Annotated in this window: 47 protein-coding genes and 1 tRNA gene (2 of these 48 cut by a window edge); 7 read left to right on the top strand and 41 right to left on the bottom strand. The window is 61.4% G+C overall.

The genetic code is table 11. The features are described 5' to 3' along the window. From AAAT03_RS02885 to AAAT03_RS02830, 12 genes are all read right to left on the bottom strand, one after another. Window positions 1-521 carry the 5' portion of a DUF4867 family protein gene (locus AAAT03_RS02885; RefSeq protein ID WP_055252151.1) on the bottom strand. It extends 124 nt beyond the left edge of the window, so the window shows 521 of its 645 coding nt (coding positions 1-521); its start codon is at window positions 519-521; its stop codon lies off the left edge, out of view. Between the two features lie 144 nt (window positions 522-665). Next, a complete protein-coding gene (locus AAAT03_RS02880) occupies window positions 666-1154 on the bottom strand; it encodes an S-ribosylhomocysteine lyase (RefSeq protein ID WP_055252152.1) in 489 nt (162 codons plus the stop codon). Between the two features lie 151 nt (window positions 1155-1305). After that, window positions 1306-2796, bottom strand: a complete 1491-nt coding sequence (locus AAAT03_RS02875) for a glycerol kinase (RefSeq protein WP_349102551.1) — start codon at window positions 2794-2796, stop codon at window positions 1306-1308. A gap of 56 nt (window positions 2797-2852) precedes the next feature. Continuing rightward, a complete protein-coding gene (locus AAAT03_RS02870) occupies window positions 2853-3794 on the bottom strand; it encodes a transketolase C-terminal domain-containing protein (protein WP_349102550.1) in 942 nt (313 codons plus the stop codon). Further along, window positions 3787-4623: a transketolase gene (locus AAAT03_RS02865; RefSeq protein WP_192934535.1), complete on the bottom strand. Its 837-nt coding sequence runs from the start codon at window positions 4621-4623 to the stop codon at window positions 3787-3789. Before AAAT03_RS02865 ends, AAAT03_RS02870 begins: the two co-directional genes overlap by 8 nt. A 2-nt stretch (window positions 4624-4625) precedes the next feature. Beyond that, a complete protein-coding gene (locus tag AAAT03_RS02860) occupies window positions 4626-6026 on the bottom strand; it encodes an L-fucose/L-arabinose isomerase family protein (RefSeq protein ID WP_117839925.1) in 1401 nt (466 codons plus the stop codon). Window positions 6027-6283: 257 nt separating this feature from the next. Then, on the bottom strand, window positions 6284-7294 hold the full coding sequence (locus AAAT03_RS02855; protein WP_117839924.1) for a LacI family DNA-binding transcriptional regulator: 1011 nt from the start codon (window positions 7292-7294) through the stop codon (window positions 6284-6286). A gap of 182 nt (window positions 7295-7476) precedes the next feature. Continuing rightward, window positions 7477-8895: a 6-phospho-beta-glucosidase gene (locus AAAT03_RS02850; RefSeq protein ID WP_349102549.1), complete on the bottom strand. Its 1419-nt coding sequence runs from the start codon at window positions 8893-8895 to the stop codon at window positions 7477-7479. A gap of 146 nt (window positions 8896-9041) precedes the next feature. Next, window positions 9042-10490 carry a PTS transporter subunit EIIC gene (locus AAAT03_RS02845; RefSeq protein ID WP_164473266.1) on the bottom strand — a complete coding sequence of 483 codons (1449 nt, stop codon included), beginning with the start codon at window positions 10488-10490 and terminating at the stop codon, window positions 9042-9044. A 70-nt stretch (window positions 10491-10560) separates the two neighbouring features. After that, window positions 10561-11400, bottom strand: a complete 840-nt coding sequence (locus AAAT03_RS02840; RefSeq protein WP_231500758.1) for a PRD domain-containing protein — start codon at window positions 11398-11400, stop codon at window positions 10561-10563. 249 nt (window positions 11401-11649) lie between these two features. Further along, window positions 11650-12624, bottom strand: coding sequence for a nucleoside hydrolase (locus AAAT03_RS02835; protein ID WP_117839921.1), 975 nt, complete (start codon window positions 12622-12624; stop codon window positions 11650-11652). A gap of 4 nt (window positions 12625-12628) precedes the next feature. Beyond that, window positions 12629-13624, bottom strand: coding sequence for a ribokinase (locus AAAT03_RS02830; protein ID WP_349102548.1), 996 nt, complete (start codon window positions 13622-13624; stop codon window positions 12629-12631). Between the two features lie 187 nt (window positions 13625-13811). On the opposite strand from AAAT03_RS02830, the gene AAAT03_RS02825 reads away from it, so the two are divergent. Next, entirely contained in the window at window positions 13812-14138 is a 327-nt protein-coding gene (locus tag AAAT03_RS02825) for a hypothetical protein (protein WP_349102547.1), read from the top strand. Next, on the top strand, window positions 14120-16027 hold the full coding sequence (locus tag AAAT03_RS02820) for an acyltransferase family protein (RefSeq protein WP_349102546.1): 1908 nt from the start codon (window positions 14120-14122) through the stop codon (window positions 16025-16027). Before AAAT03_RS02825 ends, AAAT03_RS02820 begins: the two co-directional genes overlap by 19 nt. Window positions 16028-16569: 542 nt before the next feature. Here AAAT03_RS02820 and AAAT03_RS02815 read toward each other — a convergent pair. The 8 genes from AAAT03_RS02815 to AAAT03_RS02780 all read right to left on the bottom strand — a co-directional run bounded on the left by AAAT03_RS02815 (window position 16570) and on the right by AAAT03_RS02780 (window position 25799). Further along, window positions 16570-17766, bottom strand: a complete 1197-nt coding sequence (locus AAAT03_RS02815) for an Nramp family divalent metal transporter (RefSeq protein WP_006235731.1) — start codon at window positions 17764-17766, stop codon at window positions 16570-16572. A gap of 74 nt (window positions 17767-17840) precedes the next feature. Continuing rightward, window positions 17841-19685 (bottom strand): CBS domain-containing protein, encoded by a 1845-nt coding sequence (locus AAAT03_RS02810; RefSeq protein ID WP_099432471.1) that lies wholly within the window; start codon window positions 19683-19685, stop codon window positions 17841-17843. A 328-nt stretch (window positions 19686-20013) separates the two neighbouring features. Further along, window positions 20014-21420 carry a polysaccharide deacetylase family protein gene (locus tag AAAT03_RS02805; RefSeq protein ID WP_349102545.1) on the bottom strand — a complete coding sequence of 469 codons (1407 nt, stop codon included), beginning with the start codon at window positions 21418-21420 and terminating at the stop codon, window positions 20014-20016. Between the two features lie 72 nt (window positions 21421-21492). Continuing rightward, window positions 21493-22248: a hypothetical protein gene (locus AAAT03_RS02800; protein WP_055252569.1), complete on the bottom strand. Its 756-nt coding sequence runs from the start codon at window positions 22246-22248 to the stop codon at window positions 21493-21495. After that, on the bottom strand, window positions 22248-22637 hold the full coding sequence (locus AAAT03_RS02795; RefSeq protein WP_099432470.1) for a YtxH domain-containing protein: 390 nt from the start codon (window positions 22635-22637) through the stop codon (window positions 22248-22250). Before AAAT03_RS02795 ends, AAAT03_RS02800 begins: the two co-directional genes overlap by 1 nt. Before the next feature lie 136 nt (window positions 22638-22773). Next, entirely contained in the window at window positions 22774-23607 is an 834-nt protein-coding gene (locus AAAT03_RS02790; RefSeq protein WP_349102544.1) for a hypothetical protein, read from the bottom strand. 24 nt (window positions 23608-23631) lie between these two features. After that, complete coding sequence (locus AAAT03_RS02785) at window positions 23632-25005, bottom strand: hemolysin family protein (RefSeq protein WP_117778705.1); 1374 nt, start codon at window positions 25003-25005, stop codon at window positions 23632-23634. Window positions 25006-25115: 110 nt separating this feature from the next. Next, window positions 25116-25799 (bottom strand): hemolysin III family protein, encoded by a 684-nt coding sequence (locus AAAT03_RS02780; RefSeq protein ID WP_197032173.1) that lies wholly within the window; start codon window positions 25797-25799, stop codon window positions 25116-25118. A gap of 186 nt (window positions 25800-25985) precedes the next feature. Between AAAT03_RS02780 and AAAT03_RS02775 the strand changes: the two genes are divergently transcribed. Next, window positions 25986-26951, top strand: coding sequence for an alpha/beta hydrolase (locus AAAT03_RS02775; RefSeq protein WP_117778704.1), 966 nt, complete (start codon window positions 25986-25988; stop codon window positions 26949-26951). Window positions 26952-27082: 131 nt separating this feature from the next. On the opposite strand, the gene AAAT03_RS02770 is transcribed toward AAAT03_RS02775, so the two are convergent. From AAAT03_RS02770 to AAAT03_RS02745, 6 genes are all read right to left on the bottom strand, one after another. Next, window positions 27083-28288, bottom strand: coding sequence for a DUF362 domain-containing protein (locus tag AAAT03_RS02770; protein WP_117769774.1), 1206 nt, complete (start codon window positions 28286-28288; stop codon window positions 27083-27085). Between the two features lie 201 nt (window positions 28289-28489). After that, window positions 28490-31156 (bottom strand): ABC transporter permease, encoded by a 2667-nt coding sequence (locus AAAT03_RS02765; RefSeq protein WP_118270545.1) that lies wholly within the window; start codon window positions 31154-31156, stop codon window positions 28490-28492. Window positions 31157-31164: 8 nt separating this feature from the next. Continuing rightward, window positions 31165-31878 (bottom strand): ABC transporter ATP-binding protein, encoded by a 714-nt coding sequence (locus AAAT03_RS02760; RefSeq protein ID WP_349102543.1) that lies wholly within the window; start codon window positions 31876-31878, stop codon window positions 31165-31167. A 319-nt stretch (window positions 31879-32197) separates the two neighbouring features. Then, complete coding sequence (locus tag AAAT03_RS02755; RefSeq protein WP_117630025.1) at window positions 32198-33403, bottom strand: ABC transporter permease; 1206 nt, start codon at window positions 33401-33403, stop codon at window positions 32198-32200. Then, window positions 33390-34577 carry an ABC transporter permease gene (locus AAAT03_RS02750; RefSeq protein ID WP_118270547.1) on the bottom strand — a complete coding sequence of 396 codons (1188 nt, stop codon included), beginning with the start codon at window positions 34575-34577 and terminating at the stop codon, window positions 33390-33392. Before AAAT03_RS02750 ends, AAAT03_RS02755 begins: the two co-directional genes overlap by 14 nt. Window positions 34578-34586: 9 nt before the next feature. Then, the gene (locus AAAT03_RS02745) at window positions 34587-35525 is read right to left on the bottom strand and encodes an ABC transporter ATP-binding protein (protein ID WP_117630027.1); all 939 of its coding nucleotides are present in this window, start codon (window positions 35523-35525) and stop codon (window positions 34587-34589) included. Between the two features lie 211 nt (window positions 35526-35736). On the opposite strand from AAAT03_RS02745, the gene AAAT03_RS02740 reads away from it, so the two are divergent. After that, entirely contained in the window at window positions 35737-36882 is a 1146-nt protein-coding gene (locus AAAT03_RS02740; RefSeq protein WP_158571013.1) for a histidine kinase, read from the top strand. Then, the gene (locus tag AAAT03_RS02735) at window positions 36879-37508 is read left to right on the top strand and encodes a response regulator transcription factor (protein WP_253056980.1); all 630 of its coding nucleotides are present in this window, start codon (window positions 36879-36881) and stop codon (window positions 37506-37508) included. Before AAAT03_RS02740 ends, AAAT03_RS02735 begins: the two co-directional genes overlap by 4 nt. A gap of 783 nt (window positions 37509-38291) precedes the next feature. Here the strand turns inward: AAAT03_RS02735 and AAAT03_RS02730 are convergent. The 8 genes from AAAT03_RS02730 to AAAT03_RS02695 all read right to left on the bottom strand — a co-directional run bounded on the left by AAAT03_RS02730 (window position 38292) and on the right by AAAT03_RS02695 (window position 47627). Next, window positions 38292-38633, bottom strand: coding sequence for a 4Fe-4S dicluster domain-containing protein (locus AAAT03_RS02730; RefSeq protein ID WP_117630030.1), 342 nt, complete (start codon window positions 38631-38633; stop codon window positions 38292-38294). Between the two features lie 7 nt (window positions 38634-38640). After that, entirely contained in the window at window positions 38641-39729 is a 1089-nt protein-coding gene (locus AAAT03_RS02725; protein ID WP_117630031.1) for a nickel-dependent hydrogenase large subunit, read from the bottom strand. 5 nt (window positions 39730-39734) lie between these two features. Then, window positions 39735-40454 (bottom strand): NADH-quinone oxidoreductase subunit C, encoded by a 720-nt coding sequence (locus tag AAAT03_RS02720; RefSeq protein ID WP_253056982.1) that lies wholly within the window; start codon window positions 40452-40454, stop codon window positions 39735-39737. Further along, window positions 40454-41071 (bottom strand): NADH-quinone oxidoreductase subunit NuoB, encoded by a 618-nt coding sequence (gene nuoB / locus AAAT03_RS02715; protein ID WP_117630032.1) that lies wholly within the window; start codon window positions 41069-41071, stop codon window positions 40454-40456. The genes AAAT03_RS02720 and nuoB overlap by 1 nt, the downstream gene beginning before the upstream one ends. A 12-nt stretch (window positions 41072-41083) precedes the next feature. Then, window positions 41084-43966: a proton-conducting transporter membrane subunit gene (locus tag AAAT03_RS02710; RefSeq protein WP_253056984.1), complete on the bottom strand. Its 2883-nt coding sequence runs from the start codon at window positions 43964-43966 to the stop codon at window positions 41084-41086. Between the two features lie 180 nt (window positions 43967-44146). Then, window positions 44147-44542: a helix-turn-helix domain-containing protein gene (locus tag AAAT03_RS02705; RefSeq protein ID WP_117564058.1), complete on the bottom strand. Its 396-nt coding sequence runs from the start codon at window positions 44540-44542 to the stop codon at window positions 44147-44149. A 449-nt stretch (window positions 44543-44991) separates the two neighbouring features. Further along, window positions 44992-47022 (bottom strand): bilirubin reductase, long form, encoded by a 2031-nt coding sequence (gene bilR, locus AAAT03_RS02700; protein ID WP_349102542.1) that lies wholly within the window; start codon window positions 47020-47022, stop codon window positions 44992-44994. Between the two features lie 528 nt (window positions 47023-47550). Next, window positions 47551-47627: transfer RNA gene (locus AAAT03_RS02695), tRNA-Met, on the bottom strand. Window positions 47628-47823: 196 nt separating this feature from the next. Here AAAT03_RS02695 and AAAT03_RS02690 point away from each other — a divergent pair. Further along, window positions 47824-48672: a type III pantothenate kinase gene (locus tag AAAT03_RS02690; RefSeq protein ID WP_349102541.1), complete on the top strand. Its 849-nt coding sequence runs from the start codon at window positions 47824-47826 to the stop codon at window positions 48670-48672. A gap of 123 nt (window positions 48673-48795) precedes the next feature. Here the strand turns inward: AAAT03_RS02690 and AAAT03_RS02685 are convergent, their stop codons facing one another. The 3 genes from AAAT03_RS02685 to AAAT03_RS02675 all read right to left on the bottom strand — a co-directional run bounded on the left by AAAT03_RS02685 (window position 48796) and on the right by AAAT03_RS02675 (window position 52072). Then, window positions 48796-49497 carry a hypothetical protein gene (locus tag AAAT03_RS02685; protein WP_117773669.1) on the bottom strand — a complete coding sequence of 234 codons (702 nt, stop codon included), beginning with the start codon at window positions 49495-49497 and terminating at the stop codon, window positions 48796-48798. After that, entirely contained in the window at window positions 49498-51225 is a 1728-nt protein-coding gene (gene folP / locus AAAT03_RS02680) for a dihydropteroate synthase (RefSeq protein ID WP_117773668.1), read from the bottom strand. Window positions 51226-51319: 94 nt separating this feature from the next. After that, window positions 51320-52072 carry an NAD-dependent protein deacylase gene (locus AAAT03_RS02675; protein WP_349102540.1) on the bottom strand — a complete coding sequence of 251 codons (753 nt, stop codon included), beginning with the start codon at window positions 52070-52072 and terminating at the stop codon, window positions 51320-51322. Between the two features lie 135 nt (window positions 52073-52207). On the opposite strand from AAAT03_RS02675, the gene AAAT03_RS02670 reads away from it, so the two are divergent. Then, window positions 52208-53026 (top strand): exodeoxyribonuclease III, encoded by an 819-nt coding sequence (locus tag AAAT03_RS02670; RefSeq protein WP_349102539.1) that lies wholly within the window; start codon window positions 52208-52210, stop codon window positions 53024-53026. A gap of 534 nt (window positions 53027-53560) precedes the next feature. Here the strand turns inward: AAAT03_RS02670 and AAAT03_RS02665 are convergent. The 4 genes from AAAT03_RS02665 to AAAT03_RS02650 all read right to left on the bottom strand — a co-directional run. After that, a complete protein-coding gene (locus AAAT03_RS02665; RefSeq protein WP_231500818.1) occupies window positions 53561-54259 on the bottom strand; it encodes a DUF6580 family putative transport protein in 699 nt (232 codons plus the stop codon). Window positions 54260-54380: 121 nt separating this feature from the next. Beyond that, window positions 54381-54818: a hypothetical protein gene (locus AAAT03_RS02660; RefSeq protein ID WP_117778675.1), complete on the bottom strand. Its 438-nt coding sequence runs from the start codon at window positions 54816-54818 to the stop codon at window positions 54381-54383. A 78-nt stretch (window positions 54819-54896) separates the two neighbouring features. After that, window positions 54897-56087, bottom strand: coding sequence for an MFS transporter (locus AAAT03_RS02655; protein WP_158558638.1), 1191 nt, complete (start codon window positions 56085-56087; stop codon window positions 54897-54899). Between the two features lie 14 nt (window positions 56088-56101). Then, window positions 56102-57671, bottom strand: partial view of an amidohydrolase gene (locus AAAT03_RS02650; RefSeq protein ID WP_117840351.1) — the 3' portion only. 77 nt of this gene lie beyond the right edge of the window; the window shows 1570 of its 1647 coding nt (coding positions 78-1647); the start codon falls outside the window, past its right edge; the stop codon is at window positions 56102-56104.

Raw genomic sequence — 57671 nt, 5'->3', positions numbered from 1 at the left:
GCGGCAGGCATGTCGGTTGCGGCCTCGGGGCGCGGACCGTTGGTACCGGCGGGCAGCGCCACCATCACCTGGAAGCCGCTTTCATCGACCATGCACGGCGTGTAGTGGAGCGTGGTGTTGAAGACCTCGACAACCTTGCCCGCCGGCACGCGGAACGCCTTGACGAACGCGGTATCGAGCTTTCCGTCCTCGATCTCCCAGCGATGCGCCACGAGCAGGATAAAGTCGCGGGCGCCCAGGTTAAACTCACTCGCGCGGTGATACTCCAGACAGTTGAGTCGTGTGTTGTGGCCGTTGCACCAGCCGAGCTGGAAGGGGCGGCCGCCGTACATGAGCAGGCCGAGCGTGTCGGCGCCCTCAACCTGCTCGAGCTCGGGCGCGGAGGCCACGTATTTGCTGCCCTCGGGGATGGGCGTAGCCGCGAGTGCCTCGACGAGTGGAGCGGTCAGGCTGGACGGAACGTCATCCCACACGCGGCCATAGGACTTGAACTCGGGATCAGAGACAGAGTAGATATGCATGTTCACTCCTGTTCGTAAATGTGACTATACGAACATTCTAGAACAAACATGAGCGATTTTGAACGCTCGTCCTGACCACTCAACAAAAAGGCGCCCCCGCATAAGCGAAGGCGCCCAATCCGTGCGTTTTAGGCGATAAAGCCCTTACGCCTGCTGATAATGCAGGTGCTTCTCGTCGATATCGGCCAGGTCGCGGTCGAGGTAGCGGCGTGCGAGCCAGTTTGCCATGGGGAGGTTCTGGTCCAGATAGTTACCGCACTCCTCGGGAGCGGCACCGGGGACATCGCCCTCAAAGCCGGCGACAAACTCGAACAGCTCACGCACGAGCGACAGAATCTCCTCGCTCGTCACCTCACCAAACACGACGAGGTAAAAGCCCGTGCGGCAGCCCATGGGTCCAAAGTAGACAATGCGGCTCGACCACTCGGCATGGTTGCGAAGGAACGTCGCGCCCAGGTGCTCGATGGTGTGGCACTCGGCCGTGTTCATGACCGGCTCCTTGTTGGGCGTGGTCAGGCGCAGGTCAAACGTGGTGACGGCGGCGCCGGTCGCCGGATCGCGGTCGATGCGGCTCACATACACGCCGGGCTCAAGCAGCAGATGGTCAACAGAAAAGCTCGCGATGCGCTCCATGGCAGATCCTCTCGATAGTCAAATTGGGACGGGCTCTTTTAGCTGGTTCGAATGGTCGCACCAATCATACCAGTCAAAAAAGCCCCGTCCCAAATTGACTACCTGGGACGAGGACCAATGATTTTTTAATCCCCGTCCCAGAAAAACCATTCTAGGCTGTGTAGGCAATCGTTGATTTCACGGCGTGGCGCCAGCCGGCGATCTTTTTGGCGCGCTCGTCGGCGGGCATCGACGGCTCCACGATGCCGCGGGCGCCGTAGACGTCGACGACATCGCGCGTGTACATGCCCAGCGCAATACCGCAGGCCCAGGCCGCGCCCAGGCCGCTCATCTCGTCATTGCTCGCGATGCGGATGGGCGAGCCAACCAAGTCGCTCTCAAACTGCATCAGGTACGCGTCGCGCGTGGGACCGCCGTCAACGCGAAGCTCGGCAAGTGCCGCGCCAGAATCCTCGACCATTGCGTCAATTACGTCAAAGATTTGATAGGCAATCGATTCGTCTGCAGCTTTTACGAACTCCGCGCGACCCGTGGTACGCGTCATGCCAAAGACGCAGCCCTCGGCGTCACTCGCCCAGTGCGGCGCGCCCAAACCGGTAAACGCCGGCACAAAGTAGACGCGGCTCGCCGGATTGGCAGCGTAGCACAGGTCGGTAACTTCCTCGGGGTTATTGATGAGCTCCAGATCGTCGCGCAGCCACGTCTTGACAGCACCGGCGTAGCTCACGTTGCCCTCGAGCACGTACTCGGTCACGCCGTCCATGCGCCATGCGAGCGAGCTCGAAAGCCCGTGCGAGCTGGCAACGAACTCGTCGCCGACGTTCATCATGACCGAGCTGCCGGTGCCATAGGTCGCCTTGGCCATGCCGCGGCTATGGCAGCCCTGGGCAAACAAGGCCGCGTGGCTGTCGCCCAGCACGCCGTGAATGGGCACGGGCGCCGGCAAAAAGCCGCCCAGATCCGTCGTGCCGAACAGTCCATCGGAATCGGTCACCTGCGGCAGGCAGGCCACGTCAACGCCAAAGGCCTCGCACACCGGCTCGCTCCAGCAGCCACGGCGCAGGTCAAAGAGCTGCGTGCGGCTGGCATTGGACCAGTCGCAGCGAAACTCCGCGCCGCCCGTGAGCGTCCAGACCACCCAGGCATCGATGGTGCCCAGGCACAGCTCGCCTGCCGCCGCGGCCTCGGCAGCAGCGGGAACGTTCGCAAGGATCCAGGCCATCTTGCCCGCCGGATAGTAGGGCGAGAGCACCAGACCCGTCGTGTCGCGCACCAGCTCGGCCACACCCTCGCGCGCGGTCAGCTCGTCGCACAGCTCGCGGGCGCGGGCGCACTGCCACACCACGGCGTCGCACAGTGGCTCGCCCGTCGTGCGGTTCCATGCAACGGTGGTCTCGCGCTGGTTGGAGATGCCGATGCCGGCGACGTCGGCCGGATCGACCCCGGTCTCCTCCACCACGGCACGCGCCACGGCCAGCACATTGGTGGCAATCTCGGCCTGATCATGGCTCACCCAGCCGGCCTCGTTGACAATCTGGCGATGCGAACGGTCGGCACGATGAATCAAATGGCCGCCCTCGTCCACCAGCAGCGCCTTGGTGCCCTGCGTGGATTGATCGATTCCGATGATGTAGCGGCCCATGGCCACCCCTTTCAAAACGAATGTGACAAAGGGACGGTCCCTTTGTCACATTCCAGTTACTCTGCGGGCAGGAACTCGGCAACGGTCTTGGCGATTCCGACACCCGTCAGACCGTAGTGCGCAAAGACCTCGGGGCTCGCGCCAGTGATGACCGGCGCGTCGGGCAGGGAGAGACACTTGACCGGACGCGGGCAATGCTCGCCCACCACCTGCGCGACCATAGAGCCCAGACCGCCGAAGGGGCTGTGCTCCTCGACGGTCACGACGGCGCGCGTGGCACCGGCGGCCTCAATCACGGCCTCGGCGTCGAGCGGCTTGACGCAGTACATGTCGAGTACCGTTGCCGAGATGCCCTGCTCGGCCAGCAGGTCGGCAGCGTCCACGGCATGGCGGACCATCTCGCCGGTAGCGACGAGCGTTACATCGGTGCCGCGGCGTACCCAGGTGGCGCGATCCATCTGGAACGGGCACTCGTCCTCGGTGTACACGTCCTCGACCGGGTTGCGGCCCACGCGGATGTAGGCCGGTTTGTTATCGGCGACCAGGGCCCGCACGAGCTCGGCGGTCTGGAAGCGGTCGCTCGGCAGATACACGCGCATGTTGGGAATCGCGCTCATGGCGGCGATATCCTGCGCGGAGTGATGGCTCATGCCCAAAGCGCCGTAGGACACGCCGCCCGAGATGCCGATGAGCTTGACGTTGGTGTTGGAGTACGAAACGTCGACCTTGCACTGCTCATACGAACGCGTGGTCACAAAGGACGCCGGCGAGGCGGCCCAGGCCTTCTTGCCGCACGAGGCCATACCGGCGGCGATGCTCACCAGGTCCTGCTCGGCGATGCCGACCTCAATGGACTGCTGGGGATACTGGTCAAAGAACGGCGTGAGCGATGCAGAGCCGCGGGAGTCGGAACACAGGACGACGATGTCCTTGTCAGTTGCGGCGGCCTCGAGCAGCGTGTCGCAGATAACCTTGCGGTTGGCGATCTTGTTAGCCATTGATAGCCTCCTTATGGGCAGCGAAATCGGCGATAATCTGGGCATATTCCTCATCGTTGGGCAGGTGATGATGCCAGGCGGCCTTGTCCTCCATAACGGGCGAGCCATAGCCCTTCACCGTGTTGAGGATGATGACCGTGGGCTTACCCTTGGTCTCGGCGGCCAGCGTCAGCGCGGCGTCGATGGCCTGAATGTCGTTGCCCGGAATGGAGAGCACGTTCCAACCGAAGGCGGCCCAGCGCTCCTCCTGCGAGTCCTGCTTCATGACGTCCTCGGTGCTGCCGCTGATCTGCAGGCGGTTGCGGTCCACGAGCGCGCACAGGTTATCGAGCTGGTAGTTGCCGCCGCTCATGGCGCCCTCCCAAACCGAGCCCTCGGCAAGCTCGCCGTCGCCCATGATGGTGTAGACGCGGTAGTCGCGGCCGTCCATCTTGCCGGCAAGCGCCATGCCGACGGCCACGGGCAGACCATGGCCCAGCGAACCGGAGTTCATCTCGATGCCCTTGAGCTTGTTGTTGGGGTGGCCGATGTAGGGGCTGCCGAACTTGGAGAAACGGGCCTTGACGTCGTCGAGGTCCAGATAGCCCTCGTGGCAGAGTACCGCGTAGTAGGCCTCCATGGCATGGCCCTTGGAGAGCACGAAGCGATCGCGGTTGGGATCGTCGACGGTCTCGGGCGAAATGTTGAGGTGGTTGGCGTAGAGCGTCATGAGGGCGTCGATCACCGACATGTCGCCGCCGATGTGGCCGCCGGCGCCGGCCATGATGATATCGACGCAATCGCGGCGAAGGTCCCAACGCAGGGATTCAAGCTCTTCGATAGTTGCCATTTCTACTCTCCTCGCAGGTAAGCTTTGACGTCTTCTTCGATGGGGTCGTACAGGTCGGGGACAATGCCGATGTACTTGCACGCCTCGTAGAGCACCGGCACCACGTTGGCGTGAATGGCGACGCAGTGGTGGATGTAGGGACCCTCAACGATCTTGGCCTCGAGGCGCTTGAGGTTTTCGACCTCGACCCACAGGTAGGTGCCCATGCCGGCCGGGCCGTCGATGCCGCGGGCGTTGCCCAGCAGCAGCGAGTACTCGCCGTTGTCGCCGTCAAAGCGGGCAAGGGTGAGGTCGCCGTGCTTGGCCTCGGCCGTCAGCGCGCCGGGGTGATCGAAGGCCAGCGGGTAGGTGAGCTTGGGCTTGACGGCCGCGCAGCTGCAGGGCCAGGGGCCGCAGTGCTGCAACAGCTCGCCGTTCTCGTTATCGGGATGGCGCACGGTCCAGTCGGCGAACATGCCGCGGTGACGGCCCAGGTCGGCGGCCTCGACCATCAGCGCGGTGATGGCACCATGGATGTCGGTCTCGCATACGATGGGGATACCCATCTCGTTGAGGATGGCATTGGCGGCGCAGGGCATAATGCCCAACTCGTCCTGCAGAGCGTTCCAGCACTGAATGGCGCCGGCGTTGCAGCCGTACTTCTTTACCAGGCGCTTCATGGCGATGGCAAGACCGGCGACCGCGGGGACCTTGTCCTCGGGGATGCAGATCTCAAAGCTGTCGGCAATGTGGGCGAGCATAGCTGCCATGGCTTGCTCGTCTGCCTGGGCGTCGCGCACGGCCTGGACAAGCTCGGTCATGGGGATGGGCGAAAGCTGGATGTTGAACTTCTCGAGCAGCTCGCCCTCGTTGCACATGGTCGACCAGAAGTCGAACGGGCGGGTGGCCATCTGCAGGATGCGGGTGTGCTTGAAGGTCTTGACCACGTTGCACACGGCCAAGAAGTCCCAAACGCCACGCTCGAACTCGGGATCGGTCAGGCGGCAGTTGGTCATGTAGGTGAAGGGAACCTGAAAGCGGCGCAGGACCTTGCCGGTCGCGAACAGACCGCACTGGCTGTCGCGCAGACGGGTGCCGTCGGGCTCGGGGCGCTCGTCGCGCGGGCCCCACAGCAGCACGGGCAAGCCGAGCTCGCGGGCAAGGCGGGCGCAGACATACTCGGTACCAAAGTTGGCGTGGCAGAGCATGATGCCGTCGACGCCCTCGGCGCGGAACTTCTCGACGATAGGCGCGATATGGCTGTCGTCGAACAGCAGGCCCTCGTCGTTGATGTCGTCGATATCCACGATCTCGACGCCGATCTCGCGCAGGCGATCAGCCGTAAGGCCGCGATACTTGATCGCGTCCGGCGCGCTAAAGATACTGCGGCGCGTGGGCACAAAGCCAAGCTTGATCTTATCCATGTACGTCCTCCCCTAGTCACATGTTCAGTAAACAGACGCATGTTTCGTTTTGTTCTGTTTACTAAATGTTTTACTCTTCTGTTTAGAAGTTTAGCGCGAAATACCCGTAGGCGGTAGAGAAATCAGCCTAAACGGTATGTAAACGAACTGAACATACAAGGGAAACAAAAAGAGGACCCCGAAGGATCCTCTTCTGAATGACGCTATGTTTACTGCCCTAGTGTGCTTTGGCACGCCGCAGACGATGCCGCCTTCGCCTAGATTTCGCGCACGCTCTGGCGCTCGACAAAATAGGTCGACACGGCGGTCTTGCAGGTGTAGCTCTTGGGGTTGCGGATGTTGCCCACCAGGCGGCGCACCGCGATCTCACCCACCTCGTGCTTGGGAACATGCACCGTGGTGAGCGGCGGGTTGGAGAAGGCGCCCAGAGATAGGTCGTCAAAGCCGATGATCGAGACATCCTCGGGCACGCGAATGCCGTGCTCGTTGAACGCGCGCATGGCACCCACGGCGAGCACGTCGTTCTCGGCAAAGAAAGCCGTCGGCAGGTCGTCGTGCGAGGCATTGTCGAGCCACGCGCCCATGTCGCGATAAGCGCCCTCGAGCGTGGTGCCCAGCGTGACGCGCCATGCCGGGTTTGCCTCGAGGTCCGCATCCTCAAGCGCTTGGCGATAGCCGCGCTCACGGTCCTTAAAGTTGCGGATACGAAGGTCGCCCGCCAGATAGCCGATTTGCTTGTGACCTTTCTCGATAAGGTAGTCCACGGCACGCAGCACCGAATCGGTATTGGCAATGACCACGGCATCGAAGTACTGGCGGTCGCTCCAGCCATCGAGCACAATCAGGTGGGCGGCGGCGTTAGCGAACAGGGCGTAGTCTTCCTCGCCCAGTTCGGTACCCATCAGCACGATGGCGGCGGACGGGTCGGCGATCAGGCCCTCGACCTGCGGGCGCACGGCGTCCAGGTCGCTAAAGTCGAGCGAGACAAAGCTCGTGCTCATGCCGTGGCGACGCGCCTGGCGCTCCACGCCCTCGATGACTGCGGGATGAAAGGTGCTCTCGTCCAGGATGGCGCCTGTCTTGCGCGCGAGCACAAACTGAATGCTCTCGAGCTGCGTCGACTGCTGATAACCGAGCGATTGCGCGCACTCCAGGATGACCTTGGCGGTTTCCTCGCTCACGCTGCGCTTGCGGTTGAGCGCGTTGGACACGGTTGCGGGCGAAAAACCGGTGATGCGGCTGATCTCGCGGACACTTGCTTTGGCCATTGTTCCCCCTAGTAACGGTCGCGGTCGAGCATCGTGGCCTGACCGCCCCGTGACTCGACAACTAAACGACCGCAAATTCAATCTAAACAGAATAGTAAATGTTTAATAGCTAGTTTAGCCTGTTGTCAAGCGAAGCGGCGCGACTATTCCCCCAACGGGCGTATTTGTCCATCTTAACGTTATTACGCAAGGTCTTCGCCATTGCTTGCTATTACGCGTCGGTACCATTCGAAGCTTTTCTTTTTACGTCTCTCAAACGAGCCCGCACCGCTATCGTCTCGATCGACATAGATAAACCCGTAGCGCTTACGCATCTGTCCTGTGGCGACCGAAACCAAATCGATCGGGCCCCAACAGGTATATCCCATGAGTTCCACCCCGTCGAGCTCGACGGTCTCCCTCATCGCCTCGATGTGGGCCCGCAGGTATTCAACTCGATAGTCGTCTTCTATTTCACCCGAATCTTCCGGCACATCAGGAGCACCCAAACCGTTTTCGACGATGAACAGCGGCTTTTGATAGCGATCCCAGATTTCATTCATGGTGACGCGCAGCCCTTTGGGGTCGATAAACCTCCCCCAAGGCTCCTGTTTTAGATACGGATTAGGCGCCGAGCGAAGAAGGTTCGAATCGAACTGACCTTCCGCATGCGCTTTTGCGACGCGCGTCGAGTAATACGAAAACGAGACGAAATCGGCCAGGTTTGCAGCCAGTACTTCGCGGTCATCATCCCGATAGGGCACCTCAAAACCATGGCGGGCGTATTCCTTGAGAACATAGCTCGGGTACGCACCGCGCACCTGGACGTCGGTAAACATGTAATGGCTGCGATTCTCAGCCTGCGCAGCCAGCACATCGTCCGGATCACATGTAGCCGGATAGAAGACACCTGCGTTGAGCATGCAACCGATCTTCGCCCCAGGGCACAGTTCATGACACGCCCCGACCGCACGGGCGCTCGCAACCAATACATGGTGCACGGCCGTGTGAACCGTTGCATAGCGATTCTCCCCTTGCTCGAAGATGATCCCCGCCGCCATAAAGCACGCCTGCGTCATGATGTTGATCTCGTTAAAGGTCAGCCAATAATTGACCAATCCCCGATAGCGCTCGAACACGGTACGCGAATATCGCTCGAACAGGTCGACCAACCTGCGATCGCGCCATCCGCCATACGCATCGACGAGATGCATGGGGACATCATAGTGGTTGAGCGTCACCAAAGGCTCAATGTCATGCGCGCGACACGTCCTAAAAACATCCTCGTAAAAGGCAAGGCCTTCTTCATTGGGCTCGGCTTCGTCTCCTTTGGGAAAAATGCGGCTCCAGGCGATTGATAAGCGCAGGCATTTAAAACCCATCTGGGCAAACAGTTCAATATCCTGCTTGTACCTATGGTAAAAATCAATGCCCTTGCGAGCGGGATAGAAGCTGTCGGGTGCCAACGCACGCGGATCAAGGTCTCCCCGCATGACGTCCATGCGTTGATCGCCAAACGGCAGCATGTCGGAATTGGCTAAACCGCGACCGCCTTCGTTCCATCCTCCCTCGCACTGGTTTGCAGCCAGAGCCCCGCCCCATAAAAAATCTTCTCTAAACATTATGGTGTCGTCCTTTCTATCAAATTCCCGGCCCACACTGTCGAACGCAACGGACTCGGCAAGTGCCGCGCAACAGCACAGTACCGTTGCGCGGCCAAGGGGTCGGACCGCGCAACGGCTGGGGAGCATATTTGTGTAGTAGCCTCTTATGCCTCGACGGATTCAACGGCCTCAGAATCGCCGCTCTTGGACTTCAACGGCATCTTCTCCTGTCCTTCAAATCCAAAAATCATCGCCAACGCAAACGTCACGGCACCGCCAGCAAGACACCCGATGGTGCCAGGGATGATATCCTGAGCAAACATGAGCACGTTCATCCATGGGAAACCAACGCCAGTGAAGATATAGACGTTGGCATGAAGAAGGCTTACCAGCAGACCACCGACAGCACCACCAATCATGTTCCAGGCAAGAGCCTTCTTGTCGCGAAACAGGATGCCGTAGATGATGGGCTCACTCACGCGACCGAAGGCATAGGTGATGAACAAGTTCCAGCCCGTGGCTCGACTCTCCTTGTCCTTAGTGCGCAGGCCATAGGCGAGCGCGATGGCAAGCGTGGTGTAGGCTACAACCGCGGTGCCGGGGTATAAGATGGCGTCGTAACCGTTCTGGAGCGCGGCGGGCAATATGGCGGTATAGATCGGCACGTGCATGCCGGTGGCGATGATCAGATTCCAGAATGCGCCGATAACCGCGGTCGCAGCGGGACCGGCAACAGAGGCGAGCCAAATGATGAAATCGGCCACAAGGCCCATGACAAATTGGACGGCAGGGCCGCAGAGGCACAGCGCGACCGGCAACATCACGAGCACCGTACCCACGGGTACGATCAGAATGCGCAACATATCAGGCGAGATCTTCTTAAAGAAGCGCTCAACATAGGACTGGGCCCAGGTGATCAAGATGACCGGAAGAACAGCCTGGGTGTAGTTGACGAGCTGCATGGGGATGCCGAAGACGCTGAAAGGCTTTCCGTCCTCAACAATAACGAGCATGTCGGGATAAATCATCACAACAGCGATGAGCAGTGCCAGCACAGGACTCGTTTTGAACTTCTTAGCCGAGCTATAGGCGGCAAACACCGGGAAGTAGTAATACGCCGCATCGCCCACCAGGGAAAGGATCCGATACAGGTCGCTCGTTTCGGACATAAAACCGGCGCCTTCGGGCCCAAACAGAATAACGAGCATCTTGAAGATACCGGCGACACAAAAGATCGGAAGGATCGGGGTGATAGCGCCGCTCACGGCATCGAGCAGCTGATTGAAGAGGTGCTTGGGCGCCAAGCGCTCCTTCCAGCTAAGCTGAGGGCCATCGAGTTCCTCGTCAATCGATACCGTGACCTCGAATCCGCCCTGCTTACAAACCTCGTCGTAGACCTTGTCGACCGTGGGCCCGACCACCAGCTGCACCTGCCCTCCGGCGTGCACGACGCTGATGATAGACGAGATGTCCTCAAGCTTCTCATCATTCGAGAGGCTTTCATCCTTGAGGTTGAAGCGCAGGCGCGTCATGCAATGCGTAACCGAAGCCACGTTTTCCGCCCCGCCCACAGTGGAGAGAATCTGCTCTGCCACCTTTTTGTAATTTGCCATCATTGGCTCCTTTGCACAATCTTGGCTTACTGTTCGAATCGGCAAAGGTCATGCCCCGAATGGCTACGGGTTACAATCCTTTTTTGGAGATGATCCGGTTGAGATGGATCATCAGATAGAGTTCCTCCTCCTCGGAGAGCGTGGCGTCCCACGTTTCACGACAATAGGAACCGATATGCTTCACGCACTCTGCCAACTGCGGAAACTCCTCACGAAAGTTCTTGTACATCTGCATGTTGGCGCTGTTCAGCGACTCGCCGGCTTGAATGCGCTTGAACAGGTACCGCAGATGCGTGGCATAGCGAGTGAAATCGTAGGAATCGCGGTCAACGATGATGCGAAAATCACTCTCGACGATCTCAGTGACATCTTCTAGCATATCGTCAAACTGCTTGGTGGGTTTGCTCGCGGTCTCGATGGCCTGAACAACCCGCGCATTGACGAGATTCATGGCAATGCTGGCAATCTCATCCTTGGGAAGCCGCTCTCCGAGCTCCTTCTCGAGTCGCATGACGATAAACTGGGCAGCCTTGTATTCCTTCGGATACGTCTCCCGCACTTCATAGGCAAGAGGCATCGCGATGCGGACCCCCTTTTGGGCTCGCGCAACGGCAAACGACAGGTGATCAGCCATGAACAGCGTCGCATTGGTCGAGAGGTCGTAGGGCAGTTCGTTGGCAACGATGTCCATAACTTTCGCCGCAAACATCACGATATCCGAGGGAAGATCCCTCATGACATCTTGTCCTTTAGGATCAATGTCGTAAAACGTATGCTCGATTTTAGAAAGAGGGAGCTCTCGAGGAAAATCTCCGCCGAAACCGACGCCCCTGCCCATGGCGATGACATCTCGCCCCTGTCCGTCACGGCAAAGAACCGCGTTGTTGTTAAGCTTTTTAATTGCAAGCATGGTGAACCTCCTTTCAAGAACACTCACAGAAAAAGGCATGATAGCCAATAGCAGTGCTATTGCGGTCATGCCTTACGTAACAATCCGTGTTGTATTGCTCTTGGGCATGCCTCCACACAGGAGTAACAATCCAAGATGCAGAATGCATTATAGCGCTCTCCCCGCCCCGGGGACCATCGGGCTGGCGAACGGTAGATGTCGGCCCGCCAGCGGCCACATCGAGCAGATGGGCGTGCTTCGATCCCGAGCCTAGCCTAGGATGCGGGCCATGCGCGCCTTGAACTCGGACAGAAAGCGCGGGGCGTCCACGGTGAGTGCCACAAGCGCGCTCTTGTCGGGATCGGACAGACAGTGCTCGTCGCAGATGGTGCGGCCGCGATACTCGCCCAGCAAGTCAACGCGCAGGTTACAGCCGAGCGCGCCCACGAGCGTGGGATCAATCGCCACGGCAACCGCCAGCGGATCGTGCAGCGCGCAGCCGCCCAGGTAGGGCGCGTTCATTTCGTACGAACCGATATAGTGCTCGACCATGCTCGCAAACGCGCAGCCAGCCATAGTGCCCGAGCCCGTCCAGCCGGCAACGTCGCGGCGCGTGAGCACCACGCGATGCGTCACATCCAGCCCCACCATAGTGAGCTTGCGGCCCGAACGCAGCACGGCATCGGCCGCCTCGGGGTCGCTCGCCATGTTGGCCTCGGCACCGGCGCTCACGTTTCCGGGCACGGTAAGCGCACCGCCCATCACGACCACGCGACCGATAGACATCATCTCCGCCGCATCGCGCTCCAGGGCAAGCGCCAGATTGGTGAGCGGGCCGGTCGCAACGTAGACCAGATCGGGACCATAGGTACGCGCGGCATCAATCAGGTAATCGACCGCCGCATTGCCGTCGGCCGACGTCGCGCCCACCGGCTCGTACGGCGAGGCGGGCACGCTTGCGCCGCCGATGCCGTTCTTGCCGTGGATAAGCGTGGTGGACGCCGGCGGCGTGTAGGGTTCGGTCGCCTTCATGGGACGATCGGCGCCCAGGTACACCGGCACCTCGGGACGACCCAACAGGTCGAGCACCGCCAAGCAGTTGTGCGCCGACTGCTCGACGCGCACGTTGCCAAAGCACGTGGTGATGCCGACGAGCTCCACCTCGGGGCTCGCGATGGCGTAGGCAAGCGCCATCGCATCATCCACACCCATATCCAGATCAAGGATCAGCTTCTTGGTTGCCATTGTTCTACTCCGCTTCTCCGTCTACATCCAAACCGTCTAAACCAAACTTGTGCTCGACTTCCGCACGCGTGGGAATTGATTGCTGAGCGCCCAGGCGCGACACCGTCACCGCCGAGGCGCGAGCACCCGCCTCCATGCACTCAAAGAGCGGCAGGCCCTCCAGACGAGCCGCCGCCAACGCGCCGATAAACGTATCGCCCGCGGCCGTCGTATCGACCACCGCGCTCGAAAGCGCCGGCATGCGCAGCGGCTCACCGCCATCGCCGAGCGTAACCGAGCCGGCGCCGCCCAACGTGATGACCGCAGCCCCGGCGCCCTTGTCGAGCAGCGCATTGAGCGCGGCGACGCAACTCGCATCATCCGTGGGCAGAATGCCCGTCAGTACCTGGCACTCGGTCTCGTTGGGGCAGACCAGGTCGACCGCTGGCCACGCTCCTGCCGGCAGGTCGCAGGCGGGCGCCGGGTTAAAGATCGTATAGAACCCCAGCTCGTGAGCGCAAGCAAGCGCCCCGGCCGTCGCCGCAAGGTCACATTCGCCCTGGGCGATAAAGACGCCGCCAGCAGCCGGGGCAATCTCGCTGGCATCGCCGTCGAGCTCGTCGGCCACCAAGCGCCTCAGTGCGCGGGCAACGTCCTCGCCCGCAAGCGCATGGTTGGCGCCCGGCGACAGCACGATGCGGTTGTCGCTCTCACAGCGAATGATAGTCGCAGTACCGGTCTCCACGTCGTCGAGACGTGTCACGGACTCAACGCCCACGCCGGCATCTTGGAGCCCTGCCACAAGCGCATCGCCAAAGGTATCGCGCCCAACAGCGCCGATCATGCACGTGCGCGCACCCATGCGCGCAGCGGCAACGGCCTGATTGGCTCCCTTACCGCCGGCGTTGGTGATAAAACCGCTGCCATCGACCGTCTCGCCCGCGCGCGGCATGCGCTCGCACGCCACCGAAAGGTCCATGTTCATGCTGCCGAACACCGCAACGATGCTGTGATCTGCCATGGAAACCTCCTCGTCTTCGGGCTTTGCGCCCACCATCGACCAACGATTGTGCACTCTCGCACCCCCTATAACTTTAGTCCACTTTGATGTGGACGCGCGCTTGAGCTTGCGCCAGCAGCAAGCATTCACAGGGGCAGGCAGCTACAATGAATACGTGCTGATTATTCTCGTCATTGGATGATGTTTTATGGAACAATTCTCGCAATCGGGCTCGCGCGGTCGACGCCGCACGGGCAACGAGCCGGCGCCGCACGAACGCGTGAAGGGCGAGCGCCGTGCCAACGAGCCGCGACGCACCGCGAGCCCCCATCGCGCTTCTGCCAACAACGCTGGCCGCGCCAACACTCCCGCCGCGGAGCAGACGCCTGCTCGCCCCAAGTCCCGCTACATCCCTGCGCTCGACGGCCTGCGCACGCTTGCCGTCGTCGCGGTGGTGCTCATCACCTCAACCTCACGTGGGCTCAGGGCGGCCTGCTTGGCGTCACGATCTTCTTTGTGCTTTCGGGCTATCTGATCACACGCCTGCTACTCAACGAAGTCGCTAAGACCGGCCGCATCGACCTCAAGAGCTTCTGGATCCGCCGCATCCGTCGCCTGGTCCCCGCCGTGGTGACCGTTGTGGTTGTAACCTGTGCGCTGTGCACCGTCTTCAACCACGTGATGCTCACCAAGATGCGTCCCGACATTCTGCCGTCGCTGCTGTTCTTTAACAACTGGTGGCAGATTATGCAGGACGTTTCGTACTTCAACGCCCTGGGCGACCCCTCGCCGCTTACGCACTTTTGGTCGCTCGCCATCGAGGAACAATTCTACCTGGTTTGGCCACCGCTGCTGTTTGCCATGGTGTCCATGCATGTGAGCAAACCCAACACGCGCCGTATGGTCCTGGGACTCGCAGCGGTATCCGCCCTTGCCATGATGGTGCTCTACAACCCTGCCGCCGACCCCAGCCGCGTGTACTACGGCACCGACACCCGCGTCTTCTCGCTGCTGCTGGGCGCCTGGATGGCCTTTATCCCCGATCGCGACCTGGCGCCGGTGCGTCTCGCTCATCGTTTGGGGCTCAATCGCCTGGCTGGCGCCGCCAAGCACGGCAAGAACGCCGAGGGCAAGCCTGGCGAGAAGGCCGACAACGCAGCCGAGACCGTCCCGGCACAGCCGAGCGCCCTCGTGCGCTTTTGGTCCTCGCCCGCATCCATCGATGTGTTGGGCGTCGTGGGTCTGGTTGGCCTTGCCGCCATGGTCGCGCTCACCAACGGCTACACCGCGTTCCAGTATCGCGGCGGCACGCTGCTATGCTCCATCCTCACGCTCATGGTCATCGCGGCCTGCGTGCAGCCCCAGGGAATGGTTGCCCGCGCACTGTCCGCCGAGCCGCTCGTGTGGGTTGGCAAGCGCTCGTACAGCATCTACCTGTGGCACTATCCGCTACTGTTGCTCATGAACCCGGTCGCCAACATCAACGATACGCCGTGGTGGCAGTACATTTTGCAGGTGTTGTTGGTGGTCGCCGTAGCCGAATGTTCATATCGCTTTATCGAGACGCCGTTTAGAAAGGGCGCCTTTGGGCGCACCGTATCCGAGTTCCGCGACGGCACCACCGCGCCCGCCAACTGGGTGCGCGCGCACGTCCCTGTCTGCGCAGCCTGCGCTGTCGTGTTGGTCGTTGCACTGGGCGGCCTGATCTTTGTGCCGGAGACCTCCGCACTGAGCGGTGAGGGCGCCGAAGTCCTCAACAAGGAAGCCAAAAACACCGCGCCCACAGACCAACAGGCGGCCGACGACACCGACAAGGACAACGACGGCTTCCCCGATGGCTCCTACGACCTGTTGATGATCGGTGACTCCGTGTCGCTGCGCGCCGTTGATTCCTTTGACGGCGTGTTCCCGCACAGCCATATCGATGCCGAAAAGGGCCGCCAGTTTGATGCGGGCCGCGCGACATTTGAGGGCTATCTCCAACAGAACCTTGCCGGCAAGATCGTGGTCTTTGCACTGGGCACCAACGGCTTGGTAACCGACGACCAGATCGACGCCATCATGACCGATGCAGGAGATAAGCGTATTGTGGTGTTTGTGAACACGCGCAGCCCGCAGCCGTGGGTTGGCTCTACCAACCAGGCCATCGCCAACGCTGCTACGCGCTACAAGAACGTGCGCGTTATCGACTGGTACGGATACAGTGCCAATCGCAACGACCTGTTCGATGGCGATGGCACGCACCTGTCGACCACTGGCGTGACTGAGTACCTCAACTTGATCCACGATGCAGTCAAGAAGGACCTGCCCGTGCATCCCGAGGATCACGTCAACGATCTGCAGCCGGCGGCCGTCAAGTCTGCCACCGACGCGCTCGTCAATGCGCTCGCTCTCAAGCCGCACAAGCTGGGCACCGACAAGTAACCTGCAGCGCAAACTTCCCACATCCGGAGGGGTGCGCCACGGCAGGCACCCCCTCCGACAGTTAGGGACGTTCCTTATGTGCCGGCACCCAGGGACACTCCTGACACAGCCGAGGAACGCCCTCCTTGCGACCAAATTCTGGGCGCCTCGCCACCCCGAACGTTGTTTCCAAGCCCACACCCGCAGCAAACAACCCAAAATCACTCTTTTCGAGCCGGCTCCAAGGGGTCGTGGACAAAAAGGGGCAAATATGAGTACTGTTACCATTTTAGTAGCAGGCAAAACCACCCAAAATGACGTCCGAGCGACCCCTACAACCCCCTAAAGCAGCCAACCTGACTGGTTTAAGACATATTGGAGCCAATTTTAATGAACATACTATCGGCTATGTCCATTATCTTCTTGGATGTAAATGCTATTCACTTAGCAACAGTACTCATATTTGGCATTTTTTGTCCACTGCCATATAACTAATGCCCTATAGCGGGCAAAAAACAGGCCGCAGTCCATCGCTGCGGCCTGTTCGGAAGCAAAAGTGGGCGTTAAGCGCTGTAGCCCATCGCCTGCAGGACAAACATGACGACCGTGAGCACCGTAATCACGCCGATAGTCGCCCACGTGAGCACGTTCCATACGCGGCCGTTGCGGTTGGCGCCCATAATGTGACGGTCGGCGGCGATAACCACCTGGAACACCAGAACCACGGGCAGTAGCACGCCATTGATGACCTGCGAGGTCATCATAATCTGGAACAGATCGACGCCGGGCATAAGCACCAGCACGGCAGAGATACCGATGATGGCCGTAATGATGCCGCGATAGACCGGGGCCTCGTCCCAGCTGCGGTCGGCACCGCGCTCCCAGCCAAATGCCTCGCAGATAGCGCTCGACGTAACGCCCGGCAGCACGCAGGCAGCCAAGAAACTCGCCGCGACCAGGCCCGAGGCAAACAGTACCGTAGACCACTGACCCGCAATAGGCTCCAGCGCGCGGGCAGCATCGGCAGCATCGCTAATCTGAATACCCGCCGGGAACAACACCGTGCCGGTCGTGATGATAATAAAGCCGGCAATAACATCGGCGGCAAGCGAGCCGCTCACGGTATCAATACGCTGCAGCACGATGTCGTCCTCGCCCGCGTTCTTATCGACCACGTTGTTCTGCGCCAAGAAAATCATCCACGGCGCGATGGTGGTACCGATCGTTGCGACCACGAGCGACACGTAGCTGGGGTCATTTTGAATGTTAGGCACGACCAGGTCGACCGCGACCTCACCCCAGTTGGGGCCAGCCATAAACGCGGCGACGATGTAGGTCACGAACACGCAGCTCACCAGCAGCAGAATCTTCTCGATGCGCTGGAAACTCCCCGACATGGTAAGCATCCACACCAGCAGCGCCACCAACGGCACCGAGATGCTCGCCGGCACGCCAAAGAGGGCAAGGCCGCTCGCAATACCCGCAAACTCCGAAATGGTCACAGCCGTGTTGGCGATCAACAGCGCCGCCATAGCAAGTACACTCTTGCGCACGCCAAAGCGCTCGCGAATGAGCGATGCCAGGCCCTTGCCCGTCACGCAGCCGCAACGCGCCGCGGTCTCCTGCGTCACGATGAGCAGCACAGTCATGACGGGAAGCATCCAGAGCATCTTGTAGCCATAGCTGGCACCCGCACTGGAATACGTTGCAATGCCGCCGGCGTCATTGCCCGAAAGCGCCGCCAGCAGACCGGGACCCATAGCGCCAAAGATGGCCGCGATGGTCAGCTTTTGCTTGGTGCCCGACTTTTGCTTGGTATTTTGCACGCGACCACCTAGCCCATGACTGACATGGCGAGCAGCACCGCGGCGATGCAATACGCCACACACGAGATCATGACGGCAATAACGTTCATGGCGGTGCCCGACGTGTTGAGGTCATGCTCGTCACGCCAGAACAGCACCATCAGGTAAATCACAGCACTCATGTTGCCAACCAGGCAAATGATGGCGGCAATGTTAAAGCAGCCGGTAAAGAGCTGCTCCTCAAACATAGAGGCATCGGGGAATGCAGCGGTGCGCACCAGCTGGGCGCACAGGTAGGTCACGAGTGACAGAATCAGGCCCATGCCCGTGCTCTGGAAGAAGAATCCCAGATACGGCTTGGGCTCGTCGTCGTGACCGTCATACTCCAGGAAGTAGTTCTTGACGAACGACACCATGCGCGAGGCCGCCAGCAGCACGAGCGGCATGGCGCACATGGGGAACACCACCAGATGCGCGGAGCCGAGCGCCGTTCCCAGCACGGTCGCCATGATGCACGACGCGATGCCCCATACAACAACCCAGTACTGGCGATGCACGAACCAGCTGAGCACGTTCGTCGAGTCGTCCGACGCGCTATCGCCCGAGCCGACACCGGCGATCTGCAGGTCCTCCTGATGCTCCTCGGCGATAACGTCCATGGCGTCGTCGAAGGTCACGATACCAAGGATATGACGGTTCTCGTCGCAGACAGGGATGGCAACCAGGTCGTACTTGGTCATCTCGTCCGTCACGTCTTCCTGGTCCTCGTCGGGCGACACATAGACCAGGTCGCGATAGGCCAACTGACCCAGCGTGGCGTCGCGGTCGGCTACGATCAGCGTGCGCAGCGAAAGCACGCCGGTCAGCATGCCACTCGGATCCTCGGTATAGACGTAATAGACGCTCTCGAAGTCCTCGTCGAGCTCGCGAATCGCCTCGATGGCGTCACCGACCGTTGCCGTAGCGGGCAGGGAGACAAACTCCGAGGTCATGATGCGGCCGGCGGTGTTGTCCTCATACCCCAGCAGGTTACGAATCGCCTTCTCCTCCTTGACGCCCATCAGGCGCAGGAGTTTCTCGGCCTTCTCGTAATCAAGCTCGTCGATCAGGTCGGCAGCGTCGTCCGGGTCCATCATGGCCAGCATCGACGATGCGTCCGTGTCGGACAGGCCCTCGAGCATCTCGGTCATAAGCTCGTCGTCATCGAACTCCGAGATAGCTTCGGCTGCCTGGGCGGTATCGAGCTGCGCAAACACCTGCGCACGTAGGCGCGGGTCGAGCTGCTCGATAATGTCGGCGATGTCGGCAGGGTGCAGCTCGCCGAGCGTCTTGTGCGACACCGAGAGTTGGATGTTTTTAGTCGAGCGGTCGAGCAGGTCCATGTAGGACCAAGCGATGATGTCCTCGCTGAGCGGCTTGCCCAGGTGCTTCATAAAGCCCTCGACGACGTGCTCGAGTGCGGGGCTGATCGCGCGCAGCAGACCGCGGGCACCGACCTCGGCACCCAACAGGCGCAGCTGGTTTTCGCCCGACATGGAAAACTTGATGTCGTTGACGCGCACGACCTTCATGCCCTGCGTGTCGACGATCTGCTTATTGAGCACGTCGCGCGCCAGCAGGAGCTCGGTCGGCTGCAGGTACGAGAAGCGAATATTGGTGGCAGACGTGTTGAGATACACGCCCGTCTCGTCGATACGGTCGACCCATTTGCGCCAGCTGATCATAAACGGCGTCTTGCCGGGGCCGCGGAACGCGAGCGACGTCACGTGCGGAAAAACTTCGCCGGTAGCAATGCCAAAATCGTTGACCACGCCGAGCTTTTCGCCGTCGACGTCCAAGACCGGCAATTTGAGCATCTCACTCAGATAATTCAATGGTGCTCCCCATCATTATTCCTCAGGACGCGGCCGCGCGTGCGGCGTCCGGGGGCTTCTGGATATGTATACGCATGCGCGGGCGGCACGCCGCTCGACGCTTACACCCCGTGCATGCGCAAAAAGCACCTGCATGGGGTCATCGACTGTATGGTCGAGGTTTGGATTTCACCTGTAACCTTTCTCTTGACCCTCATTAACCGCAGTAACTATAGCATCAGCATCGCCCTGCGGCATCGAATTTATGCGCTGCACATTGCAGGCATACCAAACGCTGACGTATCCGTGACATAGCCCTTGGGGACGTTCTTAAACGACTACCCAATGACTACTCTGTGGTGTCATCGTCCTCGGCAAGTTGGGGGAACACGGCGTCCTTGGGCATGGTGACCTTCGTCAGCGAGGTGAGCTTTTTGCTGAGCGATGTGTCCGTCTTGACCAGGTCGCTGAGCGTCACGATCTTGTATCCGTCGGCGACAAGACCGTCGATAATCTGCGGCAGCGCCTCGAGCGTCTGCTCGGCGCATTCGTCTCTATCGGTGAGCAGCACGATATTGCCCGGCGTCACCGAATCGAGCACCGTTGAGACCTGCTCGTCGGCACCGTTGAGCAGCCAGTCGCCCGAGTCAATATTCCACGAGACCACGGCGGAGACCAGGTCCATCGCATCAATCCAGTTTTGCTCGTCAAAGGCAGCGTAGGGAGCACGCAGCAGCATCGTCTTCACGCCGGTCGCCGACTTAATCGCATCGGTGCCTTTCGTGATCTGTTCGCGTACCGTCTCACGGTCCTGACCCTTGAGCGAATCGTCGCTGTAGCTGTTGGATCCGATCTCGCACCCGGCATCGACAATCGCCTTGGCCGTGGCAGGCGAGGCCTCGGCCGCATCGCCCGAAAGGAAGAACGTCGCGGTAACGCCCTTTTCCTTGAGCACCTGCAAGATCTGTTTGGTGGCGCCGCTCGGACCCTCGTCAAACGTCAGCGCCACGTACTTTTTGTTGCCCTTGGGCGCCACGCTGGCGCACGCAACGACGCAATCGGTGGCGGGCACAACCTCGCCGCGGTCCTGCGTCTTGCCCGACTGCTCACCAACCCACACCTCGGAGCGGCCCTGGACACCCCATGTCTGCACATACTCGATAGCGCCCGTGCCCTCGACCTTGAGCTTGGGCTCGATAACCGTAGCCTGAACCTCGTGCTTCTCGTAGGTGTTACGGCCATCCTTGACCGTCACCTTCTCGCCGCCCTCAAGTTCGCGGCTATCCCATTTGCCCTGTTTTATGCGCTTGCCGTCCACCTTAACCGACAGCTTTTCGCCGCCATGGCGCTTGAGCACGCTGTCATCGACGGCCAGCATGTCGCCTGCGTCGTAGGTATCGGTCAACTCCTGGTCGTCGATGAGATTCTGCAGCGTAGAGCCCACGCGCACCGCGGTCTTTTGCCCGTTAAGTTCCACGTCCACGCTGCGGTTGACGTAGCCCACGACGGCAGCGATAAACAGCACGAGCGCACAGCCCACGGCAATGAGCGCATAGGGCAGACGGGACGGTCGGCGCGGCGAGCGCCCGTTGCCGATGCGCGCGCTGCGATCGCTAAAGCCGCGGCTATGGTTGAGGTACATCGCGCCGGGCTTACGGTGACGCTTGCGCTGACCGCTGGGCAGCTGCCCCAGGTCGCGGCGTGCCGTCGGACGCGCACCCGAGCGCCCGTTTAAGTTGGATCCGTTTTGGCGCATGTGCCCTCCCCCATAAACACAGCAAGCCGGAGCAACAGGTCTCCGGCTCGCCTCCCATCATTTGGTACGTCGCTATTTTGTAGCTTTTGACGAGCCTCCGCTCGCCTTTTGGTATTCGTCCTTAAAGGCCTTGAACATGCCGCGCGTCTTGCCGAGCTGCTTGCCCAGTGCGCGACTGCCCTTGTCCACGGCAACCGACCCCTTGTCGTCGAGCACCTTGGCGCCCTTTTTGACCTTATCGCCCACCACGACGCTGGCCTCGGCGGCCTTGGCAGCCGCACCGCCCGAATACCCGAGCGACTTGACCTCGTCCGAGACGACCATCGCGCCGTTCTCGTAGCCGCGCAGCATCGTCGGCGGCACCTGCGTGTCACCAACCAAAACACTCGAAGCAGCACCGGCGGTCACATAGAATGCCTGCACGATGCCCGAGCGCGGCTTGAACTCAACGTCCGAGCAATAGCCCACGACGTCGCCCGATTCCGTGCGCACGTCCATACCGACCCAGATGATGCAATCGTCCAGGTTGATGTCGAGGCGCTTGGCGGCGGCGGCATCGTACGTGTCCTTGACGTCATCGACCGCAATGGCGCCCTCGTAGACACCAATGGCGTCGAGCGCTACGAATCGATCGGGACGCTCGATCATGCCCGCGATATCGGACTGGCGGACCATAAAGCCGACCACGCGCGTACCGCCCGGGGTAAAGACCGGAAAGTGAATCTTTCCGAGCTTTTTAGGGCTGCGCGGCGTGCCGTCCTTTTTGGTGCGCTTGTCCTCGGTAGGCTTGCGATAGATCTTGGCGCCGACAAAATCCCCGGCGCGCATTATGCCTCGGTCGAGGGCTCCGCGGCCTCGGTATCAGCCTCGACGGCGTTCTCGACCACGACGTCGGCGGCAGGCGTCACGTTGCCGCCCGAAATGGCGTCGTTGAGCTGCTCGCGCAGCTGGTCCATGCGCTCGCGGGCCAGGTCGACCTTGGCGCGCAGGTCGTCGGTCTTGGCGTCGACCATCGGGCCAAAGTCATTCACCGCGGCACGGGCCTCCTCGGCGCTGTGCTCGTAGGTGTCGCGCATATTGTCCCAGGCGTCGTTGGCGATATCGGCAGCCATGGCGCGGGTTTCGGCGCCCGAGCGCGGGGCCAGAGCAACGCCGATAATAGCGCCGGCAGCGGCACCAAAAAGTGCGCCGGAGACAAAGCTGAAAGTCTTACCCATGATCATTCCTCTCCTGCGGGCACGTCGGTGCCCACCGTTTGAATGCTGTCCATTATACCCGCAGCGCATCACTTGCCGCTCCGCTCATCTGCGTACGGCAAAGGCGCAGGTACGTGATGGTGATAAACGCGTAGGCCTACTCCTGAGGCATAGCCGGCATGGCCACCGTGGCACCCGGGTCCTCGCCGGCGCCGTCCACGAGCGGCAGGCCGCCCTCATGCGCAGGTCCTGCCGGAACCGTCGCCGCACCGCCAAAGACGGCAGCGGAGGCCTCGTGGTTCTCGGCAACCGCGCCCTCGGTATCAATCGCCACCCGGGGCTCGTCGTCAAAGTTGGGGACGCCCTGGGGCTCAGTGGGAACGGGCTCGGCGGTCGCATCGGCAACGGGCTCGGCGTCGACCGGCACATCGCCCTCGTCAGCGCCCTCGTCCTCGGCAGCATCTTCGCCGTTCGCAGCGGCGACGGCCTCGTGAGGATCCTTGCCCTCGGCCTCGGCGCGCATGCCCAGCACCAGGTTGCGCAGGCCCGCGACCGTGCCTTCCACGTCGGGGGCAGGCTGGTCGGCGTGCAGGTACGCCCAGTCCATCATAAAGGTGGCCGACGACAGCGCACCGATGGCCAGTGCGTCGTCGGGGCACGAAAGCTCGACCTCAAAGACACGCTCGTCATGCTCGCTTACGCGCGTGCGGCCGCACGAGATGCTACCGGCAAGACCGGTCTCGTTCATGAGCTCGACCGTCACGTGCTCCAGCAGGTGGCAGAGCTCGGTCTGACCCATGCAGTCCTGGAACTCGCGGCCGGAATCGCCCAGGCACAGGTGCTTGGCAATCGCCGGCACCAGGTAGTACACGCGCGCCGTGGCCTCGATATCCTCCGAGGTCATGAGCGGCATGCCGGGGTTCACCAGCACGTGCGCGCAGATCTTGTCCTCGCTGACGGTGACCTTAAGGATGTTGAACAGGCCTGCCATAACTCTCCCCTACTCTTCCTTGTCCTACTCGTCGCCGTCGTGCGGATTCGCGGAACCCGCACCCGACGTCGTCGGCTCGTCTACCGAAGACTCGGAATCCTTCTTATCGGTTTCGGCCGGAGCGATCACGCGAATGAGCGAGATGCGCTGGCCACGCATCGACTGCACTTTAAACTTGTACCCCGCGACCTCAAACACCTCTCCGATGTCGGGCACCGAGTCGCAAAGCTCCAAAATCCAGCCGGCGATGGTCTCATAATCATCGCTTTCCTCAAGCGGCCAACCAAGCTCAATCGCGTCATCGCACGAAAAACGCCCATCAACGAGCCACTCGCGGCGCGAAAGGCGCGTGAGGTACTTGTTGTCGGGGTCGAACTCGTCCTCGATCTCGCCCACGATCTCCTCGACGATGTCCTCGATGGTGATGATGCCGGCCGTGCCGCCGTACTCATCCACGACGACCACGATCTGGTCGTGCGAGGTCTGCATCTCGGACAGCAGCGGCAGGATGTCCTTGGTGTCGGGCACAAAGGTGGCGTCGCGCAAAAAGCCGGCGATGGGCTGGTCGCCCTTGCCGTCGAGCGCGGGCTGGATCAGGTCCTTGATGTGCGCGATGCCCGCGACGTTGTCGGGGTCCTCGTGATAGACGGGGATGCGGCTGAAGCCGGTCTGGCGCATGGTGGATAGCACGCTGGCGACCGTCTCGTCGTCCTCGCACATGGTGGTGTCCACGCGCGGCACCATGACCTCGCGGGCAACGGTGTCGCCCAGGTCAAAGATCTCGTGGATCATGCGCTTTTCCTCGTCGAGCAGGTCGTCCTGCTCCGAGACCATGTACTTGATCTCTTCTTCCGAGACGTTCTGACGGTCGTCGGCACTCTTGATACGCAAGATGCGGGCCAGGCCATCGGAGCAAGCGCCAGTCAGCCACACGAGCGGACGGGCGATCTTCTGGAACACGGAAAGCGGGCCCACGACCTGCTTGGACACGCCCTCGGCATTGGCCAGGCCGATGCGCTTGGGGACGAGCTCGCCGATCACGATGGACACGAAGGCGACCGCGACGGTGATGATGACCGGCGCCAGGCCGCGCGCGATGGCGGAGAGCGGCGCGATGCCAAAGCTCATGAGCCACGTGGCAAGCGGGTCGGACAGACTCGTCGAGGCGACGGCGGACGAGGCGAAGCCCACGAGCGTGATGGCGACCTGGATGGTGGCGAGCAGCTGGTCGGAGTCGGCGGCCAGCTTAATGGCACGCTCGGCGCGCTTGTCGCCTTCCTCGGCCTCATGCTCCAGCACGGCGCGCTTGGCCGTGGTGAGCGCCATCTCGGACATAGAGAAGTAGCCGTTGATGAGGGTCAAAACGAGGGTAGTGATAAGGGAGATGGTTATGTCCATCGGGAGTTTCTCGAACCTCCAAGATTCGGGACGTCAGGTCAAAACGTTGATGACGGATACGGCAATTGCACCGGCGCCCAAACGAGGACGCGGGCGCGCAGGCGCGGTCGCTAGATTACGAAGAGAATCACCGCCATGAACTGGAAGATGCTGCCGGCGAGCACCCACAGGTGAAACACACTATGCAGATAGCGCACGTTTTTGGCGATGTAGAACGGCACGCCCACGGTATAGCACACGCCGCCGACAGCGAGCAGGGCAAGTGCCACGGGGTTGAGCAGCGACACGAGCTCGGGCAGCTTAAAGACAACGAGCCAGCCCATCAGCAGGTAGACCAGGCCGCTTACCCAGTGCGGCTGGCGCTCGCGCATAAAGCACTCGAGGGCGATGCCGATAATGGCGATGGCCCATACGGCGAAGAACAGCGCAGCGCCGCCGTCGTTTGCGAGCGTGATGAGGCAAAACGGCGTATAGCTGCCGGCTATGAGCAGGTAGATGCAGCTGTGGTCGATGATGCGAAACACGCGCTTGGCGCGCGCGGGTTGAATCGCATGGTAGAGCGTGGAGGCTAGGTATTCGAGGATGATGCTGACGCCATAGACAATTGCCGCGGCCATGTGGGCCGGGCCACCGCCGCGCAGTGCAGCGAATACGATCAGGAGCACCAGACCCGCAATACCCAGCAAGCAGCCGACACCATGGGTGACGGAGTTCATAATCTCCTCGCCCACCGTGTAGTGCGGAACGGCCGCGGCCTTGGGTCGCGGCTTGGAACTGTCGCTCGAATCGGACATGCCGGTTACATCCTCCAACGTAAAGAGTTCTCAACACTATATCAAAGCGTCTGGGTGCGTGCGAAATTTGCACCATACGTGACCCTTTGTTTACCCATTCTTTGCCTGTTGACGCATCAACGGTGAACGTCCATAATGCGCTTGCATTAAATGTTGATGTATTAACATCTTATAGGAAAGCTTCTTATGTCTCAAAACGCACGTTCCCATCGAAAGCTCAAGATAGCCGGCGTCGTTGCGCTGGTGGTTGTCATTGCGCTGCTCGGATTTGCCGGCAACTTTCTGTTTGACTTCGCGCTGAATCCCCGCGCGCCATACACCATGAAGATGATGCAGGACGGCAAGGACGGCAAAGAAAGTGAGCAGCCGGATGCCGAGGGAACCGAGGCGCGGGCGTGGTTTAAAGAGAATCGCGAGAGCAGCGGCCTCACCGCAGATGACGGGACCGAGCTTGCCGCCTGGTATTTTGCTGCGTCGGAGAGCACGCACGACTACGCCGTCTGCCTGCATGGATATACCAACGAGCCCATCGGTATGGCCCGATACGTCAAGCGATTCCACGACCGCGGCATGAACGTACTCGCACCCGCCGCCCGCGCCCACGAGCGTTCCGGCGGTGACTACATCGGCATGGGCTGGCCCGAGCGACTCGATGTCGTCGCGTGGATCGGGCGGATTGTTGCGGCCGATCCCAAGGCGCGCATCCTGGTCTTTGGCGAGTCGATGGGCGCGGCGACTGCCATGAACGTAGCGGGGGAATCTCTGCCCGCAAATGTGAAATGCATTATCGAGGACTGCGGCTATACAAGCGTTTGGGACGAGTTTTCCCTGCAGCTCAAGGATGTATTTGGCCTGCCCAGTTTTCCCTTGCTCGATGTAGCAAACTTGGTGTGCAACGTGCGCGCGGGCTACGACTTTCATAAGGCGAGCAGTGTGGAGCAACTCAAACACGCGACGGTTCCCATGTTGTTCATCCACGGCGACCAGGACACCTTTGTGCCGTACGACATGCTCGACCAAAACTACGACGTGTGCGCCAGCAAGGTCAAGCAAAAGCTCACCATCCATGGCGCCACCCACGCCAAGAGCGCGCAAGTTGACCCCGAGCTCTACTGGAATACGGTCGACGAGTTCCTCGACAAGAATTTTTAAGCAAATAGTACGGTTTACTGGTCTATCTGGCCCCTAGCACTTCCAAAAAGCCGCCCGTGGGCGCTGTGCTCACGGGCGGTTTTTACTAACGTTGCGCTACAAAAGCGCTTGATATGTCCAATAGCTAGGCGCTATTTGACCTCGATGAGCTCGTACTCGCTCGTGCCCAGGCCAATCTTCTCGGCATGCGCGATGCACGCGCGCCAGTCGGTGTCGGGATGCGTGATGCAGAAGGGATCCTTGGCCTGCTCGCCCTCCAGATGCTCGTGATTATGCTCCATCTTGGCCGCGCTGTCGGTAAGCTCGGTGTTAGGCAGCGGCTCGGACGCCAGGACGGCGTCGGCGCAGGCCTGGTCGATGGCGACCGGGTCGAAGCTCGCGAACATGCCGATGTCGTTGACGATGGGCGTGTCATTCTCGGGATGGCAGTCGCAGTTGGGGCTGATGTCCATGGCGAGCGAGATGTGGAAGCTCGGGCGGCCGTCGACGATGGCCTTGGTGTACTCAGCGATCTTGTAGTTGAGTACGTCGGCCGCGGCATCATAGTCGGGCTTGATGCAGTCCTGGTTGCACGCCGCAATGCAGCGTCCGCAGCCCACGCAGCGATCGTGGTCGATGGCAGCCACATGAACCGTGCGAGTGCTGCCGTTGGCAAGCTCGCGCTCACGCGTACCGTCAAACGTGATGGCGCTGTGCGCGCATATCTTCTCGCAGGCACGGCAGCCAACGCAGTTGGTGGTATCGACGCTCGGCTTGCCAGCGGCGTGCTGCTCCATCTTGCCGGCACGGCTACCGCCGCCCATACCCAGGTTCTTCATGGCGCCGCCAAAGCCGGCCTGCTCATGGCCCTTAAAGTGGGTGAGGCTAATCACGATGTCGGCGTCCATGAGTGCCTGGCCGATCTTTGCCTCGCGCACGTACTCGCCGCCCTCGACCGGAACGAGCGCCTCGTCGGTGCCCTTGAGGCCGTCGGCGATGATGATCTGGCAACCCGTGGCATACGGGGTAAAGCCGTTCTGGTAGGCGGTGTCGATGTGCTCGAGCGCGTTTTTGCGGCTGCCCACATAGAGCGTGTTGCAGTCGGTGAGGAAGGGTTTGCCGCCCAGCTCCTTCACGACGTCTGCGACGGCGCGGGCGTAGTTTGGGCGCAGAAAGCTCAGGTTACCCAGCTCGCCAAAGTGAATCTTGATAGCGACGAACTTGTTCTCGAAGTCGATCTGCTCAATGCCGGCGCGGCGAATGAGGCGTTTGAGTTTGTCGAGCTGGCTCTCGCGAGCATGCGTGCGCAGGTTGGTGAAGTACACCTTTGCCGGTGCTGCGGGTGCGGTTGCGGTCATAGATCTATCCCCTCGGTCTATATGGCGTTACAGACATAGAGGATGGTACCCGTTGAAGTGGGGTTGAAGTCAAGCGCAACGCCGAGTCGCTAGGCACTCATTGGGGACAGACTTAAATGAGTGCTTGCCGCCCGGCCAGCGAGCCGGCGATCCGGCAAAGACTGTCCCCAACGACTAGTCGTTTAAGAACGTCCCCAATGACTACTCCTGCACCTTGAGGGCTTCGGCCAGGCTGACGCGCTTGATAGAGCGCGTGTGCAGCAGCGCCACGACCAGGTAGGTCGCAAAGCCGATGCCGATGCATGCAGCCATGGACCAAGCGGGCACGTAGATCTCGATATTGCCGTTGTAGGCGAGCAGCATCGAGCGGAAGATGGCCGTGAGCGAGCCAATAATGACCGGCAGGCTCAGCACGAGCGACGCCGCCACGCACAGCGTGATCGAGCGGATGTACAGATGCGAGATCTCGCTATCGCGATAGCCAAAGACTTTCATGTAGCTGATCGAACGGGCGCTGTGGTCGATCACCGCCTTGGTCAGCAGGTACATAAACAGCAGGAAGATAAACACCGCGAGCCCGACCATCATGCCGATCATTTTGCTCATCATGCCGATGAACTGGTCACCCACGGCGCGCATGTCGTCGGGCGTGGTGTCACCGGCAAAGTAACGAGCATCGAGGTCGAGCTTCTCGTCGCTCACATAGCCGTTAAAGTAGGCGGCGTCGTTGCCGAACAGCTCGTTAAAGTCATCGATGCTCGTATAGATATTCATGTCCGACTTTGAACCCCAGATGCAGTCCTTACCCGCGTACTCAAGAGAATAATCCCGAGCCTCGTACTTGTCGCGAAGCTCGACCTTCTGGCCCTCGCTCCAGCCAAACTTATCGAGCAGACCGCCGCCAAAGACGACGCGCCCGTCGCCGACGTTGAGGTCTTTCCAATAGCGCGAATGAGATGAAATGCCGTAGACAGAGATGGCCTCTGTGCCGTTTCCCTCGCCGCGGTCGTATTGCAGCTGGTAAACGGCATATTTCTCGGCCTGCGCGATTGCGCCCGCGCCGTTGTCGGTCGTGTTGATCGGGTGAATGTCGTCGTTGTCGGTGTCGATCTTAGAGGCCTTGTCGATCAGGTCGATGGCCTCATCGCGGTCGCAGCCGAGGGCATCGGCAAGGTCATCGAGGCGCGCATAAAGCGCATCTTTCTTGTCCTGGACCTTGGCGAGCGCGTCCTGCGCCGCGGCCAGGCTCTCGGCAGACGGAGATGCGGTCGCGGCATCGGCTGCCGTCTGCGCCGCATCGGCCGCGTCGTCAAGCTCGTCATCGGCATCCTGGGCGGCGGAGAGCAGCGCGCCGTCAATCGACTGCAAGCGCTCGAGCGCCGCCCACTGCCCGCGCTCCTCGGCAGTACCCTCAAGCTCTAGCGGAGCCTTGAGCGTGTACTGGTGCTCGGCGACCAGGCTTGTCTCCAGGTTGTCCGCATAGTGCGTCATCGTGGGCAGGATCGCCAGGCCAAAGAGCAGCAGCAGCGAGGCAAACGCAATGCCCACGAAGAGCGTGGCGAAGTTGCCCAGGTTGCGCAGGAAGATGCGCAGGCGAAAGCGCGAGACAAAGCCCATGCGCTCCGGCAGCTGCAGGCCGCGCTTGGTGCCCGATTTGCCGCTCGCCTCGTGACGAAGGAACTGCAACGGCGTCTTGCCCATCTTGCGAAGCAGGCCCACCAGCGTGATGAGGATGAGCGCGGCAGCGGGAACCACGGCGCACTTCACAAAAATCTCCCAGCTCCAGTACACCTGGAAGGGAGGCAGGCTGTACGAACCGTAATAGAGGCCGCGCATGGGCTCGGTAAAGAACGCGACGCCGAGCGCGGTGCCCAAAAGCGCCGCGACCACGCCCACGATGGCGGGAAGTGCCAGGTAGTGCAGCACGATCTCGCGGCGGCGATAGCCGCTGGCGAGCAGCGTGCCAATGATGGCGCTCTCCTCCTCGATGGTGGCGTCGGTAAGGACCACAAAGACGAACGCCATGATCACGATGATAATGTTGAGCAGCGTCATCCACATCATGGAGTCGCCGTCTACGTCGTCGCGCGCGTAGCCAATACCCTGGTTGGAATCGGCGTCGATCAGATCGTCCACGCGCGCATCGGCATCGGTCAGCGCCTCGACCATATCCTGCTCCGCATCGATGCGATCCGCGGTGGGGAGGTCGCGATCGGTAAAAGCAAAGGAGTAGGTGTAGGCAGGTGCACCACCGGCATCCTCGAGCGCGGCAAAGCCGGCGTCGGTGACCTCGGCCACACCATAGGTGATGGTGTTCACCGTAAAGTCCGAATTGTTGAGGAACAGCGCCTGGCTATCGGGCTGGGTCATGATGCCGCAGATGGTGTAGGTGCGGCCCTCAAGCTCAACCTTATCGCCCACGACAAGGTCGTTGTTGGTGGCAAAAACTCGGTCGATAGCCACCTCATCGTCCGTCTTGGGCTGCTTGCCTTCGCAGTAGGACGCGATATCGACCTTGGTGCGGTGCGCATAGGTGCGCAACGTGCGCTTGGTGCCGTCGTCGCCGGCGGTCTTTTTGATGATGGCGTCGATGGAGAAATTCTTGTAGAGCGTGACGCCGCCGACGTCGTCGGCTGCATCCTCGGCTGCCTTGAGCTGGTCGTCGGTAGCCTCGAAGGAGGTGGTCACGCGGCCGTCCTCAATCGTGTACGCATCGCGCATGTCGTCGATAAGGCAACCGATGGAATGCGCCGCGAGCAAAAAGCCCGAGGTGAGAGCGATGCTCCCGCACATAAGCAAAAAGATGCCCAGGTACTTGCCGATATTGCGGCGCAGCTCGCGCGGGAGTCGCTTTGCGAGAGGTGTCATGGCATCGCCTACCAATCGAGCTCGGCGGCCGCAACGGGCGACTCGTTGAGCCCATCCTCGACGATGCGGCCGTCGCGCAGGCGCAGCACGCGGTTGGCCATGCGGGCGATGGCGGCGTTGTGGGTGACGATGATGATGGTGCAGCCGTAGGTGCGGTTAACATCCTCCATGAGCCGCAAGATTTCCTTGGATGTCTTGTAGTCAAGCGCGCCGGTGGGCTCGTCGCACAGCAGCAGGCCCGGGTTTTTGACGAGTGCGCGGCCGATGGCGCAACGCTGCTGTTGGCCGCCCGAGACCTGGCGCGGGAACTTGTTGCGGTGCTCGTAGAGGCCCAGCGAACGCAGCAGGTCGTCGACATTGAGCGGGTTTTTGGACAGGTGCGCCGTGACCTCGATGTTCTCCTTGATGGTGAGATCGGGCACCAGGTTGTAGAACTGGAAGACAAAACCCAGCTCACGGCGGCGATACTCGCCCAGATCGGTAGGTTTGAGCACCGTGAGGGCGCAGCCGTCCACCATGATGGAGCCACCGTCGGCATCCTCCAGGCCGCCGATCAGGTTGAGAAAGGTCGACTTGCCCGAGCCCGAGGGCCCCAGCATGACGCAGATCTCGCCGCGGTTGATGGACGTGTCGATGCCATCGAGTACCGTCAGGCGCGCATCACCGTCGCCGTAGTGTTTCCTGAGCCCGCTGACCTGGACATAGGCTTGCTTTGTCGACATGCTATCCCCCGTTGTTAGCCTTCTGCTACTTTTCTAGGGTAATAGTAAACCCAGGCGAACTATTTTTAAGCGACAGGCGCGATTTTTTCCAAACCAGTCATTGGGTACTCATTGGGGACAGACTTAAATGACTGAAACCACTCATTTAAGTCTGTCCCCAATGAATGCCGGGACTGTCCCCAAGTGCCGGCAGGAAAGGAACGTCCCCAAGTGCCGACATATTGGGACAGTCCTTGCCGGCACGACCGGCGGGCCGGCGAATCGACAAAGACTGTCTCCGATGACTAGCCGTTTAAGAACGTCCCCGATGACCAGGTAGCTAGGCGTGGGATTTGGCGCGGGTGAGGGCCAGGCCTACGGCGGCGATGGCGGCGGCGAAGAGCACCGTGACGCCCAGGTCGCAGGCGATGTCGCCCAACACGGTGGCCGTTAGATCCGAGGCAAGCGCCTTGCCGATCGCGTCGTTCACCCAAAACGTCGGCACAAAGTGCGCCACCGTCTGCACGGCCGAGCCCATGAGCGACAGCGGCATCCAGGCGCCGCCCAAAAACGTCATGAGCATGCCGAGTAAGTTGCCCACGCCGTTGATCAGCTCCTCGCGCGCGCCCAAGCTCGACAGGGTAAAGCCAACGGCCAGCGGCGTGCACGCCAGGGCAAGCGTCGCCGCCAGCGCCAGGCACACGCGACCCACACCGACCTCGGCGACCGCGCCGGCAAAGCCCACGACACCCACCATGCTCGACACGAACCAGATGCAGACGGTAAGCACCGCGGCAGCCGCGAACACAGCAAGCGAACGCTGGCGCTCGGAGACCGGGCCGGCCTCCATGCGGCGCACGCGCTCGGGCTCGTTCATACCCGAAAACACCAGTCCCACCGAAACGATGACCGATGAGATGATCGCGTACGCGCCAAAGTTGAAGTACGACTCGAGCGTGGCTGCGGCAGTCGAGTCAACCTTGACCTGCTCGATCTGGACCTCCGCGCGCTTTGCGGCGGCGTGCTCGGCGGTCTTGGCGACACTGGCCCCGGAGGCAGCAGGCTCAAGCACCGCCGCAGCGCCCGCGAGCGAGATCCACCGCGAAACCTCGGCAGACGAAAGCGCCGCCGCCATGGTGCCGGAACCGTAGGTCACATCGAGCTTGGGCAAGTCCTCCCCCGCACGGGCGGCCGCAACAAGATCGTCCTCAAACCCCTCCGGGATAAAGAACACGCAGTCGGCGCTGCCCTTGGCGCTGTTGCTCTTGGAGAGCGCGTCCGCAAGGTCGTACGTGTCGTCGCCGACGCCCGTGACCAGGTCAAAGCGCGAACCCAGGTGCCTGGTAAGCGCACGCGAAAGATCGCTGCCGTCGCGGTCGACCACAATCACGTTGGCGTCGTAGGGCTTGTACTCGGTCAGCTGCGACGAGTTCCAGCTGACCGAGGCCGCAATGAACACGCCCATGAGTGAAATGAACACCGTGTAGATGAGCAGGTAGAACGGGTGCGCGAGCGCCATGCGAAGCGCGGTCTTAAAGGTGCTCATAGCGGCTCCTTCCAAAGATCAGCGTAGCGGCGGCGACAAACACCAGGGCCATGAGGACAAGCGCACCGGCGCGAACGACAAAGGGACCCAGATCCTCAAAGAAATACAGGCGGTTGAACATATCGCAGATGAGCTTGACGGGGTTGAGCCAGCACTCGGCCGGACAGGCGCGGGCAACATCGTCGGCAAGCGCCATCGCCGGCTCGCCGTAGAGTCCGGCGAACAGGGCGCACGTGGTGGCAAAGCCCGTGAGGATGCCCGATTTGGACGCCTTGCCGCCCTTAACGGGAAGCGTCCCCACAAAAAGCCCCAGGCCCGTGGCAGCAAGCGCGGATGCGGCGCCGCCCGCCAGGCACAGCCCCTCGCGCCCGCCAAAGTCGATGCCGACCACCAGGCGCACGTAGCCGATCGCGATCGCCATCGAGGCAAATGAGACCAGCCACGAGCCGACAAAAATGCCGGCCAGCGACGCCGTCTTGGAGACGCCGCCCACGCAGCGGCGCGCGCCGAGGCCGGACAGATTGGGCTGCAGATCGACGACGGCCAGGGCCGCAAACTCGGAAGACATCATCGCGACCAGGCCAAAGAGCGCGTAATAGTAGATGGTCGTACCGTCGGGCGTGGTGCGCGTAAGGCTCACGCGGCGAGTGCCGCCCTTAAGCGACAGGGCGCGCGCAACCGCCTCCGGGTCGGCGAGCGCCGCCGGGTTGTCCTGGGCAATCTGGCGCATGAGCTCGGCATTTTGCGTATACGAGCTCGCCACCGTCTCCAGGATGCTGCGGTCGGTGAGCACCGTACTGGCGCGCGAGCTATCGTAGCTCGAAAGCAACGTAAGCTTGGGCGCGCCCGCGTCGTCGACCGTGTAGACGCCCGCAACCTCGCCGGACTTGAGCGCATGGTTCGCCTCGGCCGCGTCGTCGCACTCGTGGATCTTAAGCAGCTGGTCGTCGCCCTCCTTGGCAAGCGACGTCGCCACGTCCTTAAAGGTCGAAGCGTCCCAGGCCTCGTCGGCGACAACGGCTACCGGCACCGGATCGACCTTGCCGTCGGAGCTGAGGTTCGCAAACATAAACATGAACATCGTGGAAAGCGCAATGGGAAAGAGCGCGCCCCAGACCCATGTGCTCGGCCGGCGCAGCAGCGTCTTGACCGTGATAATGATGGTGTTGATCATGGCTGCCCCCTAGTCGCGTAGCTCGCGGCCGGTGATCTCGAGGAACACGTCGTTGAGGGTCGGCGGCTCGCTCCACACGCGACCGAGTGCCACGTCGGCGGCGCGCAGCGTGTCAAGGATGTCGACCAGATTATGTGGGCTCGCCTCGCAGGTGCAGATGAGCTCGCCGCCGGACAGCTCAACCGAAAGCACGTGCTCCAGAGCGCGCAGCCGCTCGACCGTGGCGGGCTCGACGGCGCCGACCTCGACGGTCACGCGCTCGCCCATCTGAATCATGCGCTTGAGCTCGTCGTTGGTGCCCTGCGCCAGCACGCGGCCGCCGTCCATGATCATGATGCGGCTGCAGATCTGCTCGACCTCCTCCATGTAATGGCTGGTATACACCACCGTGGCGCCCTCGTCGCGCAGGCGGCAGATGCCCTCCAGAATGGCGTTGCGGCTCTGCGGATCGACTGCCACTGTGGGCTCGTCAAAGAAGATGAGCTCGGGCTTGTGCGCGATGCCGCAGGCAATGTTGAGACGGCGTGCCAAGCCGCCCGAGAGCTTTCCGGGGCGAAACTTGGTAAAGTCGCCCAAGCCGACAAAGTCGATCGCCTCGTCCACCAGCGCGCGGCGGCGCTTGCGGTCGTTGACGTAGAGGCTGCAGAAATAGTCGATGTTTTCGCGCACGGTGAGCTCGTCAAACACCGCCACCTGCTGTGGCACCACGCCGACGCGACGCTTAAGGTCGTAGCGGGTGGGCGTCATGGGCTCGCCGAACAGCTCGATGGTGCCCTTGTCGTAAGCGAGCAGCTGCAGGATGCAGTTGATGGACGTGGTCTTGCCCGAGCCGTTGGGGCCCAGCAGGCCAAAGATCTCGCCAGGGGCAATACTCAGGTTAAAGTGGTCGAGCGCGATAAGATCGTCGTAGCGCTTGACGAGGTTTTCGACGTGGACGATATCTGTCATGAGGCGGCCCTTCTGTTGGTCGTGGCCCGGTACGATTGCATCATCGCAGGAGAGGACGGCGCGCACCAGTGAGCTTTGTCACGAGTGCGAGGGGGCAGAGGCGAAACCCCCGCTCGCGCGAGCGATCGACGCCGCTTTGCCGCGCGGGAGGAATGTCACGGTTGCCCCGGGCGGCGCCTCCCCCGCGCGCAGCATCGCGTACAATACCCGTATGAACAGGCTTTTCGACAAATCGATTGTGCTGGCGTGCTGTATTGCGGCCGCCATGGGTCTTGCCGTGGACGCTCGTCTGGTTGTGGCGTTTTGCCTTGGCGTTATGGCCACCTCGGCGTCGGAAGTCGCACGAGAAGAACACGCCCATCGCGCGAGCGAGGCCGCGAGCTACGCTTACATCATCGCTGCCGTCTTCGTGCCGCCATTTATGCCGTTCGCACCCCTTGCCTTCTATGACATCGCGCGACGCGTGCGCCGTGAACGCATCTGGCCCGCGCTGGCGATTGGCGCCGTGTTTGTCTGCGCGCTTGTCGCGGACCTTCGTGGCGGCGTGCTCACCACCCGAACGCTGTTGCTAACCGCCATCCTTTCGATCGCTGCCACGTTGCTGTCGCTGCGCACCGCGCAGCTGGAGCACGAACAGGATCGCATGCGTCGCACCCGCGACAAGCTGCAAGAACGCGCCCTGGTACTCGAGGCACGCAACCGCGACCTCGCCGACCGCCAGGACTACGAAGTCGAGCTCGCAACGCTCGCCGAACGCGCCCGCATCGCGCGCGAGATCCACGATAACGTGGGCCACCAGCTCACGCGCGCTTCGCTCCAAACCGAAGCCTTGCGCGTGGTCCACGCCAACGAGCCCGGCGTCGCCGCCGATTTCGCCGATGTCAAACGCACGGTTGACGAGGCGCTCCAGCTCGTGCGCGCCAGCGTCCACGCGCTCAACGACAATGCAACCAACCTCTCCGTGCAGCTCGAGCGCATCGTTGAAGGCGTACGCTCGGACAGCGGCCCACAGATTGAGCTTGAAGTTTTGGCCGAGCATGCGCCCGCCAACGTCGCCAACTGCTTTGCGGCGGTCCTGCGCGAGGCGCTCTCCAACACCATGCGCCACGCTTGCGCCCAGACCGTCACCGCACGATGCATGGAGCATCCGTCGTTTTACCAGCTCATCGTTACCGACGATGGCGTGGGCGGGGTCCAAGCAATCGGCCGTGGCGCCGCGGAGGGCATGGGGCTCGTCTCCATGCGCGAGCGCATCGAGGCGCTTGGCGGCACCTTCACCGCCGGTCCGCGCGCCGGCGCCGGCGGCTGGCGCGTGTTTGCCACCGTTCCCAAACAGCAAGGAGATGAGGACCGATGAGGCTCATAGTTGTCGATGACGACCACTTGGTAGTCGATTCACTCAAGATTATCCTAGGCGCCCAGCCGCAGATCGAGGTGGTGGGTACCGGCGCCAATGGCGACGACGCGGTCGCGCTCTACGCTGAGCACACGCCCGACATCGCGCTGCTCGACATTCAGATGCCGGGGCGCGACGGACTTTCGGCGGCACGCGAGATCCTTGAGCGCGACCCTGCGGCGCGCGTGGTGTTTCTGACGACATTCTCGGATGACGAGTACATTGTGTCGGCGCTCAAACTGGGCGCCCGCGGCTACTTGATTAAAACCGATGTCGCCGTCATTCCTCCGGCGTTGGCGCAAGTCATGGACGGCAAACGCGTGCTCGAGGGTAAGGCGATCGAAGATGTTGACTTTGACGGGATGGGCGACAAGACGGGCACGCCCCGCCGGCCCGCAGCCTTTGCCAGCCTGACCGACCGCGAGTTCGAAGTCGCCGAGCTCATCGCCCGCGGCCTCGACAACAAGGAGATTGCCGCCACGGCTTATATGGGCGAAGGCACCGTACGCAACCACATCAGCTCAATCCTAGCCAAAATGGGCCTACGCAACCGCACGCAGATCGCCATCGCCTACCTGCGAGGGTAGTTGCCCAACGAACGACCCGGCATAACAAAACGGCTGCTACCGATTTAATGCTATTTCAATACTATGCCGGTTTACTACGACGAATCGCCCACCTTCGACCATGGTAAATTGCGCGCTTGCAAAACCGCAGGTAGAACGCTTGCAATATTTAGAAAAATGCAGTCATGGTCGGGAATGCCGAATTCATCGTAGTAAACCGACATAGTTTTGTTCGCGACGGCCCTGCACGAGTGCCTCCGCAAGCCTCGCGGGACCAAAATGATCCTTTTCCTTCCGCCCGCGGAGATCGGCAGACGGCGCCCGCCACGAAATGGGCCCATCTACTACGTTTGACTCGATACCCCCGCCCATAACCGCTTTTCATGCAAAATCGCAGGCGTTCTACCTGCGGTTTTCATTTCACATTACTTGCCGTGGTCGAGGGTAGCGGCTTAAACGTAGTAGATGGGCCCATTTCGTGGCAGACGGGTCACGCGGCGGTACTCGCGAGGCCAAAAAGGTCCGTTTTCCTCCGTCCCCGAGGGATCAGGGGCTGGTACTGATATGGTGTCATTTCAAAACTGTGTCGGATTACGGGGCTAAAGTCGGAACCCTCATCCATACCTTCATTTTTTGAAAAACGGCAGGCTATCTACCTGCGGTTTTGTTTTTGCGATTTTCTATATGGTCGGAGGTTCGCCATCCAGCCCCGTAATCCGGCATGGTTTTGTTAGCGGCGGCCCAACCGCGCGTTCACGCGCGGGGCCGGTGGGGCAATTTTGCCCCACCGGCCCCGTTTTCGCGCTATTCCGGCTTGGTTTCTACCGTGGGAGTCTTATCCGCCGCAACCGGAGTACGGGCGGTGTCCATAGTCAGGCAGTGCTTGGGGCAGCTCTCGATGCACTCACCGCACACCACGCAGGCATACGGGTCGATCGACCACGTTCCACCCTTGCGATCGACTGCGAGCGCGCCCGCCGGACAGCGACGCGCACACATGCCGCAGCAGATGCACGCGTCCATGTCGTTGACGATATGCCCGCGCAAGCGCTCGGGTGCCGCGAGCTTCTCCTGCGGATAGCACACCGTTACCGGCTGCTTGACCATAGAGCCCAAGGCCGTCTTGGCAAATGTCAGCAAACTCATGCCGCGCCTACCTTTCCGTGCAGCTAATGCAGGGGTCGATGGTCAGGATAATCATGGGCACGTTGGCAAGGAGCACGCCCTGCAGCGCATGTGTCAGACCCGCCAGGTTCTGCGACGTCGGCGTGCGCACGCGGAAGCGGTCCAGGTTCTTGGTGCCGTTACCGCGCACATAGTAATACGCCTCGCCGCGCGGCTGCTCAATCACAACCTCGCCGCGTGCGCCGTCGGCCGGCGTAAGCTTGGTGCGCCCGCCGATCCCGTCGTGCGGAATCTTGCCCACAAGCTCCTTAATGATGTCCATGGCCTGCGTGACCTCGGCACAGCGCACCTGGCAGCGGGCATAGCAATCGCCATCGGTGGCGACAACCGGCTCAAACGCAGCCAGGTCCGCATAGGCACCGTCGCTAAACATGCGCACGTCGTAGTCCACGCCCGAGGCGCGCCCAAACGGGCCGACCATCGACAGATCCAGCGCGTCCTTCTTGCTGATCACGCCCACGCCATGCAGGCGCTCGCCACAGCTGACGTCGTCCAAAAACGTATGCACCAGGGCCTCGTAGTCGGGACGCATGGCATCGAGCGTCTGGACAATGCCAGCCAGCTCGGAGTCCTCAATGTCGTGCTTTAGGCCGCCGATCTCGTTAATCGAAAGGATCACGCGGCCACCGCACGTGCTCTCGAAGATCTTGAGAATCTGCTCGCGCAGGGTCCACGACCGATAGAACAGCGCCTCGAAGCCAAAGGCATCGGCGAGCAGGCCCAGCCACAGCAGGTGCGAGTGGATGCGCGAAAGCTCGTGCAAAATAGTGCGGATATACTGCACGCGGCCGGGCACCTCGATGTCGAGCATGCGCTCGCAGGCGCTGGCATAGCCGTAGCTGTGGCCCACGGCGCAAATGCCGCAGATGCGCTCGGCGATGTAGCCAAACTGGTGCATGTCGCGCTTTTCGGTGAGCTTCTCGAGTCCGCGGTGCACAAAGCCGATCTGCGGAATTGCCTCGATGACGCGGTCGTCCTCGATCACCAGGTCCAGATGAAGCGGCTCGGGCAGCACCGGGTGCTGCGGGCCAAACGGAATTACGGAGCGATGAGCCATGGACCTTACGCCTCCTTTTTCTGCTTGTCGCGGGCGGCCTTGGCGGCAAGCGCCGCACGGACCTTGGCCGCTTTCTCGGGATCCATGGCGGCGAGCTTTGCCTCCATCTCGGCGGCCTTGAGCGCGGCCTTCGCAGCGGCATCGTCATGCTGGGCATCGGAGCCGGCAGCAGCAGCGGGCTGAGCAGCGGCAGTGCCCGCAGCATCGCCGGCACCCGCGGCACCCTCCCCCGCAGCAGCCGCAGCCGCGGCGGCCTTCTCGGCCGCGGCCTTGCGCGCCTTGGCCTCGGCGGCCGCGCGGACTTTCATGGCCTTCTCGCGCGCAGCCTTCACCTCGGGCGTGATGACGCTCATGGGTTCGGCAGTCGAGACCTGGTAGAAAAAGCCCTTAAAGTCGATCTGCATGTCGGTGATGGCAAGACCAAACAGGTCGTGGACCTCATTTTCAAACGGGAACACCGCGGGGTAATACGAGCTGATGGACGGAATCTCCTGGTACTGGTCGATGCCCTCGACCACCAGGTTCTCGATCGCATAGCTGCCGTCCTGCGCAATATGCTCCTGAGCAGCACGGACGTTGATAAACGTATAGACCAAGCGATACGAGCCGTCGTCGACGTTGCGCTCGGCATGCATTTGCACAAAGCGCGCGCCGACGCCCTTGAGCGCCTGGACATGCGACAGGAGCTTGTCGATCCCGACGGTGGTATAGATAGCCTTTTGCATTACTCGGCCTCCTTTGCAGCGGCGGGCGTCTCAGCAGGTGCGTCGCCAGCGGCGGGCGCAGCAGGCTTCCCGGCAGGCGCGTCACCGGCACCGTCAGTCCCGGCCCCCGCAGCCACAAACCCGTCCTCGCCCAGCTCAACGCCACCGTCCCAGGTAGCGGCACCGCCCACGGTGAGCGGATCGCCACCGGCGCGCAACACGGTCTCCTTCTGGTCCAGGATGCCGCACGCCTCCACGATGGCATCGATCACCGTCTCGGGGCGAATGGCGCACCCGGGCGCGTACACGTCCACGGGAATCGCGCGGTCCACGCCGCCGATCACGTTGTAGGCATCGCGGAATACGCCGCCCGAGCATGCGCAGATACCGCAGGCCACCACGCACTTGGGCTCGAGCATCTGGTTGTAAATCTGACGCACGACGGGCAGGTTCTGGGCATTGACCGACCCCGTCACCAAAAAGATATCCGCATGCTTGGGGTTGCCGGTGTTGACCACGCCAAAGCGCTCCGCATCGAACAGCGGCGTGAGCGAGGCCAGCACCTCGATATCGCATCCGTTGCAGCTCGAGCCGTCGTAATGAATAACCCACGGCGAGCGCGACATTTTATGATCCATGGATGCCGCCTCCTAAATAAACACGTCGACGAGGATGGGCATAAGGTTGAGCAGGCCAAACACCAGCGCCACGCCCCAGCCGAGCTTAAAGCAGCTGCGCCAGGTGCTGCGTGCGAAGGTGTTGTCGATCAGCACCTCGACAAAATACGTCGCGGCCATCACGACCAGGGCTACGACCCAGCTCACCGGGTTGTCCCAAACAAAGAACATGCCCACCCACATCAAAAACAGCACGGTCTCACACCAGTGCATAAGGGTCATCTTGGCCAGCGTGCCGCCGCTCATCTCGGTGGCGACGCCCTGGACAATCTCCTGATGCGCGTGATGCGAGTACGAAAGGTCGAACGGCGACTTGCGTAGCTTGATGGTGAGCACCGCAAGCAGCGCCAAGAAAATGGGCGCGCTGTACACGATGATGGGCGCCGACTGTCCGGTCACGGCGATGGAATCAAAGCTATCGGTGGCAAGGTACAGGCCCACGCTCATCAGCAGAACGGCGGGCTCGTAGCTCATGACCTGCAGCAACTCGCGGTCGGCACCGACCTGGGCAAACGGGCTTTGCGTCGAGGCGGACGCCAGCACCACAAAGATCGCGGCGAGCGTAACCATAAAAGCGCACAGCAGCGTGTTGGAGCCCGACACAAAGATGCCGCCGCCCACGACGGTAAAGATGAGCGCGCACGCCATATAGGTATCGTCCATGGTGTTTACGCTGGCAGGGGCCTTGCGCAGCAGCTTGGCAACGTCGTAGAAGGGCTGCAGCAGGCGCGGGCCCACGCGGCCCTGCATGCGAGCGGACAGCTTGCGGTCAAGGCCGTCGATCAAGCCGCCCGCAAGCGGCGCCAGCAAGGCAAACGCCACGGTGCCAATAAAAATGCCCACGACGCCCGAGCCTTCAAAATACTTGCCGCGCAGCACCGAGGGCGCACTCATGGCGAGTCTCTCGGGCCCAATCCACGCGCAGCACAGCAGCGCAAACAGGATGATGGCACAGCAAACAACACTACCCGCGGGGCCAATACGCTTCTCGCCAAGGGCGTCCTCCGAGTACCAATTGCGCTTTTCGGCCTTCACCTCGCGTCCCATCGAGCCGCGGAAATGGCGGTAATTGTCGGTTCCCACACCCGAAAGATATACGTTGACGTGCGGCTTATTGCTCACGCGGAATGAAGTCAGCAGCACCACGGCGATAAACGCCACGATAACCACCATCAGATACATGGCGTCCTTGCCAATAACGTACGGCACGCGGCCAAACACCATGGCCAAGTAAGGCGACACCAGACCGCTCGAGATAACTGGAAACGCCACGCAGCACAGAATCAGCAGCGCGGCGATGGTGTTGAGGGCCATCCATTCGGTCTTATGGACATTGACCTCAACGTTTTGAGCCGTGGGGTCGACGCCCGAAAGCTTGGCAAGCCACTTGCCCCAGAAGTAAAACGTCGCGGCCGAGCCAAAGGCAAGCACCATGATCATGAGCACGTTGCCGGTCTGCGCAAACGCCACCAGGGCGCCCCACTTGGACACGAGCATGCCAAACGGCGCCACAAACATGCCCATAATGCCCAGCATCATCAGACGCGTCAGGTGCGGCATGCGGCTGAACATGCCGTCCATGTCCTCGATATTGCGGCTGCCGATATGATGCTCGGCCGTGCCCACGCACAGGAACAGCAGCGACTTGGCCACCGTGTGGAACAAGATCAGGAAGATGGCCGCCCATACGGCCTCGGGCGCGCCGACACCCAAGCAGGCACTGATGAGGCCCAAGTTGGAAATGGTGGAGTACGCGAGCACGCGTTTGGCGTTGCTCTGCGAGATGGCCATGAGTGCAGCGAGCAAAAACGTGATGGCACCCACACTCGTGACCATAAAGCCGGTCACGGGGTAGATGGCATAGAGTGGGCTCAGCTTGACCATCAGGAACACGCCGGCTTTGACCATGGTTGACGAGTGCAGCAGGGCGCTCGTGGGAGTTGGTGCAACCATGGCACCCAACAGCCAAGTGTGGAACGGCATCTGTGCGGCCTTGGTGAGCGCGGCGAGCGACAACAGGATGACCGGCATCACCAGCAGCGCGGACTGCGCGGTTCCGGTGCCGGAAAGCTCGATCATGCCCGAGATGGTCAGCGGCATGCCGTTAACGTGCAGGTACATGAGTCCGGCCAAAAACGCGATGCCGCCCAGCATGTTGAGGATGATTTGGGTAAAGGCGTTCTTGATGGCCTCGGGCGTACGCGTGTAGCCAATCATAAGGAACGAACACACGGTGGTGATTTCCCAGCCGCAGAACAGCCACTCAAGGTTGTCGCTCGTCACGATGACGAACATGGCCGAGAGGAACAGGAACATGAGCGCCAGGAACTGCGGGCGACGGTCGGGCGCGGTCTGCCCGCGCAGCGCGGCCTCGTGCTCGTCATGGGCCTGGAAGTCCTTCATGTAGCCCAGGGCATACAAGCAGATTAGACTGCCAACGATGCCGACGGCGAGGACCATGATCACGCTCATGTAGTCCAGGTAGAGTGGCGTTGCCGTGACGGCTTCGGCCGCGGGCAGCGTCATGGCTGCAAAGGCGAGCGAGCCCACCAGCTGGACTATGCCGAGCACCGTGGTGAGCGCGTTCCTATATTTGTACGCGTTGTACAGGATGACAGCGCACAGGATGACGTCGATAACGGAACTGATGATCGAGAGCACATGCGAGGTGCCGGGGGCAACCTCAAAGCTCTGCGGACCCGTGCCAAAAAACATGACGGCGACTACAACTGTCACCGCCATAATAATGCCGGAGCCTATGAGCCCCGCCGCATCGCGGGCGCGGTCACCGCGCGCGAGCAGCATGCCCAGCGCCGGTACCAGCGGAAACAGGGTAAGGAAATACAGTAGCGTCATACCATCACTCCCCCATGCTAAAACGCTGCAATTGTTTAACGTTATAGCTCAATTGAGGAGTAGCGGCGGCGGGTTTTCGGTCAACTGGGGAGTTTTAGGCGTACGGGGTAAGGGCACGCCCGCATTGGAGCAGAGGGGCGGCAAGAAAAATGCGCCCCTGTGGGCGCACCATCCCGTTCGCTATTCCGCTTTTTTAACGCGCGGCTTGCGACCGCGCGGCTTATCAACCAGCGCGGACTCACCGCTCTCGCGATACTGGCGGCACCAAGCCTTGACCGAAGACTCGCTGGGAATCTTGTGCTTGATCATGGCCTCGCGAACCGTTAAGCCGTTTTCCAAGCGGTCCTTGACCACGGCGAGCTTAACTTCGTACGAATAGGTGTGATGATGCGAACCGGCGTTGAGAACGGCGTCGGCACCGCCCACGGCATACGCGCGGGCCCACTGACGAGCCGTGGCCTGGGGAATGCCAAGCTCCGCGGCGAGGGCGCGATGACCGACCCCCTCTTGGAGGACCTCGACGGCGCGCTGCCTAACCTCGGGCGCATGCGTGCGAGTCCTAGTTGCTTCCGACATACCTGCCACTTCTTAGCCTTAACCGTTAATCTGCTTTCTTACGTGCAAGTTAGATAGTAGCATTTTACTGTTTGCTCAAAGCAGTTAATTAAAATAGACGCGGTGTTATCTGGGCATTTGGCACCAATTTACGACATTTCTTTATCGATTATTTACGCTGGTAGCTGACTCGCAGCCAATCGTCATTCGCTTGTCAACAAAATTGGCATCTCTTTATGTCCTTTGCTATAGCGGATATGATTATTAACCCCTCCCCCAATTATTTTGAGTAATCAGCAAGGCAGTAGACGTCCTTACTCCTCATGATTACCGCGCATTGCCATCCACCGGAGCAAAACAAAAAGGGCGGGGCCTGCTGCGCTTGCAGGCCCCGCACCGGTTGACACCCGACGGGACACAGCCGGGCGAGACGGATCCGTGCTACCGTCCCGCCTGGCCGCGATGTTCAGCTACAGCTCGTTGGCCGCATGATACGCCGTGCGAATGGCGCTCGCGATGTCGGCGGTGCGCTCGCCCGAGCAGTCGCCCACGCAGGTCACGGGCACCGTTACGCCGTCCAGGTCAAACCCGTTGGCCTTGGAGCCCACGGCCATCACCACGTAATCGCAGGCGATCTTCACCGGCTCCTCGGCGCCGTCCTCGGTGGTGCGAACGGCCTCCACGCCCTCGTCGGTAATGGCGGTCAGGCGGGTCTTAACATGCTGCTCAACGTTGTGGGCGGCAAAGTCGTTCATAATCAGCGGCAGAATGGTCTCGGACTCGCCTGCGGCAATCTTGTCGAGCATCTCGACAATCGCCACCTCGCAGCCGTTCTGCAGCAGGTACTCGGCAGTCTCGGTGCCCACCAGGCCGCCGCCGATAACGGCGACGCAGCCCGCGAGCTCCGCCTTGCCGGCCAGCACGTCCCAGCTCGAGACGACCTTGTCCGAATCGGCGCCCGGAACGGGGATGACCACGTCGTGCGCGCCCACAGCCACAATCGCGGCGTCGGCGGCGTTGAGGTCCTCGGCCGTAGCGGCATGGTTGAGCTCAACCTTTACGCCCAGGCCGGGCAGAATCTTCTCGTAATACTCCACCGAGCGCATGATCTCGTCCTTGCGCGGAGGCGCGGCCGCCAGCACAATCTGGCCGCCCAGATGATCGCTCGCCTCATAGACGGTCACGTCGTAGCCGCGCTTGGCCGCCACGCGCGCGGCCTCCAGGCCGGCAATACCGCCGCCCACCACGGCGATCTTCTTGTCGCCCTCGCCCGGCTTAATGGCGATGGTCGCCTCGTCGCCGTTCTCGGCATTGAGCACGCACGAGATGTACTGGCGGTTTTGGATCGCATCGACGCAACCCTTGTTGCAGTTGAGGCACTCGCGGATGGGCTCACCCGTGGCGGCCTTGAGCGCAATGTCGGGGTCGCACATGAGCGAGCGGCCGTACGCGACGATGTCGGCCGAACCGTCTTCCAGGATCTTCTCGCCCGCCTCGACCGAGACAACGCGGCCGACGGTTGCCACCGGCACGGAGACCAGGGCCTTGACGCGCTCGGCCACGGGCAGCGTCCAGTTGTAGGGCATGGCGCCCATGGGCGGAATGGTGTCGCCCATGTTGCCGGTGTGGTTTGCCTGCGCCACCTGAATCATGTCGATGCCGGCGCCCTCGAGCAGCTTGGCGAACTCGCAGGCCTCATCGGGCAGCAGACCGCCCTTGCCGCGCGGCGTGCCGTCGGGGTTCTCCATGATCACGGGGAGCTTGTACTCCACCATCAGCTGCGGCGCGGCCTCCTTAATGGCGGCGACGACCTCGAGCGCATAGCGAACGCGGTTCTCGAACGAGCCACCGTACTCGTCGGTACGCTTGTTGAGGATGGCCGAGCACAGCGAACCCACCAAACGGTCGCCGTGGACCTCGATGGCGTCGATGCCGGCCTGCTGCGCGCGGGCGGCCGAGGCGGCGATGGCCTCCTTGATCTGGGTGAGTTGCTCCACGGTGGCCTCGTTCACAAAGTGCTGCATGTCGTGGTGCAGCTTGGCGTAGGCCTGCTTGCGGATCTCGTTGGACTCGGCCATCTTGGCGGCGAAGGTCTCCTCGTCGCCGGCGGCCTTGGCCTCCTGCGCGGCCTTGGCGGCGGCCATGGAGCCCATGACCATGCGGCCGACGCCGGGCACGTCGTACTCGGGGTGGAACAGCTGCAGCGCAACCTTGGCACCGTGCTTGTGGACGGCATCGGCCAGCGCCTTAAACGTGGGGATCTGGGCGTCGGTTGCCAGCTTGGGCGTGGGGCTTGCGGTCATAACGGGAGCGACGTCGCCGATGACGATGTAGCTCACGCCGCCACGGGCCAGGCGCTCGTAAAAAGCCAGGCTGCGCTCGCCAATGGAACCGTCGCGCTCCTCGTAGCCGGTGGTAAGCGGCGGGAACATAATGCGGTTCTTGAGCTCAAGGGGGCCAACCGTAATGGGCTGAAGGAGCTTGGTGGCAGGTGTGGTCATGGACATTCCTCTCTTGTAGGCGCGACGGCGATGATGCCGCGTAGTTGTCTAGAGGATATGGCATGGAGCCACAGGGGCGCAACGGAAATCGGCGGATAGCAGGTGGCGGCAGGTGGATGGGGTGGGGCGGCCCGTCGGTTTGTCCCAATCTGTAACAATTACAGGCCATAAACGACCCTAGAAGGTACAGATCGAGACAAACAAATTCGGTCCGGACAAACATCTCAATCTGTAACATCTGGACCCACTTTTGCCCCCTTACTGTTACAGATCGAGACAAACCAATCTAGCCTGCCGAAAGATCTAAATCTGTAACAGTAACTCGGCAAAATCCGTCCCTAGTGTTACAGATTTAGACAAACGAAGACCGTCCTACCGAAACATCTCGATCTGTAACATCTAGCCGCCCAAATCGGGTCTAGATGTTACAGATCGAGATCTTTGATTGAGAGGTTGGGAATTGGACCGAAAACACGGTCCCGGAATAACAAAAAAGCTCGCCGGCTAGGCCGACGAGCTGCAAGTTCTTGGTCGCGGGGGCAGGATTTGAACCTACGACCTCCGGGTTATGAGCCCGGCGAGCTACCAGACTGCTCCACCCCGCAATGTCTGGGCGCCTCATGTGCGCAAGAAAGAATATTACGCGGGAGTTCGGTAAACGGCAAGGAAAATCTCGTAGAGCATAATTCCTTCATATTTAAACCCCTCAGCCCCTATCACCGTAAACGAATCGCGGCCGAGCGCCGTCGACGGCGCGTATACAATGGTGCGCGTCCTTTTATGCCAACACTGGGAGTAGACATGCTGCTCGCTATCGATATGGGAAACACGCAGACGGCCATGGGCCTGTTCGACGGAGACGAGCTGGTGCAGTCGTGGCGCATGCCCACCGACCGCTCCTATACCGCCGACGAGATCCACGTGCGCCTGATGGGTTTCTTTAAGATGTACGGCCTCTCGCTCGATGCGGTTGACGCGATCGCCTTTGCGGGCGTGGTGCCGCAGCTCTCGCGCGAGTGGCACGCCGTGGCCGACCGCATTGCCGCAGACGCCATCGTCATCGGGCCGCAGACGGCCGCCGTGACCAAGCTGCGCGCGGCGCGTCCCCAAGCCGTAGGCGCCGATCGCGTCGCTAACGCCGTTGCGGCCGAAACTTTCTACGGCGCGCCGGCAATCGTGGTGGACTTTGGCACCGCGACCAATATCGACGTCATCGATGAGGACGGTTATTACATTGGCGGGGCGATTGCGCCGGGCATCCGCATCTCCATGGACGCGCTTGCCGCCCGTGCCGCCAAGCTCGCCAGCGTGCCGCTCGAGGCGCCCGAACACGCCATCGGCCGCGATACCGAGGAGTGCATTAAGGTCGGCGCCGTGGTGGGCGCTGCCGCCATGGCCGAGGGCCTGGTCGCGCGCATGAAGCGCGAGCTGGGCCGCGAGGATACCACTGTTATCGCCACGGGCGGTCTCGCCGGCATCGTCGCCGATTCGACCGATGCCTTCGACGTGGTAGACGGCCAACTCACCATCAAGGGCATCTGCGAAATCTACCGCCGCATGCAGAAGCTGGGGGTAAAACAGGGACATAAGTCGAGCACGCCCGATGTCACAGCCCCGCAAACGTTCGCCAAGCCTATTCCTCAAAACTGAAAAATTTTCAATTTTGAGGAATAGGGCGCTGGCAACCCATTCACCAGATAGGCGAAACCCTCCCCGGCACAGGCCGAAGAGGGCTTCGTTGTCATCGTTATCTTTGAGCGCGGGCGCCTCGCGTTACAGTCCGCGAATCCGTACGGCCTCGGGCGGAAACTCCTGCTCGCCGGCATCGGTCTTGATGGTCGCGCGGCCCCAGATGTCCAGGCCCGCAAACACACCGACCGCAAGCGGCAAACCGTTGGGCGACACCGCCGCAACCTGACGACCCAGCAGCGGCACCATATCGAAGTACTCACCCAGCACCGGAGCCAGCGGGCCGGCAGCGCCCTGTGGTGTGTTGGCGGCAACCGCCCAGGTGTCCACGCGGGTCAGCACGGCGGCAGCCAGCTCCTCGACCAGCGCTTCGTCGGCCACATCTACACCGAGCTCGCTCAGCGCCGAACGCTCAATATCCACCGTCACGGCACCGAACATGCCCGCGGCACCGGCACCGCCGTTGACGGCGACGCGCGCGAACGACGTCTCGAACGCGGGCGCGCCGCACACGATATTGCTCGGCCACTCAATGCCCACCTTGCCGGCAAGGCCCAGGCCCGGCGTCGACGCCGTGCCCACGAGCGCGTCCATCATGCCCATCGCCGCCACAAACGGCAGGCCGTGGAAGGCATGCATGTTCACGTCCGGGCGCACGACCAGCGAAAACGTCAACGACGTCTCGCCCGCGCTCCAAGCACACCAGCCCGCAGACGCACCCTCGCGACCAGCGTCGCGCGCGGTGTCGAGCTCGGTACCGACAGCTACGGCATTCATCTCAATCATCTACATACGCCCCAATTCGCCCACGATATGGCCCACGCGATCCTCGGGCTCCTTGACCTCGACGCCGTTGTAGCGGAAGAACCGCGCCGGGTCGTGCATCAGGTCCTCGAGCGGCACCAGCACAAAGTCACGCTCGCCGATCAGCGGATGCGGCAGGCGCAGCTTTTTGCCGCCGTGGGTCTCGCCGTCCATCCACAGCAGGTCCAGGTCGATGGTGCGCGGACCGTTGGCCTTGGCCTTTTTGGAGCGGTCGCGGCCCAGCTCGGCCTCGATCTTCATGAGCTCGTCGAGCAGCACCAACGGCGCCAGCTCGGTCTTAATCTCGATGACGGCGTTGGCAAACGCGTCCTGGCGCGTCTCGTAGGCCGGCTCGCTCTCGTAGATGCGCGAGCAGTTGGACACGCAGGTGAGCGGAATCTCGGCGATCATGTCACGTGCGGCGCGGATGTTGTCGCAACGATGCCCCAGGTTGGAGCCCACGGCCACAAACGCACGGCGCGGCTGCGGCTTGGCGACAGCCCAGTAACCGTTCAGGAACTGCGCAAAGCCAGTGGCGTCGTGCACGCGCACGATGTTTGCACCGGCCTGGATAGCGCCCAGGCACACGCCAAACGTGGCGGCATCGCGCGCGGCGGCCTCGGTCACGCCCGAGACGGCGCCCACAAAGCGTTTGCGCGACACGGCACACATGAGCGGGTAGCCCAGCGACGCCATCTTGGCGGTCTCGCGCTGGATGACGATGTCCTCGTTGGCCGTCTTGCCAAAGCCCGGGCCGGGATCGATGCAGATGCGGTCGCGCGACACGCCGGCATGGATGAGCGTGCGGGCCTGGTCGGATAGGAAGCCCATGACGCGGCGCATGATGGGCGCCGAATCGGGCAGGGTGAAGCGGCGGAGCTGAGAGGTGGGCACGTAGGCTTCCTCGCGGCGGGCGCTGCGGCGCATCATGGCAGCCAGGTGGTCATTGGGCTCCGGCGCGGGCTCAGGGGTCGCGGCGGCCTCGGCAGCAGGGGCGGTCTCTTCGGCGGCCGGCGTCTCCTGCTTCTGCTCGTCCGTAGGCTCCGGCGCGGGCTCCGGATCGCCGAACGGCAGTGAGGGCTGCACCACGCCTCCCGGAAGCTTGGCCTCCGTCTTGGGCTCGCCCAGCAGCTTGCCGCGGCGACGGCGGGCAGGCTTCTCGGCCTCGCGCGCAGCCTCGGCAGCCGCTTCGCGCGCCTTCTCGGCAACAAACGCCGCGGCCGAGGTATCGAGCTGCACCGTCGCATGCGTGCGGGTGGGCGCCGCGACCTCGCCGGCGTGCATCACGATGACGCCGCAGGTGCTCGTCGCGACAAACTCGACCATCTTGGGGTCGGTGAAGCCCGTCACGTCGTTGACGATCGAGGCGCCGCAGCGCACGGCCGCCTTGGCAACCGCCACGTGGCGCGTGTCGATCGAGACGATGGCGCCCTCTTTGGCCAGCGCGCGCACCACGGGCAGCACGCGGCGAGCCTCCTCGTCGGGATTAACCGGGGTAAAGCCGGGGCGCGTGGACTCGCCGCCCACGTCGATGATGTCGGCGCCGGCGTCGAGCATCGCCAGGCCGTACTCGATGGCGGCATCCGGGTCGAAGTGCTCCCCGCCGTCACTAAACGAATCGGGCGTCACGTTGAGGACGCCCATGATGCGCGGACGGTCAAAGCTGAGCTCGTACTTTCCGCACCGCCATGTCTTGCTATCGTTCGCCATGAACATCCTCCTCAAATGCCCGCGCCGCCGCGCTCGGGCGCAGGCGGCGGGGTCGCTTTGCAATCAGTCTTTCTATTGTATCCGCGCACGCGGGCTAAAACGCAAACGCAGCCGCGATGTCGCAAGAAATCAGCAGGTCGGCATTTGCATCCTGATCGGTGGGAGCAAGATTGCAAATGGCCAGCGTATCGCCGGTAAAGTAACGCGTAAGGCCCGTCGCCGGATACACCACGAGCGAGGTCCCGCCCACAATGAGGGCATCGGCCGCGGCGATGGCGGCAACGGCGCCGGTCAGCACGCACTCATCGAGCGGCTCCTCGTAGAGCACCACATCGGGCTTAATGCGCCCGCCGCACGCAGGACACATGGGCACGCCCGCGGCGTCCTCGTGCTCGCGCGAGCAAATCCACTCGGCACTATAGACCGCGCCGCACGACTGGCAAATGTTGCGATGGACCGAGCCGTGCAGCTCGAACACACGCTGCGATCCTGCCATCTGATGCAGGCCGTCAATGTTTTGCGTCACCACGGCATTTAGCTTGCCGGCGCGCTCCAGCTCGGCCAGCTTGGTGTGGCAGCGATTGGGCTTAGCGCCAAGCGCGATCATCTTGGTGCGGTAGAAGTCGAAGAACTCGGCCGGATGCGCCTCATAAAAGCTATGCGAGAGCATGGTCTCGGGCGGGTAGGCAAACTGCTGGTGGTACAGGCCATCCACGCTGCGGAAATCGGGGATGCCGCTCGCCGTGGAAACACCCGCGCCGCCAAAGAAGACCACGCGCTCGTGGGTGTCGAACAGCTCCGCCAGCGCGGCGGAGGCCTGCTTGGAATCCGTTATTGCCTGCGTCATATGAGTTCTCCGTCCCTGCTGGTCGGGCAGCGCCGGGCGATGTCCCAGCATGCGACCTTTAAGTCAGCATGCGCGGAGCCCACCCCGCCCCTGTTGCGCTAATCTTAAGCCTGCCAACCCCGTCGAAAGGACACCATGCCTCAGACTTACACTTTCGCCTCGTGGAACGTCAACGGCCTGCGCGCCGTGCTCAAAAAGGACCCGAGCTTTATCCAGATCGCGCAAGAACTCGACGGTGATATCCTGGCGCTGCAAGAGACCAAGTTGCAAGAAGGCCAGGTCGATATTGACCTGCCCGGCTATCACCAAACCTGGAGCTACGCCGAGCGTAAAGGCTATTCGGGCACTGCGGTCTTTAGCCGCCAGGAACCGCTGCGCGTGCTGCACGCCGACGCACTGCTACCCTACGCCGGCGAGAACGAGGCGGCCGTACTCGTCGCCCAAGCCGCAACCGAGGGCCGCGTCTGCGCGCTGGAGTTCGACAAGTTCTGGTTTGTGGATGTCTACACTCCCAACGCGCAAAACGAACTCGCCCGCATCGACGTGCGCATGGCCTGGGACGATGCTTACCGCGGCTTTTTGAACGCGCTCGAGCGCGAGACCGGCAAACCCGTCGTGACCTGCGGCGACTTTAACGTGGCGCACGAGGAGATCGACCTTAAGAACCCCAAGTCCAACCGCGGCAACGCCGGCTTTTCGGACGAGGAGCGCGGCAAGTTTACCGAGCTGCTCAACGCCGGCTTTACCGATACCTGGCGCGCGGCAAACCCCGACGTCGAGGACGTCTACAGCTGGTGGAGCTATCGCTTTAATGCCCGCAAGAACAACGCCGGCTGGCGCATCGACTACTTCCTGGTAAGCGACGCAATCGCCGACAACGTACGCGACACCGGCATCCGCGGCGACATCTTCGGCAGCGACCACTGCCCCGTCACCCTTACGTTGGAGCTCTAACTCCAGCTGCCCCCGGAGACGAAGGAAAACGGATCATTTTGGGCCTCGTGAGGGTGTCCGCGTGACCCATCCGCCACGAAACACGCCCATCTACTACGTTTAAGCCACCACCCTCAACCACAGCGAACAACGCAAAAAGAAAACCGCAGGTAGAAAGCCTGCGGTTTTTCATAAAACGCGGTCATGGTCGGGAGTATCAAGCTAAACGTAGTAGATGGGCCAGTTTCGTGGCAAGCGCCGTCAACTGATTCCCTGGGGACATCTGGGGACGGAAGAAAATGGATCAATTTGGCTCTCTGAGGGCCACGATGCCCGTCATATCAGCCGGCCATTCCAAAACTATGCCGGTTTACGGGGCTGAATCGCGAACCCCCAACCATACGCAATTCCGAGATAATAAAACCGCAGGTGAACGGCTTACTCTATTTCGAAAAAAGCCGGCATGGTCTGCCTGCGCCAATCTAGCCCCGTAAACCGGCATAGTTTTGAAATGACACTTCGGCAGTATTGATTCCCGCCCCGACGCAACCAGCCCTACAGCCTGTATTTCACGACGACACGGTTAATGCGACGGCACCAAGGCTTGTACAAGGCGGCCAAAAACACGCAGGTCGCAAGGCCGTGCGTAATATCGAACGGCACTGCCGTGGCAAGACGCGCCACGGCACCCGCCCAAGTAAGCGGCTGTACAAAACCAATGATGTCATATGCGTTGATCACGACGCCATAGAGCAGGCCCGACGCAAAGCCGTACGCCAGCAGTACTGGCATGCGCACGGTGCCGTCGACGCGGTCGAACGCACCCGCATACGCTAGCGCGCCGCCAACATAGCCAACCAGCCCCCAGGCATACATCTGCCACGGCGTCCACATGCCTTGTCCAAAAAAGAAATTGCTGGTCAGCGCCGCCAGCGCGCCAACCATAAAACCATTGCGGCGACCAAGCGTCGCCCCCGCGATAATGGCGATGGCACTCACCGGTTTAAAGTCGGGAATGGGACCGAACAAGATGCGCCCCGCCGCGGCCAACGCCGCCAACACCAGCGTGGGCATAATCTGGCGCAGGCCCGGGCGCGAAGCCTCGTAACCCGCAAAGAACAGCGCAAGCACCAGCGCCACCACAACCAGCATGGCCAACGCTGCCTGCTCAACGCCAGCCAGCAACGCCGCAGCCATCACCGCAGGAACCGCCAGCAGCAGCGGGATTTCCATATGTTGCAAGACGCGTGACAACGGCAGCCCCCATCAAACGAATGTCCGTTTATGGTAGCACGGGCAAAATGAGGCCGACCAATCCCCCGGCCGACCTTGGCTGCCAGTCGATCAGGCTTTCGCCACGCGACCGGTCTTGGCGCTATTCGCCCGTAACTTTAGCGGCAATGGCCGCGACAAAAGGATCAAACAGCAAGCCGCCCACAACGACAAAGGCCCATCCGCCCACCACGAGGCGAACCCAGCGCGAGAAAAACGGCACACCGTCGATAACGCCAACGCCTGACTGAAACGCGACTTCAAATAGCCCGATAATGCAGAAGAGCAGAGTAGCGCCCACAACGGTTCCGCAAATCCGTGCGCCCGGAGTGTTCCGATCAAAACCAAAAAACTCAACGCACGTCTCAATTGCTTTGCCAAAGAGCGGCAAAAAACCCACGAACTGTGCAATACCGATGGCCAGAATAAGCTGCCCCCAGAAACCAGTAAGTCCCTGAAAATCTAAGCCAGGCTTTCCCTCAACAATCGGCAGAAATGAACACATGAATAGAGGATTAACGATGCCGTTGAGAATGGTCACAGCGGTACTCTTTTTTAGTGTCAAGTAGACCAACTCCTTTTGCCCTTGTCGGCCAGGCCCAAAGGGCGGAAGCGAATATTACATAAGTGAATCGGGAGACGGCAGGAATGGCGACACCAGCGCCGTCGCGCCAAACAGAACAGCGCACCCAAAAAGCAGCGTTTCGTAGCTCTCGCCAATGCAGAAGGAGAGGGCCACGGGAATCAAAAACGTAAGCCCCAGTGAAACGGTGCTCACCACGCCGCCGGCGCTTCCCGCAAGTCCCTCGCGCACCTCGGGCAGCATGTAGGGCAGCGACTGAACGACCGGACCAGCGACGGAGCTCGAAACGCCGATCGCAAACATCAGCCCCACAGAAGGATGGGAGACAAAAGCCTCTCCTGCCCACATAAGGGCACTTCCCGCCATTGCGGAGATGGCCATAAACACGCGATAATCGCCAAATTGCGCCCGCACATAGGGTCCAGCCACGCTGCCGACAATCGATCCAAGCGTCACGAAAGAGGCGAGAAGTCCAGCAGCCTTGGGTTCAGTTGAAGCCTCAAGCGCTGAAACAAGATAACCCGAGTACGCCGTAGCCGATGCAAGGGCAACTCCAAGCAGTATCGCCACGAGCCAAACTATCGGCATCTTGATTACCGCCGCAAACGCACTTGCCGACGATGCAGCAGGCTCCGCGCCCTGAACGCCAAAGCCATCTGCAGCCTGCAGAACATCTGCCGACGGCGCAACCAGCAGCCACAGCAATCCAAACACGGCAAACAAAACCGCGGCAAGGGCATATGCTCGTCCGGGCGTTGCAAAGAGAGGAGAGGTTGCAAGCGAGCAGGCGATTCCGCCCGACCCCGCAGCGTAGAACCATCCCATGGCCCTATCGGTTTCTCCGCCAAAAGCGGAACCAAGCACTTTTAGAACGATGGCATTCACGACGCATGGTGCCGCACCCAGAAGCATGGTCGCCGTGAACAGCGTCGCAAACGATGCGCACTCCGCGCGAGCAGCCGCTGCAATTGCAGAAATCGCCGACGCGATGAATACGAGCGCCTTCACGCCATATCGATCGGCGCAAACGCCGACAGGCATGCCGAATACAACGGCAGGAACAAACGGGGCAAACAGGACGGCTGAAAACTCGGCCGAGGTCAGATGCAGGTCCGACACAACCAGATGTGTCAATCCCGACACCTGATACTGCGCGTAGTTCGCAGCAAACACGATGCCGCACACCACAAACAGCAGGGCATATTTTTCGACCGTCCCTTTGCTCACGTTCATCACCCTATCTATGCTTCATCCTTGCGATAGACGACGCGTCCGTTAAAGATCGTCGTCTCGACTTCGAGATCGCGAAGCGCCATCGGGTTCATTTCAAACGGATTGCCCGACAGGATGACGATATCGGCAAGCTTGCCGGCGGCAAGGCTGCCCAAACGGCGCTCAAAGCCCTCGACATATGCTGAGCCGAGCGTGTGCGCTTGCAGCGTCTCGCCGAGCGTCAGGGCATTCTCGCGGAAGTATCCCTCCGCCGGGTGCCCGTCAAACTCGCTACGCGTCACCGCAGCATACACGGTATCGATAGGATCGATTGACATCACCGCAGGCCAGTCAGTACCAAGCCCTAAGTGGATTCCGCCATCGGCCTCTTCCCTATAGCGCCACATGTGGCTCATGCGCTCTTCGCCAAGAGACTCCTCGTACACGCCCTGCCCAAGGCCTCCGATGGGATGCTGCGGCTGGACCGCAGCATTAATGCCCAGGCGCTTCATGCGAGCAATATCCTCGAGCTTCAGGTTATCTGTATGCTCGATAGCAAAACGCGCCCCCTTGTTGCCGCACACCTCCTCGGCACGCTCGACGGCATCGATAATCATCGTGGCCGATGCGTCGCCGATGGCATGAATACGAACATCGAAGCCATTCTTGCTGGCCTCGAGCATCATGCGGTCAAGCGTCTCCTGGTTGCATGCTGGTTCGCCGCGAAAGTCCTTCCCCGTAGGAGCGTTAAGATACGGCTCATGCATGTAGGCCGTGTACGCCTCGGGACAGCCGTCCAAAATGTACTTGAGACCCGCCATTCGGACGCGCTCGCCGTGATGACGCACACGCAGGGCCTGCGACTCTGCCATCGGAGCGTCGAGCGCAGAATAGTAGCTAATACGCAGCGTACTCAGGTCCTCGCTCGCCAGACGGTCATAGATGTCGTACACGCCGGGCGTGGTCACGCCCAAAGGATACATATCACCGATCGAAGTTATGCCGAGCTTGTTGAACTTGCGCATCGACTTGAGCAACGACGCATCAAGGTCCGGTTTGTTGAGCACAACATCGAGCAAGATGTTCGTCGCCTGGGGCTCAGACAGAAAGCCATTGGGCTCGCCGTTGTCAAAGTGGCGGATAAGGCCACCTTCAGGCGTCGGGGTATTGCGATCAATACCAACCGCCCTAAGCGCGGCGGTATTGCACCACACCACGTGCATCGAAAAATCCGAAAGCACGATTGGGCGGTCGATATCGAGCGCATCGAGGCTGCGGCAATCAGGGTCAATCGGGTTTTCCCATGCAGGCGAATACCAACCCTGGCCGTAAATCCACGGATTGTCAGGGTGTTCGGCAGCAAACTTTGCCACAGCATCCACGCAAGCCTGCTCACTCGGCAGGAACATCAGATCGCAACAGAAGTCTTCATCCTTCTGGATTGAACCAAGCGCAAAATGCATGTGTGAATCGTTGAATCCGGGCATGACCAGTTTGTTGCCGGCGTCAATAACCTCAGTATCGGGACCGATAAACGGCTGCACCTTGTCGGGAGAGCCCACGGCCACAATCTCGCTGCCGCGAACTGCAACGCACCCA

This window comes from Collinsella sp. CLA-AA-H167 (assembly GCF_040095305.1).
Classification (GTDB): domain Bacteria; phylum Actinomycetota; class Coriobacteriia; order Coriobacteriales; family Coriobacteriaceae; genus Collinsella.
The sequence above is the reverse complement of the archived record's forward strand: the minus strand, read 5'-3'. Positions and strand labels throughout refer to the sequence as shown.

Bases quoted from the DNA above. Each gene is read 5' to 3' on its own strand.
- AAAT03_RS02880 (WP_055252152.1), bottom strand. From the start codon at position 1,154: ATGGAGCGCATCGCGAGCTTTTCTGTTGACCATCTGCTGCTTGAGCCC.
- AAAT03_RS02875 (WP_349102551.1), bottom strand. From the start codon at position 2,796: ATGGGCCGCTACATCATCGGAATCGATCAATCCACGCAGGGCACCAAG.
- AAAT03_RS02870 (WP_349102550.1), bottom strand. From the start codon at position 3,794: ATGGCTAACAAGATCGCCAACCGCAAGGTTATCTGCGACACGCTGCTC.
- AAAT03_RS02865 (WP_192934535.1), bottom strand. From the start codon at position 4,623: ATGGCAACTATCGAAGAGCTTGAATCCCTGCGTTGGGACCTTCGCCGC.
- AAAT03_RS02860 (WP_117839925.1), bottom strand. From the start codon at position 6,026: ATGGATAAGATCAAGCTTGGCTTTGTGCCCACGCGCCGCAGTATCTTT.
- AAAT03_RS02855 (WP_117839924.1), bottom strand. From the start codon at position 7,294: ATGGCCAAAGCAAGTGTCCGCGAGATCAGCCGCATCACCGGTTTTTCG.
- AAAT03_RS02850 (WP_349102549.1), bottom strand. From the start codon at position 8,895: ATGTTTAGAGAAGATTTTTTATGGGGCGGGGCTCTGGCTGCAAACCAG.
- AAAT03_RS02845 (WP_164473266.1), bottom strand. From the start codon at position 10,490: ATGGCAAATTACAAAAAGGTGGCAGAGCAGATTCTCTCCACTGTGGGC.
- AAAT03_RS02840 (WP_231500758.1), bottom strand. From the start codon at position 11,400: ATGCTTGCAATTAAAAAGCTTAACAACAACGCGGTTCTTTGCCGTGAC.
- AAAT03_RS02835 (WP_117839921.1), bottom strand. From the start codon at position 12,624: ATGGCAACCAAGAAGCTGATCCTTGATCTGGATATGGGTGTGGATGAT.
- AAAT03_RS02830 (WP_349102548.1), bottom strand. From the start codon at position 13,624: ATGGCAGATCACAGCATCGTTGCGGTGTTCGGCAGCATGAACATGGAC.
- AAAT03_RS02825 (WP_349102547.1), top strand. From the start codon at position 13,812: ATGGAACAATTCTCGCAATCGGGCTCGCGCGGTCGACGCCGCACGGGC.
- AAAT03_RS02815 (WP_006235731.1), bottom strand. From the start codon at position 17,766: ATGGGTCCCGGTCTGCTGGCGGCGCTTTCGGGCAATGACGCCGGCGGC.
- AAAT03_RS02805 (WP_349102545.1), bottom strand. From the start codon at position 21,420: ATGCGCCAAAACGGATCCAACTTAAACGGGCGCTCGGGTGCGCGTCCG.
- AAAT03_RS02800 (WP_055252569.1), bottom strand. From the start codon at position 22,248: ATGCGCGCCGGGGATTTTGTCGGCGCCAAGATCTATCGCAAGCCTACC.
- AAAT03_RS02795 (WP_099432470.1), bottom strand. From the start codon at position 22,637: ATGGGTAAGACTTTCAGCTTTGTCTCCGGCGCACTTTTTGGTGCCGCT.
- AAAT03_RS02790 (WP_349102544.1), bottom strand. From the start codon at position 23,607: ATGGCAGGCCTGTTCAACATCCTTAAGGTCACCGTCAGCGAGGACAAG.
- AAAT03_RS02785 (WP_117778705.1), bottom strand. From the start codon at position 25,005: ATGGACATAACCATCTCCCTTATCACTACCCTCGTTTTGACCCTCATC.
- AAAT03_RS02780 (WP_197032173.1), bottom strand. From the start codon at position 25,799: ATGTCCGATTCGAGCGACAGTTCCAAGCCGCGACCCAAGGCCGCGGCC.
- AAAT03_RS02775 (WP_117778704.1), top strand. From the start codon at position 25,986: ATGTCTCAAAACGCACGTTCCCATCGAAAGCTCAAGATAGCCGGCGTC.
- AAAT03_RS02770 (WP_117769774.1), bottom strand. From the start codon at position 28,288: ATGACCGCAACCGCACCCGCAGCACCGGCAAAGGTGTACTTCACCAAC.
- AAAT03_RS02765 (WP_118270545.1), bottom strand. From the start codon at position 31,156: ATGACACCTCTCGCAAAGCGACTCCCGCGCGAGCTGCGCCGCAATATC.
- AAAT03_RS02760 (WP_349102543.1), bottom strand. From the start codon at position 31,878: ATGTCGACAAAGCAAGCCTATGTCCAGGTCAGCGGGCTCAGGAAACAC.
- AAAT03_RS02755 (WP_117630025.1), bottom strand. From the start codon at position 33,403: ATGAGCACCTTTAAGACCGCGCTTCGCATGGCGCTCGCGCACCCGTTC.
- AAAT03_RS02750 (WP_118270547.1), bottom strand. From the start codon at position 34,577: ATGATCAACACCATCATTATCACGGTCAAGACGCTGCTGCGCCGGCCG.
- AAAT03_RS02745 (WP_117630027.1), bottom strand. From the start codon at position 35,525: ATGACAGATATCGTCCACGTCGAAAACCTCGTCAAGCGCTACGACGAT.
- AAAT03_RS02740 (WP_158571013.1), top strand. From the start codon at position 35,737: ATGAACAGGCTTTTCGACAAATCGATTGTGCTGGCGTGCTGTATTGCG.
- AAAT03_RS02735 (WP_253056980.1), top strand. From the start codon at position 36,879: ATGAGGCTCATAGTTGTCGATGACGACCACTTGGTAGTCGATTCACTC.
- AAAT03_RS02730 (WP_117630030.1), bottom strand. From the start codon at position 38,633: ATGAGTTTGCTGACATTTGCCAAGACGGCCTTGGGCTCTATGGTCAAG.
- AAAT03_RS02725 (WP_117630031.1), bottom strand. From the start codon at position 39,729: ATGGCTCATCGCTCCGTAATTCCGTTTGGCCCGCAGCACCCGGTGCTG.
- AAAT03_RS02720 (WP_253056982.1), bottom strand. From the start codon at position 40,454: ATGCAAAAGGCTATCTATACCACCGTCGGGATCGACAAGCTCCTGTCG.
- nuoB (WP_117630032.1), bottom strand. From the start codon at position 41,071: ATGGATCATAAAATGTCGCGCTCGCCGTGGGTTATTCATTACGACGGC.
- AAAT03_RS02710 (WP_253056984.1), bottom strand. From the start codon at position 43,966: ATGACGCTACTGTATTTCCTTACCCTGTTTCCGCTGGTACCGGCGCTG.
- AAAT03_RS02705 (WP_117564058.1), bottom strand. From the start codon at position 44,542: ATGTCGGAAGCAACTAGGACTCGCACGCATGCGCCCGAGGTTAGGCAG.
- bilR (WP_349102542.1), bottom strand. From the start codon at position 47,022: ATGACCACACCTGCCACCAAGCTCCTTCAGCCCATTACGGTTGGCCCC.
- AAAT03_RS02690 (WP_349102541.1), top strand. From the start codon at position 47,824: ATGCTGCTCGCTATCGATATGGGAAACACGCAGACGGCCATGGGCCTG.
- AAAT03_RS02685 (WP_117773669.1), bottom strand. From the start codon at position 49,497: ATGATTGAGATGAATGCCGTAGCTGTCGGTACCGAGCTCGACACCGCG.
- folP (WP_117773668.1), bottom strand. From the start codon at position 51,225: ATGGCGAACGATAGCAAGACATGGCGGTGCGGAAAGTACGAGCTCAGC.
- AAAT03_RS02675 (WP_349102540.1), bottom strand. From the start codon at position 52,072: ATGACGCAGGCAATAACGGATTCCAAGCAGGCCTCCGCCGCGCTGGCG.
- AAAT03_RS02670 (WP_349102539.1), top strand. From the start codon at position 52,208: ATGCCTCAGACTTACACTTTCGCCTCGTGGAACGTCAACGGCCTGCGC.